Below are 57,671 nucleotides of genomic sequence, written 5' to 3' on the forward strand. Positions count from 1 at the left end.
CCGTTTACGGGGAGAAGATGCCGGCAGGCAGATGAGGCGCGGCGCCGACTTCGATAGCATCACATCGCGGTAAAGCCGTTGTCGACGAACAGATGCGTGCCCGTTGACGAAGCTGGACTCATCGCTGGCCAGGTAAAGTGCTGCCTTGGTCACCTCTTCCGGCTCGCCGATCCGCCCCTGCTGGGCGGCAAGTGCCGCGTCGGAGACATCGACGCCGAGCTTGCCGAGATCAGCGACTTCGCGCAGGCCGTGCGGCGTCCTGATGAAGCCGGGGCAGACGGCGTTGTACCGGATGTTATGGTCGCGGAATTCGACCGCGATGGCGCGCGCGAACATGTGGCGGGCGCCCCTTGGTCGTGTCGTAAAGCACCTCCATCGGCGCCGCCGCCACTGCCGAGATCGACGAGGTGCGGCATTCCGCTTGCACTGCGATGCTATTCCTCACGCACCGGGCCGCCAAGTGAATGCCCATTGACCTCGCCAGCCGCCACCTTCCGACCGTGCCGATTCCATGGCGCGGTCTGGCGGTCCTTCGTGCCTGATGTCTTCGGCAGGGCAGATCGCGGTAATCCAGACCAATTTTGGGAAGCATTTGAGAAATCCATTCTAGAAATAGCCCAAAAATAGCACTCGACAAAGTCTACTGATTTTATAGATTAATAGGCAATACGGAGGCCGATATGTCCTATATCCAGAACACCCAGACTGATCGCAACGGCCAAAGGCTGGCCAATGCGCAGACCTTTCGTCCGGCCTATGCGGGCGCTTTTGCCTATCTCGTCTTTGCCCTTGCGTTCGTGTTCACCGGGGCAGTCGTTCTGGGTCTGATTCCCTGATTCCTGGGGCCCTGATCCCGTCGGTCAGCAGCTTGCCGTTTCAGAAATAGCCGCTTTCAGGAATACCGGAGTTGAATGAGCCGAATGCCGGCGCGCTTTCGCGCGCCTGTGATTCAACGTGATGTCCATGTTTCCAACGTGATGGAGGAGATGGCAATGCCGATCGAGTTCACGCATGTTCCCGGTAAAACGCACCCCGCCGACGCCAGTTTTTTCTACGATTTCGTCGAGACCGCGACAAAGCTGTCGCTGATCGAGGATGCCGGATTCCAGAAGATCGTCGTCGACGATCCGGCCGGGCTGCTGACCAATATGGATCTTGCCGCCCAGGCGCTGGACCGCACCTCCTCGTTGGTGGTGGTCCTCACCCATTGGGCCGGCGTGATCGAGCCGACGGTCGCGGCACGGCAACTGGCGGCCCTCGACGCGAAAAGCGGCGGGCGGCTGTCGCTCAGGATGCTCAGCGAGCCGTTGAACGATGACGATGCCGAGACGCGCCCGATCGGCCACACCGTCGTCTGGCAGCGCATCGACGAATATCTGGTGCTTTTGAAACGGCTGTGGTCGAACGACCGGCCCTTCGACCATGAGGGCGCCTTCTACAGCATCAAGAGCGGCTATGTGCCGCGCAAGGGACCGCACGGCGCCGAATTGACCATACGCATGGGCGGACAGTCCGGAACTGCGCTGAAAGTGGCCGGACGGCATGCCGATGTCTTTGAGCTGACGCCGGGCTCGTTCGACGAGATCCGGCAGCTGATGGAGCGGGTGCGCAGCGCCGCCGCCGAACACGGCCGGGCCAGCAAGGTGCGTTTCGCGCTTCCCGTCCGGATCCGTTCGGAGGACAACGCTGCCGCCTCCTGCCAAAAGGCAGCCGACATTGCCGGGCCGCCGGCGCAGATCGCGCTGTCGCTGCTTCCCTATGCGGCCCTGGGGATCCACGAATTCATGATCGTCGGCGTCGACAGGCCGCGCGAGATCGCGACGGCTGGCCGCGAAACGATCGCACTCCTACGCAATTCGCTGGCGCGTCGCGAGGCCGATGTCCCGCAGCCGGGCGCGTTTGCCTCGCGCGTGACAGGAGAGGCGCGCGCTCCCTCCTGACGCAAGGCTATCGCGTCATTTCAAGACCCGCTCGACAATTGCGCCGAAGGTCGGTGGGTCGAATGCTGGCAGGATGAGCGGCTCGACGAAGCCGTCGCGCCGGGCAGTCAGCACATATTGCAGCATGGCCTCGTTGTCAGGCATTTCGAAGACCTGGACGAAGTCATAAGCGCCGAGCGTGGCATAGAAGGTAAGGGATTTGCCGCCAAGTGCTGCGACCCGCTCCTCGCTGATCTTCCGGCGATCAGGACTGCCGGCGAGCTCCGCCAGCCCCTTGTCCGTCAATCGCATCAGCGAAATGTAAAGCCGGCTGGTCGCACCCGGTGTGCCAGCAGTTTCGTCAGGCATCTCAGTGTCCCTTGCCGGAGAGTTGCGACAGGGCGGCGATGACGGCGCTTGAATCCGCTAGTGCGCCGAAGATGCCGTTTTCGACCGTCACCATGTGCAGCGCGGCCTCATGTGCCTTCTGGTCACCGCTGGCGCAGGCATCCGAGATGGTCAGGCACTGGAAATTCCGGTCGCAGGCCTCGCGCAAGGTCGTGTGCACGCAGACATCGGTCGTGCATCCCGAAAACATGAGATGGGTGATGCCCCGCGCACGCAACACATGCTCGAAATCCGTGTAGGTGAAGGCGCCATTACAGGTCTTGTCGACGATGATGTCCTCAGCCGCCAAATCGATCTCGGGAACGATCTGGAAGCCGGGGCTCGAACGCAGCAGGATATCGGTTCCCTCGAGACCCGCCCGTTTGCGGCGCCATTTCTCATAGGGCGTCATGTCGGCCATGTCGGCGCGGTAGCCTTGCCTTGTATGGATGATCTTCAGGCCTGCCGCGCGGGCGGCCGCGATCAGCCGGTTGACCGTCGGCAGGATGGCCCGCAGCGGGCTTGGATCGTAGCCCTGCCTGGCGAAATAGCCCGATGTCGACAGGAAATCCTCCTGCAGGTCGATGACGATCAGGGCGGTGTTTTCGGCAACCAGCCTGCCATCGTAGGGGAAATCGAAAGGTGTCGCCTTGATCATTTTTCTCTCTTCCGCAGCCAGATATGTTTCGCCGGCTCAAGACCTCTGAACTTCGTTGGGCAGCACGCCGATGGCGGACGGGTCAATCCGGCAATCGATGATCTGCCCGGGCACGGCCGCGACGGCTGCTTCCGAACGCAGCGTCGCCACCATCTGTTCGCCGGTCGTGGCCTTGAGCAGGATGCGCTCGAGCGCGCCGACGAAGGAGTTCTCGACCACCGTCGCGCGAAAGCCGATCTCGTCCCCCGTCGCTTGGCCGATGCGGATGTCCTCGGGACGCACCCATACGGTCAGACTGTCGCCCGGCCGTTCGCCGTCTTTGGCCAAGGGAAAGCCAAAGCGCGTGCCGAACGCCTCGACCTTCGTCTGATCGTCATCGGCGCGGTGGCCGCTCAAAAAATTGTTCTCGCCGAGAAAGCCGGCGACGAAGCGTGTCGAGGGTTTCTTGTAAAGGTCGCGCGGCGGTCCGATCTCGACGATGCGGCCATGGTTGAACACGGCGATGCGATCGGACATGGCGATCGCCTCTTCCTGGTCGTGGGTGACATAGACGAAGGTCACCCCGGTCTCGCGATGCAGCCGCTTCAACTCCTTCTGCATCGTCTCGCGCAGCATCCGGTCGAGAGCCGAAAGCGGCTCGTCGAGCAGCAGGATGCGTGGCCCGAAGGCCAGGGCGCGGGCGATGGCGACACGCTGCTGCTGGCCGCCGGACAATTCGCGCGGCTTGCGCTCGGCGAGATTGTCGAGGCCGACCAGCGACAACATCTCGGTCACCCGCGCCGCGATCCTCGCCTTCTCCCATTTGCGGACCCTGAGCGAGAAGGCGATGTTGTTGGCGACGGTGAGATGCGGGAACAGCGCATAACCCTGGAAGACGAAGCCGAAATTGCGGTCCTCCGGGTCGACATGGGTGATGTCCTTGCCGTCGAGGCTGATCGTCCCGTTGCTCGGCGTGGTGAAGCCGGCGAGCGACATCAGCAAGGTCGTCTTGCCGGACCCTGAGGGTCCGAGCAAGGTGACGAACTCGCCCGCCTCGACCGAGAGGTTGATCCCGGTCAAGGCGGTGACCTTGTCATAGGTCTTTGCCAGATCGTCGATGACCAGCAATGCCATCAGTTCGTGGCCATATCGGATGGAGCCATATCAGATCGGGTCCCTGATCAGCGGCGCCGTCGAGCAATGCAGGCCACCGCCGCCAAGCTCGACGGTCTCGTAATTGCAGGTCAGCACGGTGATGCCGGCGGCATCGAGCCTGTCGGCAAGGCGCTTCGAGCGGCTGCCATGCATGATCACGCGTCCGGGCGCGACGGCCAGACAGTTGAGCGACATGGCGCTGTCCTCGGGAGGCAGTTCGATCATCTTGATGCCGCGTTTCTCCAGATATTCGATGAACGGGTAGGGCAGTTCGTTGACGTTGACGATCGCCGTCTCGACGTCGACCATAATGAAAGCGCCGTCGATGTGAATACGGTATCCGGGCATCGGCACCTTGATCAGCGTCACGCCGAGGCCGGCGAGGATGCTTTCGACCTGCCGTACGCCTTCCGGGTTGCAGGCGATGGAGACCGTGCAGACGGCGGTCTTGGCATCGATGAAGGCAAAGCCGCCGCCTTCGAAGACGGCCGAGCCGTGGATGGTGCCGAGGATCGGGCAGCCGGCCTTGGCCAGCGCCCGGGTCACCGGCAGCTCCTCGCCGCGGCGCACCCGCCGCGCCAGGCGGGTGACGATGGCGCCGCCCGGAATGCCGATGACGCTGTCGCGCGTGTAGATCTGCTTCATCGCGCCAGGGGCGGCCTTGTCGACGAGAATGACATCGACGCCTTCCGAACGCAGCAAGCCGGTGAATTCGTCATGGGCGCGCTGCATGGCGGGCAGGTCCGGCATGGTGCGGCCCATCCAGTACCAGCCCTTTTCCGGATCGCCGAAACCGCCGACCTCGGGCATCGGCTTGTTCTCGACGACGGAAAGCTCGTCGCCGGGCCGATGCATCAGGACGGCGCGCAGCTTGCCGACATCGTTCGAGCAGCCCCAATGGCGGCCCCATACCGGGATCTGCTCCTCAGCCGTGTCGAAGCCCGGTTCCGGAACGGAGCCGAAGATGCTGAAGAACTTGTTCTCCCGGTACTCGTTGTCGCTCATCGCGGTGCTCATGGATATTCCTTTCCTTTCGATTGTTCCCGAGGCTCGGGAGTGTTGACTAGAATTTTCGTTGTTGTTGCCGGTGCTCGATCAGCGCTCGTGCGATCAGAGCCAGCACGGTGATGACGAGCAGGACGGTGGCGATCGCCGCCAGCGCCGGGTCGACGGCATCCTGGATGCTCGTCCAGATGCGGCGCGGCAGCGTGACGACGGCGCGTCCGGTGATGAACAGCGTCACCGTGATCTCGTCCCAGGACGCGACGAAAGCGAGCAGCGCGCCTGCGGCAACGCCCGGAACGATGTTCGGCAGTATCACCTTGCCGAAGACGGTCATCGGTCTGGCGCCGAGGCTTCTCGCCGCCTGTACCAGCCGCTGGTCGAGATTGGAGAGCGACGCGCCGATAGCGAGCACCGTCAGCGGCAAGGCCAGCACGACATGCACCAGGACGACGCCGGTGTAGCTGTCGAGCAGCGACAGCCGCGCCCACAGCTTGACCATGCCGACGGCGTAGATGATCGGCGGCACGATCATCGGCGACAGCAGGAGGATGCGCATCAGGGACGGCCACCAGCCGCCCGCCGCCCAGGCACCGACGGCGAAGGCGACGCCGAGAGCCGTCGCGATCGCGGCGCAGGCCAGAGCGATGCCGGCGCTGGTCAGCATGCTTGGCAGCCAGCCCTTGCTCCAGTCGGCAAGCGCCGCGAAATGCTGCATCGAAATGCCGTCCCGCGGCAGCGACAGGTAATCGCGGTCGGTGAGCGCGACCGGGATCACCACCAGGATCGGAACGAACAGGAAGCCGAGCAGGCACCAGGCCAAAAGGCGCGGCAGGCCGACCTCGATGATGCGCCGCGGCTTCATTGCTGCGGCCTCGCGACGAAGGCGGCGCGCAGCGCCGGGCTGCGCATGGCGGCAAAGACGATGATGCCGACGACCAGCAGCAGCATGGTCGACAGCGATGTCGCGAGGTCCCAGCGCGACGTGCTCGAAATCTGCACCGAGATGTATTCGGCGATCATCAGGGTCTTGCCGGCGCCGAGCAAAGCCGGCGTCACCAGAAAGCCGAGCGAGAAGACGAAGACGAACAGGGTCGCAAGGGCGATGCCGGGCAGGCTGAGCGGCAGCCAGACGCGCCAGAAGATCGTTGCCGGGCGCGCGCCCAGCGAGCGGGCCGCCTGCATGATGCGGCGGTCGATGTCGGACAGATTGGCGTAGAGCAAAAGGATGGCGAACGGCATCATGTAGTGGACCATGCCGATGGTGACGCCGAGCAGATTGTAGACAAGGTCGAGCGGCGTCGAGATGACACCGGTCTCCATCAGGGCGCTGTTGAGGACGCCGCGACGGCGCAGGATGGTGATCCAGGAAAACGCCCTGACCAGCACCGATATCCAGAACGGCACCAGCACAAGGAACAGCGAGATGCGGCGCCAGCCGGCCGACATATGGATGATGGCGAAGGCCACGATATAGCTCGCCAGCACGGTCAGCACCGTCGTCGTGACCGACACTTTGAGCGTCGTCATCACCACGCGTCCGACCGCGGCGTTGGCGAACAGGCTCTGGTAGTTGGCAAAGCCGAACTTCGGCTCGGTCAGGCTCAACGCCAGTACCTGCAGGATCGGCGCCGCATAGAGCCCGATCGCCACCAGGCTGGCGGGAACCGTCAGCAGCAGGGCTGTTGTCTTGAAATTTCGCATCGGATCAAATTCGAATCGGATGGGGGCCGCCGCCTTGCCGGCGGCAGCCCTTCCCTCTGTTGGCGTGCGGTCAGCTCGAGATGAAATCCAGATATTTGTTCTGGAGCTCGGTCTCATGTTCGGCGTAGTAGGCCGGATTGAGCATGATCTGCGAGGCCGCGTTCTCCTTAGTCGTCGGATTCACCAAGGCGTCCGCCGGCGTCATCAAGGCCAGGGTCTTGGGATTGGAAGGCCCGTTGCCCATGATCTGCAGCAGCACGAGCTGGCCGGCCGGATCGAGCGTCGAATTGATGAAATCGAACACCTTCTTGCCGGCGGGATTGCCCTTGGGAACCGACCAGGCGCTGGCCGAAAGGATGTTCTGCTCCCAGATCCATTTGAACTTGTCGGGCGTCTCCTTGTTGAGCAGATTGGCGCGGGTGTGCCAGATATTGCCCATCGCGACTTCGCCTTCGCGGAACAATTGCTGGGTCTGCGCGCCGCCCTCCCAGAAGATGATGTCGGCGAGCATCGGCTTCAGCTTCTTGAACGCCCGGTCGACATCGAGCGGATAGAGGTCGGCGGGCGCGACGCCGTCCGCCATGAGGACGAATTCGAGCTGGCCCTGGATCCATTTGCACATGGTGCGCTTGCCGGGGAACTTTGCCGTGTCGAAGAAGTCGGCCCAGCCGGTCGGTGCGACCCCCTTGGTGGCGTCGGCGTCATAGGCGAGCACGTTCGAATAGACATAGTTCGAGACACCGAACTCGCCGGCGAAATTCTCCGGCACCTGCGATTTGTCGACGATCGTGTAGTCGATCTTCTCGACCAGATTGCCCTTGCCCAGCGTCAGCGAGTCGATCATACCGCCGTCGGTGGCGTCCCAGATGACCTTGCCGGACTCGACCATGGCCCGGATGGCGCCGATCGCGGGGCCAGCCCCATCGATCACCACCTTCATGCCGCTCTTCTTGGTGAAGGGTTCGCCATAGGCCTTGGCGAAGGCATCCGCCGCCGCACCGCCCCAGTTGCAGACGACGATTTCGGAGGCGTCGGCCTGGGCAACGCCAGGTTTGAAGGCGGCCGCAAGTCCGAGGCCGCCGAGGGCAAAGAGGAAAGAGCGGCGATCGATCTCACCGCGGTTGAATTTTTCCAGCGCGATCTGCGCCGCGTCCTGTGCGAAATGCGAGATTGTCATTATCAGGCTCCCATTGTTGATGTTGATGGCAGACTTTCGCGGAGTTGATCCGTCTTTCTCAAGGCTACGCTCTTATTGGCGTTCGGTTTTCCGATGAGGCGTTTCCAGCCGGTTCCCACTTTATTGTGCGCGGCGCGGCCACGGAGTGGCGCACGACAAGCTTCACCGCGACCGGCGCCGCATTCGGTATCTCGGCGCCGTTGATATGGTCTATCAGCAGGCCGACCGCCCGGCGGCCGAATTCCTCCGCCGACTGGTGCACGGCCGTCAGCGGCGGATCGAGAAGATCGACATTCCTGATGTCGTCGAAACCGACCAGCGACAGATCGGCCGGCACGGTGATGCCGAGCGTGCGGCAGCCTTGCAAAATCCCGAACGCCAGCATGTCGGCGGAGGCGAAGATGGCGGTCGGCGGATTGTCGAGGGCGGCGAACCGCAGGAATGCGTCAAGACCGGACTGCTCGTCATAGTCGCCGAAAAAGACGTAGTCCGGGTTCACCTCAAGGCCCCGCCGCTTGAGACTGTCCTCGAAGGCGCCGAACCGTTCCTTGCTGCTGAGCAATGCCGGCGGTCCGCCGACAAAGGCGACCGCCCGGTGGCCGTGCTCCAGAAGATGCTCGGTCGCAAGCCTGGCACCGAGACGATTGTCGGCAAACAGGCGCGGCGCGATGGCACCGGGAACGTCCTCGTCGACCAGGACGACATTGCTGCAGGCATTGATCTTCTGGACCAGCGCGCCATCGTCGGGATGGTTGGTCATCAGCAGGATGCCGTCGACCTGCGCGTCGTCGATGCGCGACAGGAAGCCCAGTTCCTTGGCCGCGATGTTGCGGCTGTTGAACATCACCAGGCTGTAGCCGAGACGACTCGCTTCCTCTTCCGCCGCGCTCGCGATGGCGGCGAAAAACGGATAGGAGATGTCGGAGACGATCAGGCCGATGGTTTCGCTGCTGCCTTTGCTCAGGCGCCGCGCAATGGCGTTGGGGCGGTATTCCAGCTTGGCCACGGCCGCCCGGATGCGCTCGCTGGTTTCGGCGGGCAGCTTGATACGGCCGTTCAAGTGACGCGAGACGGTGGTGACCGACACGCCGGCCGCGTGCGCCACATTCCTGATCGTCGATGCCGTAGGTTTCTTCATGGGCGGTTTCGCCAATGTTCCCTTTGACCAAGATTTCAGCATAGGAAATGCTAGATGTAAACCGCTTTACTAAACCGGTTTCATAAATTACGCCTTTTCTCCAGATCGGCAGGGCCGGTGAGCGCCGCCACGAAGAAATCGACAGGGAGAAAAGGATGGCTACGACAGGACGCGTTCTGATTGCCGGTGAATCATGGACGGTACACAGCACCCACCAGAAGGGCTTCGACAGTTTTTCGACGGTTGAATATGCGGAAGGGATCCGCTGGCTGCGCGATGCGCTGGAAACCGGCGGCTGGCAGGTCGATTACCAGCCCGCCCATGTCGCCGCGCGCGACTTCCCGTTCGATGCGAAAGCGCTGTCGCATTATGATTGCGTGATGCTGAGCGACGTCGGCGCCAACACGCTGCTGCTCCATCCCGATACATTCGTCCGCTCGGTCGCCTTGCCGAACAGGCTGCATGCGATCCGCGACTATGTCGCGGCGGGCGGCGGCTTCGTCATGGTCGGCGGCTATATGACGTTCCAGGGCATCGAGGCCAAGGGTCAGTATTCCGGAACGGCGATCGAGGAGATCCTGCCGGTCAACGTCGCCGCGACGGATGATCGCGTGGAGTCGCCGCAAGGCGTGACGCCGCAGATCCTGGAGACAGCACATCCGATCGTCGCCGGCCTCGGGTCGGTGTGGCCGCATCTGCTTGGCTACAACCGCGTCACGCCGAAAAGCGGCGCCACGGTGGTCGCGAAGGTCGGCAATGATCCGCTGATCGTCGCCGGCCAGTACGGCAAGGGCAGGAGCGTCGCCTTCACCTCCGATTGCGCGCCGCACTGGGCGCCGGCCGCTTTCGTCGAATGGCAGGGCTACGCGCCGCTGTGGCGGCAATTGGCAGGCTGGGCGTCCGGCAAATGACCATGCGTCGTTTTACGGGGCATCGCTTTATCGAGCCGGCTAAGCAGTGAGACCTTTCGGTGTCACTAGCGCGGCCTTGTGCAAGGATGCAGTTCTTCGTCGCCAAACTGCGCTATAGGATCGGGTTCTGTCTCGCCCGCATGCGGTCGTGCCTGCCGACGAAGGATGTGCTGCCTTGCGTAATCGACTGGAGATCTGCGGCACTCGCTCGCCTGCCGGCATCGTGGCGGCCATTCGGCAATTGGTTCCGGACGGCGTTATCGTTGAGGGGGGCGATCTCAAGATCGCCGACTGTGACTTCCTGATCGAAGAGGAACTGTCGCTGAGCAAAGCCGTGCCGGCGCGACGCCTTGAATTTCGCGCCGGACGGATCTACGCAAGGCAGGCTTTGCGAAGTTTGGGCATTGCTGCCTGCACTATCCCAATCGGAGCCGCGCGAGCGCCGATCTGGCCCGCGGGCACTGTCGGTTCGATCTCTCATACCCGAAGCTTGTGCTGTGTCGTGACCGGATTATCTGCTGATTTTCTCAGTGTTGGCATTGATATTGAAGACGCTAATCCGCTTTCTGACGACCTTACGAAATTGATTTCGCATGTATCGGAGTTAAAAAACCGGGAGGCCATTGAAATACGCTTGGACTATGATCTTCCCAAGCTTCTGTTTGTCATAAAAGAAGCTTTCTACAAAATGTATTTTCCACTGTCACAGCGTTTTTTGACGTTTCATGATGTTTGCGTTGAGTTGGATGTCGAGAAATCCTCTGCCAAAGTCGTGATCGCTTCATCAAATCACCCTCCTGCCACCAATCATAGATACTTTGAAGGGCGCTTTGGCTGCTATAATGGAACGGTGTTCTCATATTTTGACGTGCCTGCGCATTAAATGAAGAAGCAGGTTTTGTCGCGAGTTTGCGACAAAACCAGATCAGTTGGTCCGCGCCGGTCCTTGACAGCAACGCTACCCACAAGCACTCAATTACTCGCGGCATGGGGGCTCGGCATGGGGTATTTGGGCATGGGGTACTTGCCGACCGCGTTTCTTGGGTCGAGCGGCAGCTTTCCTCGATGAACGTCTATTCCGGAGCATCGCCAATGGAAACGATACGCGGCCATGTGGATCGGCACGCGGAACAGAATGCGGAATCGGTGGCTATTTTGGCCGCCGGGCGCCTGCCGCTGACATATGGAGCGTTGGGCAGCCAGATCCGCTACGTCGGTGCAAGGCTAGGCCTTGCAGACGTTCGGTCCACGGGTCGCGTCGCGGTCGTTCTGCCAGAAGGGGTGGAAGCTGCCGTTGCGATTGTGGCCGTCGCGGCCAATGCGGCTTGTGCTCCCTTGAACCCTGCTTATTCCGCGCGCGAGTTCGAATCACGGCTGACTGCGTTGCGGGCCAAGGTGCTCATCGTGCCAGACGGTGGTGAATCGCCGGCGATCGCCGTGGCGAAGTCGCTGAACATGCGTATTTTGCGACTGGTTCCGGAAACGGCGTCGGCCGCAGGGCTCTTCTCGCTGACGGGCGATGGTGAGCCGGTTGTAGTGCCCAAAGATCCGGCGCCAGATCCGGCGCCAGATCCGGCGCTCCTGCTCTTCACATCGGGCACGTCGGCGCGACCCAAGCTGGTGCCATTGACACATCGAAACCTCTGCGTTTCGGCGCAAGACATTTGTTCAGCGCTCCATCTCCATTGCTCGGATCGGAGCCTGGGCGTGATGCCGCTGTTTCATATCCATGGCCTCAGCAGCCTTTTCGCGTCGCTGATTTCCGGAGGAAGCTACATCAGCATGGCGGACTTCTCCGCCGAGAGCTTTTTCACCTGTTTACTCGAACTTCGGCCGACCTGGTATTCGGCCTCGCCGACGATCCATCGCATGATTCTCGATCAAATCCATATGTGTCGTGGAAACATGCGCGAGAGTGGGCTGCGCTTCATCCGCTCGGCTTCGGCGCCGATGACGCCGCAGTTGATCACGGATGTCGAAAGCGTGTTCGGCGTGCCGTTCGTCGAGGCATACGGGATGACCGAGGCGGCGCCGCAGATTGCCAGCAACCGCCTGCCACCATTCAGGCGCAAGCCGGGATCTGTCGGCACGGCCGCCGGGCCGGAAGTTGCGATCATGGACGAAGCTGGCCGCGTCCTGCCGCCCGACGGGCACGGCGAAGTGGTCGTTCGCGGCCCAAATATCATGCATGGCTACGATGGCGACCCCGCCGTCAACGAAGCGGCGTTCTCGGGAGGCTGGCTGCGGACAGGCGATCTGGGGCATCTTGATACGGACGGCTATTTGTTCGTTACCGGCCGCTTGAAGGACGTCATCAATCGCGGCGGCGAGAAGATCTCGCCGCAGCTGGTCGAGCAAGTCCTGCTGGAGCACCCCGCGATCTTACAGGCCGTTGTTTTTGCAACTCCCCATCCGGTGCTCGGCGAGAACATCGCCGCCGCGGTCGTGCTCAAATCGGCGGAGAAGCGCGATCAGCAAATCCGCAGCTTTGCGGCCAAGCGCCTGGCGCGATTCCAAGTGCCGCAGCGGATTGTTTTCGTGGATCAAATCCCGCTCGATCCGACGGGAAAACTCAATCGCAAACATCTGGCTCAGGCGTTAGTCCTGGCCGAACATGATGGTCAACGCAGCCTGTTGCGCACTGACAAGGCCGTTGCCCGCACGGCCGCCGAGCGCCGGGTGGCGGCGGTTTTTGCCGAGGTATTGGGGACCGGCCCGCCGGGCATCCACGACGATTTCTTCGATCTGGGCGGCCACTCGCTTACCGCCATGCAGGTTCTCGTCCGGCTGCAACAGATATTCCAGGTCACGCTGCCGATCGGTTGCATGTTTGAAAGTCCGACAATCGCAGGACTTTCAGAATGCATTGGCGCGCAGATGGCCAACCTCGTTGCGGACGGTGCGGCGAGGTTGGAGCAAGGATCGAAGACAGACGCGATTACGGCCGATGCACCACGCATTCCCCGACGGCATGATGCGGCGCCCGCACGGCTCTCGTTCGCACAACAGCGCGTCTATTTTCTCGATCAGATCGGCTCTGGCGGCGCCTACAACATGTCGGCTTCCCTGTGGTTGACGGGGCCACTCGATGAGGCCGCGCTGGCGCTGGGCCTTGATGAAATTCGCCGCCGCCATGAAATCTTGCGTACGACCTTTCATATGCGCGGCGGGCAACCGACACAGGTGATCTCAGAGCCGCAGGCGACCCGCTTGGCGGGGATCGATCTGATCGCGCATCCAGCAGCAGAGCGCGCCGCCGAGGCGATACGCCTTGCTGGGGAGGAGGCCGGCCAACCGTTCGATCTGGCGAACGGCCCGCTCTTTCGCACCAAGCTGATCCGATTGGGGCGGGAGGAGCACGTGCTCCTTCTGACGATGCACCACATCGTCTCCGACGGCTGGTCGATCGGCATCCTGTACGCGGAACTCAAGCAACTGTACGAAGCGTTTCGCGAGCACCGGGCGTCGCCGCTCGAAGAATTGCCGGTTCAGTACGGCGACTTCGCAGCCTGGCAGCGGCGGGGCGTCGAGGAAGGGGAGCTCGAACATCAGATCATCTACTGGACCCGTCACCTTGAGAAGCTTCCACCAGCCTGTACGTTTCCGATGGACCGACCTCGCCCCGCCGTTCAACCCTATCGCGGTGCGATCCAGCAGGTCTTGATCGATCGTCAACTGATCGATCGGCTGAAGGCTCTCAGTCGAAGCCAGAATGTGACGATGTTCATGATTTTTCTCGCAGCCTTCAAGACATTGCTGTTCCGCTACAACGGGCAAGACGATTGCGTCGTCGGCGCGCCGATCGCAAACCGCCCGGGGAAAGAACTGGAATCGCTGATCGGGTTCTTCGCCAATACATTGGTTTTGCGCACGACACTTGCCGGCGATCCGTCATTTGTGGAGTTGCTCGGCCGCATCCGGTCGACGGCGCTCGGCGCATACGCGCACCAGGACGTTCCGCTCGAACGGATCGTGGAGGAGCTGAAGGTCGCGCGCGATCCCAGTCGCACGCCGTTGTTCCAGGTCATGTTCGCGTTTCAGAACGTCCCGGAGATGCGAGGCCCGGCATCACCGGCGTCGCCGGCAATCGATCGATCGGCGAGACCTTCCTTCGATCTCGCCCCCGGTCTGACCGCACAGCCTTTCCGGGCCGACACCATGACGGCGAAATTCGATCTCACACTGTACCTGTCGGAAACCAGTGAAGGAATGTCGGCGACGTGGCAATTCAACGCCGACCTGTTTGAGCCGGCCACTATCCATCGGTTGGCACGGCACTTCCAGACATTGCTCGAAGGCATATCAACCGATCCCGGGCAGAAATTGTCGGAACTGCCGTTGTTGCCAGAAGCCGACCGTCGCCAGATCGAAATTGATTGGAACCGTACCGAAGCCCGCGATCTGCTCGGGCACAATTATGTCCAACTGTTCGAGGCGCAGGTGGAGCGAACCCCCGATGCTCCGGCCGCGTTGGGCGGGGACCGACAGTTCACGTATCGTGATCTCAATGACCGTGCCAACCAGCTTGCCCGGTATTTTCGCAGCCTCGGTGTTGGCCAGGAGACATTGGCCGGGGTCTGCTTGCCTCGATCGGCCGAGACGTTGGCGGTGCTGCTTGGGGTGTGGAAGGCCGGCGGCGCGTTTCTGCCCCTCGACCCGGAATATCCGCCCGAACGCATCGCCTTCATGCTGCGTGATGCGGGCGCGACGCTGCTCATTACGCAAACATCCCAGCTACCGAAATTCACCGCCGCGTTGCAGTCGTCGGCGCCTGACCAGGCCGGTCTGCCGCGGACCATATGCCTCGACGCCTGCCAGGCGTCCGTCGCCCAAGAAGATACTCGGAATCTTGACGTGGTGCCGGCGCCCGACGCGCTTGCCTATGTCATTTACACGTCGGGCTCCACGGGAAACCCCAAGGGCGCGATGATCACGCAAGCGAACATCTGCCATTACGCGCTGGCGATGGTCCGGGCGCTCGGGCTCCGGTCGGACGACCGATATCTCCACACGGCCTCGTTCTCGTTTTCCTCTTCGATACGGCAGTTTGCGGTTCCGCTCTCTTGCGGGGCAGCCGTGTCGATCGCGTCGGCGGAGGAGATCCGTGATCCACAATTGTTGTTCGAGACGGTGCGCCTGCGGCACGTGTCGGTGCTGGATCTGGTGCCGTCATTCTCAGCCGGCTGCCTGCAGGTGTTGACGTCGCTCGGTCCAGCCGTGCGGGCAGGGTTGTTTGACAATCAGGTTCGGCTGATGCTCTCCGCCAGCGAGCCGCTGCCCCCCGCGCTGATCGAAAAATGGCGGTGCCTGTGCAGACCGGGGACAGCCTTCGTCAACATGTTTGGCCAGACGGAAACGACAGGGATCGTGATGATTTACCCGATTCCGGCAGGCGGCGACGTGGCGACGACAGTCCCGATCGGCCGGCCGATCGCGAACACGCAGGCCTATGTGCTGGACACGGCGCGCCGCCCGGTTCCGGTTGGCATTTGCGGCGAGTTGTATATCGGCGGCGCCGGCATCGGGCGAGGCTACATCAATCATCCGGAGCAGACGGCAAAGAACTTCGTGCCCAATCCATTCAGCCGACATACCGGCGAACGGCTCCACCGGACGGGCGATATGGCGCGCTGTCGATCTGACGGGACAATCGAAATCGTCGGACGGGCCGACGCACAGATCAAGATTCGTGGCTTCCGCATCGAGCCGGGCGAAATCGAGGCCGTGATTCGCACTCACCCAGACATACGCGAGTGTATGGTCGGCGTTGCCGACGATGCAGTCGGAGATGATCGGATCAGCGATCGCAAGCGCCTGGTGGCCTTCGTTGCGGCCAATGAGCATGCCGCGGAAACGGAGGCTTCTCAGCACTTGCGCGAATTTCTAAAGCAGAGACTGCCAGACTACATGCTGCCGCAACGTATCGTCGTGCTGGACCGGTTGCCCCGCACGCCGAACGGGAAGATCGATCGTCAGGCCTTGTTCGCAAAGCTGCAGCCGACGCCCGCCATGTCGGATGCCGCGGCGCTTTCGTCGAAGCAGATTGCACCGCAAATGGTGGCGCACACCGACGCCGAGACTATCCTGGTGGAGGTCTGGAAAAAAATCCTGCGACTGGACAATGTTGGAGTCCACGACAACTTCTTTGACCTGGGCGGCAACTCCATCCTGAGCATCAACATCGTTCTCGAGGCGAGAGAGGCCGGCCTGAAGGTCAATCTCCGTCAACTCTATCAGCATCAGACGATCGCCGAGCTTGCTCGCACCGTGGCCCAATCAGAACACGACATTGGGCAAACCATTGTGGTGGCACCGGCATCGAGCGAGCATGAGCAGAAAATCGTGGTGACGGTCGAAAGCCTTCGCGCCTACGGCCACGAGGCACTGACGCGGGCGGGATTGAGTCCCGAGGGTGCTGCGATCGTGACGGAAGTGCAGCTTGAAGCAAGCCTGCGCGGCCAGCCGACGCACGACATGGTCAGCATTCCGCGTTACGCCTCGCGGATCGCGTCGGGCAAAATCAACCCCCGCCCGCAAATCCAGATCGAGCATGAGACCGCCAGTACCGCGCGGATCGATGGCGACAATGGCCCAGGCCAGTGGGTCAGCACGGTTGCGATGGAAGTCGCCATTCGAAAGGCGGGCAAGCACGGCGTCGGCATCGTCAGCGTCCGCCGATCCAATCACTTCGGCGCCGCCGGTCACTATGTATGGCAGGCTGCGAAGAATGGCCTGATCGGGCTTTGCACGACCAACGGACCGCTGATCCTGGCGCCGACGGGCGGCGTTACGCCGACATTCGGCAACAACCCGCTTGGTGTCGGCATCCCGGCAGGGCGGTATTCCCCGATCCTTCTCGACATCGCCATGAGCGTTGCGCCTCGTGGCAAGATCGGACTGTCGGTCGCGGAAGGAAAGCCGGTGCCGTCGGGTTGGATTCTCGACCGCTTCGGACGCCCCTCGACAGATCTGACCGATCTTGCGGCAGGGCTGGGAGTGCCGATCGGCGGGCACAAGGGGTATGGCCTAGCCCTGGTGATGGAAGTGTTTGCGGGTGTACTCAGCGGCGCCGGTTTTTGCAGCGAACATCATCGGGATAAACTGCACGATGGTTCCCCCGACTACGGCCATTTCTTCATGGCGTTCGATCCGCGGCGGTTCATGCCGGCGCCCGAATTCACCGAGCGCGTCGATCGCCTGATCGAACAGACAAAGAACGGCGAGCGCGCCGAAAACATCGGCGAAATCCTCATTCCGGGCGAGATGGAACTGCGCGCTCGCGAGGAAAGCTTGAGGGAAGGCGTGCGACTACGGTCCTCAACCTATCGAGCGCTTGTCGCCTACGCACGGAGAACAGGGCTCGATGCCGAATTGAGCGTCGTTTCGATGCCGAAGACACCGACCGGCCGAGTGCCCGCAGAATGACAGAGCAATTGCACGATCTGGCGACCGATCCAAAAGATCGCATGATCGCCTTCGACCGGGCCGAGTTCGAGCAGAGCATCATGGCGCGCTTTGAGAAGGTGGTCGTCGGGCATGCGCTGCAAGTGGCAATCAGCGGCAACGGAGAGCAATGGACGTATGAGGAGCTGGACCGGCGTACGAATCAGGTAGCCCGGGCCATCCTCGAACGCACCGTACCCGGGCGCGGGTGCGTCGCCTATCTTGTCGATCATTCGCCAAACATGGTGATCTGCGCGCTGGCGGCGCTGAAAGCCGCAAAGGCGTTCCTGTGCATCCACCCTGGAATGCCGCCCACGGCCCAGCGGGACATCATCAACGATGCGGCGCCGGATCTGCTGCTCACCGATGCGTCCCACGAGATGGCGGCCTATGGTCTTGCCGGTGACGGTCGGTCGGTCCTTCTTCTTGAGGAGATTGACACGCGTTACCGCGAAGACGCCTTGCGCTTGACAATTGCCCCTGGCGAGCCTGCCGCCATCTTCTATACCTCGGGAAGCACCGGGCGGCCCAAGGGCGTCGTCAAGAGCCATCGTACCGTGCTTCATCGGGCTTGGCTTTGTGCCCAATATGATTCGGTCGATTGCACGGACCGGCAGTCGCTGCTGACCTATTGCAGTTTTGCCTCATCGGAGGCGGATGTCTTCGGAGCGCTTTTGAACGGCGCCACGCTGGAATTGTACGACGTCGCGTCGCGCGGACTTGCCGATCTGGGGGCATGGATCGACGAGCGGCGGATCACGCTGCTGCATCCCCCCGTCATGCTGTTTCGCAGGTATCTTTCGACGCTAAGAGGCGCTGGCCTGCATCCGTCCGTGCGGTTGTTGGCTCTCGCGGGCGAGACGGTCATTGCCTCGGACCTTCAACAGTGGCGTCAACGGTTCGCGACTTCATGTGCGTTGCGTCATCGCTTCTCCTCCACCGAGGCCGGTCATATCGCCGTAGCCTCGGTGGCGCCCGGTGTGACGCTTGCGTCGGGCACGGTTCCGGCGCCGCGTCCGGTTGCGGACAAGCATCTCTCGGTCGTCGATGAGCAGGGCCGGGCGGTCGAGGACGGAGAAGCCGGGGAGCTCATCGTCCGCAGCGCGTTCCTGGCTGACTATTGGCGCCGTGCTCCAGAGGTCTCCGACCATTTCCAGGCAGACCCCGAGCTTCCCCACCAGCGTCTGTTTCACACTGGCGACATGGGACGGTTCTTGAGTGACGGGAGTTTTGAATTCCTGGGCCGGCGCGACAGCCAGGTGAAGGTTCGCGGGTACCGCGTCGAAACGCAAGAAATCGAGCATGCCTTTCTGGCCCTGCCGGCCGTGAAAGAAGCCGCTGTGATCGCCGAGTTTCGTCAGGAGGAGAACTCCCTGGTTGCCTTCGTGGCGATGAAGCAGGGAGCATTGTTTCAGGCTGAAGGATTGAGGTCGGAGTTGCGGTCGATCCTCCCGCAATGGAAAATTCCGGCTCAAATCCATGCGATAGGTTCGTTGCCGTTGACGCCGACCGGCAAGATCGACAGGCAGCTGCTTCGACAGCACTTACACGCCGAGCCCGCCAAAAGCAGCCAGGCTGCTCAACCGTCCGATACGGAAGCGGACTTGCCGACGGCACAACTGACCAAAATATGGGAGGAGCTACTTTGCCGGACGGGTATCCAGCCCGACGATGACTTCTTCGATCTCGGCGGCCATTCGATGCTGGCCGCGCAGTTGATGCTCCGGATCAAGGACGTCTTCAACCGTTCGCTACCGCTCAAAATTTTGTTGACGGATTCAACGATCAGGCGACTGGCCATGTCGCTTTCGCAGCCTGCTGATGCAGCGAAGAAATATCCCGAAGGGTCCACTCCCGTGGCCATGTTGAAGCAAGGGGGTGGGCGCGTTCCACTCTTCTGTGTCCCCTCGGCCCCTGGGTCAGCACTGGGATATTTGCAGCTCGCCCGCCTGTTGGACGACGATCAGCCGGTCTATGCGGTCCAATTTGACGGCGATGGCGAGGACGACGTCGGCAAAAGCTTCGAGCAGATTGCCGGCAGATGCGTCGAGCATGTGCGACAGCTGAGGCCGCATGGGCCCTACCGCATTTGCGGGTATTCGTTCGGCGGCGGGCTGGCTTACGAGATGGCACGCCAACTGATTGCGGCAGGCGAGCTGGTCGATCTGCTGGCGATATTCGACGGACGTCTCCCGAAGTCACGCCGGTTTCTTCGCTTTCCTCGGTCTCTTCCGCTACACCGGAGCGTGCCACTGTATCTCCGCCAATTCGCGACTCTCGGATCACGTGAGGCTGGGAAATACGTTGAATGGCGCCTGCGCAATCGCCTGCGCTATCGCCTGCATCTGCTGCGCTATCGCCTGTGCCGTGCCGAAAGACCTTCGTCCGTGGCTGCAAGATTGCACGCGTATCATGTGTATCGTCCGCTACCTTATCCAGGCGTCATGACACTCTTTCGCGCCAGTATCGAACCCAACTGGATAGAGTTGACCGTCTCGCCGCAGCCCTTCAACGGATGGGATGCCTTGTGCGACCAAATTCAAGTTCATACGATTCCCGGCGATCATGTGTCGATTATGCAAGAGCCAAATCTGAGTATGCTGGCCGACGTCTTGATGGATTGTTTACGCCACGGGGCTGGTGCGGATCAGGTGCAAGCGACTACTTGATCTTTTAAAATCAGACCGAAGGAAAATCGCGCGCCACGGGCATGGCCACAGTGAAGCAGCGCCGGCGGCGAAGCCATTGCGATCAGCAGGTTCCGGCACGCAGCCCAGCTTCTCGCCGCCGTCACGACATTTTGTTGACTCAAAAAGTCATCTTCATTGTTGACTAGTAAAGTCATGTTTCATAGTCAACCGTGGAAAGCGCGCGAGCGAAGCTGGAGAGAGGCCAACACCGTGGCTGGAAATCAGACTGCCTTCCATATGGAAGCCGTGCGCTTTGCCGTCGGCGAGCGGACGCTGCTCGGTCCTGTTACGCTCGAACTGCAACGTTCGCGCGTCTACGGGCTGATCGGGCACAACGGTTCGGGCAAATCGACGCTGATCAAGCTCATGGCGCGCCAGCAGCCGGCAAGTGCCGGCGGCATCACCTTCGCGCAGCGCCCGCTGGCGCAGTGGGGCGCGCGGGAACTGGCCCGAGCGCTCGCCTATCTGCCGCAGACGACGCCGGCGGCGACCGGCTTGACCGTGCGTGAGCTGGCGAGCCTCGGGCGCTATCCCTGGCATGGCGCGCTCGGCCGTTTCGGGCACGAGGACAGGCGCCATGTCGACGAGGCGCTTGTCCTGACCGACATGGCGGATTTCGGCGACCGGCTGGTGGATGAACTGTCCGGCGGCGAGCGCCAGCGCGCATGGCTGGCCATGCTGGTGGCGCAGAATGCCGGTGTCATGCTGCTCGACGAGCCGATCTCGGCGCTCGACATCGCCCATCAGGTCGAGGTGCTGGGGCTGGTCAGGGAGCTCAGCCGCAAGCGCGACCTCTGCGTCGTCGTGGTGCTGCACGATCCCAACATGGCGGCGCGCTACTGCGACGAGCTGATCGCGCTGAAGGAAGGCAGGCTGCTGACGCGCGGCACGCCCGACGAGATCATGCAGGGCGACGTGCTCAGAGGCATTTTCGGCGTCGAGATGGGCGTGTTCGCGCACCCCGTCACCGGCCAGCCCATCGGCTATGTGCAGTGAGGCCAGTTGTGAGAATTGCGAGAATAAGGAAGAAGCCCTTGTCCAGACATGGTTTGTTCGCGGCGTTGATCGCATCCGTCATCCTGTCGGCTGGTGGCACTGCTGCCCAGGAGCAACCGGCAGGCTCCGCCCCGGCGATCGAGACGCCCGCTCCCGCTTCGCCTCCTGCCGCCGCCTCGCCCCCTGCCGGGACGCCCGATGTGACCGCGGCGCTCGAAGCCGGCGTGTCCACGCAAGCGGCGGCGGATCCCGCGGCGATATCGCTGACCTTGCCGCACGATCTGTCGCCATGGGGCATGTTCATGGCGGCCGACATCGTCGTGAAAGGGGTGATGATCGGGCTGGCCTTTGCCTCCCTGGTCACCTGGACGATCTGGCTGGCCAAGTCGCTGGAGATCCTCGGCGGCAAGCTCAATGCCCGCCGCGCGGCCAGCGCGATCGGCAACGCCGCCTCGCTGAACCAGGCCAGGCGCGCGCTTGGCCATACAGGCGGCCCTGGAGCCCTGCTGGTGCGGGCGGCGGAGGAAGAGGCAGCACTTTCGGCCGGCGCGCTCGAGCATGTGTCCGGCGACGGGCTGAAGGAACGGGTCACCTCGCGCCTGTCGCGCATCGAGGCGGCGGCGGCGCGGCGCATGTCGCGCGGCACCGGTGTGCTCGCGACGATCGGCTCGACCGCGCCCTTTGTCGGCCTGTTCGGTACCGTCTGGGGCATCATGAACGCCTTCATCGGCATCTCGCAGGCGCAGACCACCAACCTCGCCGTCGTGGCGCCGGGCATAGCGGAAGCCCTGCTCGCCACCGCGATGGGCCTTGTCGCGGCGATCCCGGCGGTGGTCATCTACAACGTCTTCGCGCGGTCCATAGCCGGCTACCGGCAGATCCTCGCCGATGCCTCGGCCGGGGTCGAACGGCTGGTCAGCCGGGATCTGGATTTCCGCAACGTGGCGCCGGAAACGGCGCTGGCAGCGGAATAAGGAGCGGTGCCATGGCGGCTGGAATTCGAGAGAATATCGACGGCGATCTCGAGGAAAACCACGAGATCAACGTCACCCCTTTCATCGACGTCATCCTGGTTCTCCTGATCATTTTCATGGTCGCGGCGCCGCTGGCGACAGTCGACGTCAATGTCGACCTGCCGGGCTCGACGGCGACGCCCGCGCCGCGGCCGGAGACGCCGCTGTTCCTGACGCTGAAAGACGACCTCAGCCTGGCGATCGGCAACGACAGCGTGCCGCGCGGCGCCTTCGCCGCCACGCTGGACGGCAGGACGAAAGGCGACAAGCAGACGCGCATCTTCCTGCGCGCAGACAAGGCGGTCGGCTATGGCGACCTGATGGAGGTGATGAACCTTCTGCGCGGCGCCGGCTATCTGAAGATCGCACTGGTCGGCCTCGAGACCTTGCCTGCGGCCGATGCCGCGACACCGGCACCGCAAGACGGAACGGGTCAATGACATCGCTGGCGACCGCTTCGCCCATGGTCGGCCTGCCGCGTTTCGGCGTGCGCCAGATCGTCTTGTGGGCGGCGGCGGCGGCAGTGGTCCTCACGGCGCATGTCGTTATCGCCTATGCGGTACAAGACTTGAGACCAGCCGAGATGGATGGCGGGCCGCCGCCGGCGCAGGTGATCGAGCTGTCGCCAATGGTGATCATGCCGCCGGCGGAGGCTGACGTGTCGGATGTGGTGACGCCAGATCCGGCGGAGCCGATCGAGGAGGTCGAGACAGCCGAAGCCAAGCCGGTGACGGAGCCCGAATCGCCCGTCGAGACGGCGGAGCCAGTGGCCGAGCCGCCTGTCGAGCAAGCGGAGCCGGCGGCCGAGCCATCGCAAGCGGCTGCGACCGACGCAATCGAGCCTAGCCCACCGCCCATGCCTGAACGGGTCGACCAGCCACTGCTGGAGGAGGTCGTGCCCGATATCGTCGAGACCGTCGCGCCGGACGTGGTCATTCCGTTGCCGCAGCCGAAGCCGGTCGAAGCTCCCGTCGAGACCAAAGTGGCGAAACCGGTCGAGCCCAAGGCAAAGACGCCGGTCAAGGTGAAGAAGCCGGCTGAAGCCAAGACCAAGAAGCCCGTCGAAAAGGTCAAGAAGCCTTCGAAGAAGGAGAAGACGGCGCCGCCTCGGACGAAGACGGCCAGCGTCGCTGCGAAGCCCGCGCCCAGGGCGGTCGCCCCGAAATCGGCCAAGGTTGCTGCCTCGGCATCCCGGGGGGACTCGTCGAAGTGGAATTCGCAGCTGACATCGTGGCTCAATCGGCACAAGCGCCGTCTGAGGGCCGCGAACGCCCGCCACGTGGAAGGAACCATGAGGATCTCCTTCACGGTCGCCACCTCCGGCCGGGTGACGTCCGTTCGCATCACAGGCTCTTCCGGCGATCCCGATCTCGACCGCAGCGTACGCAACATACTGCAAGGCGCCACGGCACCGGCGCCACCGGAAGGCGTTAATCCGCGTGTCGATGTACCTTTTAGGTTCAGCATGCAGTAGTCAGGCAATATGACGATGCCGGTCGCTGAGAGCGATCCTAATGTCGAACGGCTACACCGGAAACAGCGTCGAAAGCCACCCTTTGCGAAAGGCCACCGCCGGCGCGGTTTTCCAGTGCGATGGTGCCGCCGTGGCGTTCGATGATTTCCTTGGCGATGGCGAGGCCGAGGCCGGCGCCCGGAATGGACTGCCGGCGGCCGGGATCGACGCGAAAGAAGGGCTCGAACGCCTTGCCGAGCAGCTCCGGCGGAATGCCGGGTCCACGATCGGCGATGGTGAGGGTGGCGCGGTTGTCGGCCGCGGACAGGGAGATGCCGCAGCCCTTGCCATGCGTTGCGGCATTGACGATCAGATTGCGCAGCGCGCGGCGCAGGCCGAGCGCGCCTGCCCTGACCGAGACCTTGTCGAGATGGCCGATCGACACGGCATGGCCGAGCGAAACCATCTCGGCCTCGATGTCGCGGACCGTTCTTTCAAGGTCGACCGGCTCGACGGCATCCTGGTCGACCTCCTCGCGCACCAGCCGGATGGCGCTGTCGGCAATACGGTCGAGTTCCTCGAGGTCGCGCAGCCATTTCTCGCGTTCCTCGTCGTCCGCCAGGAATTCAGCGCGCAGCCGCATGCGCGTCATCGGCGTTCGCAAATCATGACCCGCCGCGGCGACGAGGCGCATGCGGCTCTCCATGGCGGTCTTCAGCCGGGAAGAGAGCTGGTTCAGTGCATGCGCCGTCGCCTTGACCTCTGCAGATCCCACTTCCGGCACCGCAGCCAGCACGCCATCCGACCCGATCTTGGAGACGGCGGCCTCCAGCATTTCAAGCGGCCGGATCAGCACGGCGGTGAAATAGACCGAGACGGCCGTGGCGCCGGCCACGATCAGCGAGATCCAGCCGGCGAGAACCAGCCACTCGCGTTTTGGCGGCGTGATGTGGGGAACCTCCATGATCGCCCATCGGTTGTCGGGCAGGCGAACCGATGCAAGCTGACCGGGCTCTTCCGCTTTCTCGCTGACGACGGCCGAAACGTCGAGGCCCCGGCGGCGCAGGATGTCGTTGAGCATCGCCGTTTCCGCGCGGTCCACCGTGCCCCCAGCCGGATGGTCGCTCAGTTCCACCGGGAAGACGTCCGGAATCTGGCCAGGGCGGAGCCGCATCACGATTTCCACCTGTTGGGCAACCCAGGGCATGGTCAATTCCGGCGGTGGCCCTCCGCCGCGGACGCTGATGACGGCCGCCGTCGCCAGGCCAACCACGCCGACGATCGAGGCGACCAGCAACAGGATGAGACGCCGGCGCAGCGAGTTCACGCGTGGCTCTCCACCGTGTCGACGCGCGCGGTGAGCTGGTAGCCGCCGTTGCGCACGGTCTTGAACAGCGACCCGTCGCCGGCGTCGGCGAATTTGCGGCGTAGCCGGCTCATCAATACGTCGACCGAGCGTTCGAGCGGGTCGCGCTCGCGGCCTTGGGTCAGATCGAGCAGCTGGTCGCGCGACAGAAGCCGGCCTGGACGGTCGAGGAACACCTGCAGCAGGTCGAACTCGGCGCCGGTGAGATCGACGGCCACGCCTTGCGCATCGGTCACCTTGCGGGTGTCCGGCTCCAGCCTGTAGCTGGCGAAGCGGTAGATGCGCGGGCGCGGCGCAGCGGGCGCCTCCTCGGGCACTGAGCGCCTGAGCACGGCGCGGATGCGGGCGGTGAGCTCGCGCGGATTGAACGGCTTGCCGAGATAGTCGTCGGCGCCGAGCTCCAGGCCGATGATGCGGTCGACATCCTCCTTCAGCGCCGTCAGCAGGATGACCGGGATATGCGGTTTGCGGTCACGCAGGCTGCGGCAGATATCGAGCCCCGAACCATCGGGCAGCATGACGTCGAGCACGATCAGGTCGAACTGGCCGGAGCCAAGCTTCTGCTCGCATTCGCGCCGGTCCGCCGCCACCGAGACGCGAAAGCCCTGGCCGTCGAGATAGCGCTGGAGAAGCGTCCTGATCTCGCGGTCGTCATCGACGACGAGGATATGGGGTGGTGACTGCATTGTCAGTCCGTTGCCTGTTCCGTGCCGATTATAGGGAGTGCGGTGGGCGAGCGGCATGGAAAATTGCAACTGAATGTTTCCGTCAGACAGGCAGAAACATTCGGAAACAAATCTCCCTTTTCTGGAAACCTTTGGCAACAGAGCGAAGCAAAGGAGAAAAGGACGCTTCCTATCCTGCTGCCATCCGAAGCATGCGGGAAAGGATTACATCATGCAAAGCAGACTTCTTGCTCTCGGCCTCTTTTCCATCGCGCTCATCCATCCGGCGCTGGCGCAGCCGACCGACCCTGCCGGTGGACCCGGTGGGGAGCCGCGGGTCGCAGCAATGCAGAGCGGGGCGGATGACGGCCCGATGCCGTGGCCCGGCCCACACGGACCGATGCGGCCCGGCCCGGATGGTTTCGGCCCGCAGCGCTTCGATTCGCAGGGCGGCGAGCCGCACCGCATGGGGCCGCCGCCGGAATTCAGGCTTGCCGCCCGGCTTTCCGCGCTCGAGACCCGCGTCGGCGTCAGGGCCGAACAGCTCGACGCCTGGCGCGACTATACCAGCGCGCTGCAAGCGGTGCTGGCGCGGCCCGATCATGGCCCGGATGTAGCCGACGCGGAAGCGCCCGGCGCCAAGGCTCCGCGCGCTTTCGCTTTCCAGGAAAGACTGGCCGACGATGTCACCGCTCGCGCCGCCTCGGCCGCAAAGCTGAAGGATGCGATCGCCGCACTTCGTGCCAAGCTGACGGCCGAACAGCTCGAAATCCTTGCTTCGGCGGACAGACCTCATGGACCACCCCGCGGCCCATGGGGCAATCCGCCGGATGATGCAGCCGGCCCCGGAGGCCTGCCCGATTCTGGCAGGCCGCTCCCGCCACCCCTACCCCGGACGGGCGAGCAACTCTGACCGGCTGCACCGGCCGGTCCGTTGGCCTACCCCGCTATCGGGCCGGCCGGCTCTTCGTCGGACGGCGGGCGCCCCGCCGTCCGACTGCTCGAAATCATGGAATGGAACCGCGACATGTGGGAAGCCCTAATAATGCTGCGGCTGATCGCATCGGTCAGCCCGAAATTCCCGCTCGGCCATGCCGGTCGCGCCACGCCGCCGGTCCTGCCGATCGAAACGCTGAAGGGCGCGATCCGATTGAGTTTCGCCGCGTGGCGCCTGTCGCTGCCAGTTTCTGAGCGGCCCAACAGCCACGGAAATCATGACCGCAAGATCGCGTAGGACATATCCTGGTGGTCGTGTTGACTGCCTTGATCGCCATGGCAACCTCTTTCTCCGGCAAGGCGCTTGGCATCTAACCGCTGATCGGCATACTGATGCCGATGGGCATCGTGGCCAAAAGTGCGCTCTTGTCGCGCGAAAGGAGCGTGGCATGAGCCGCTTCCAGGTATTGCTCGACGTCGCCTGCAGGTGGGCGTGGCCCATTGCCATCACAACGGTCGCCGAGACCGGAGTACTCATCTCTTCGACCGCAACTCCAGCGAAAGATGCTCCAGGCCATGCTTACACAGTCTAGCCAGTCTTCTCAGCCGACATCCCGACTCGCGCCCTGGGCCGGAATGCTGTGCGCGGCGCTTCTTCTGGCGGCCTGCTCGCAGGAGCAAAGCAAGGCCCCGGCAGGCATGGGCGGTGTCGGCAAACCTGAGGTCGGCGTCGTCACCTTGCGTCCGCAATCGGTGGCGATCACCGCCGAACTGCCGGGCCGCACGTCAGCTTCGCTTACCGCGGATGTGCGTCCCCAGGTGAACGGCATCATCCAGGCACGGCTGTTCAAGGAGGGCAGCGAGGTAGTGGTGGGGCAGCCGCTCTACCTCATCGATCCGGCAAGCTACCAGGCAGCCTACGACAGCGCGGTCGCGGCTCGGCAGAAGGCCGAGGCGGCAGTGCCGAGCGCGCAAGCCAAGTTCGACCGCTACGCCGGATTGCTGAAGCAGAACGTCGTCTCCAAACAGGATTATGACGATGCCGCGGCAACGCTGGCACAGGCCAACGCGGATGTCGCGTCGGCCAAGGCCAGCGTCGAAACCGCCCGCATCAATCTCAACTACACCAATATCACAGCGCCGATCGCCGGCCGTATCGACAAATCCTCGCTGACGCCTGGGGCGCTCCTCACCGCCAACCAGGACACCGTGCTGACCACCATACGCGCGCTTGATCCGATCAATGTCGATGTCACGCAATCGAGCACCAATCTGCTCAATCTTCGCCAGGCCATCAATGAAGGTCGGCTGAAGTTCAGCGGCCCCAATGTCAGCGTCAAGCTGAAGCTCGACAACGGCACCATCTATTCGCAGACCGGCAAGCTGGAATTCGCCGGCGCCAATGTCGACCAGACGACCGGCACTTTCGCGCTGAGGGCCGAGTTCCCCAATCCGGACCGCCTGCTCCTGCCCGGCATGTATGTGCGGGCACTGGTCGAGGAGGGCGTCGCCCAGAACAGCTTCCTGGTGCCGCAGCGCGCTGTCAGCCGCAACACCAAGGGCGAGGCGACGGCAATGGTCATCAATGCCGCGGGCAAGGTCGAGACGCGTGTACTCGCCGTGCGCAACAGCGTCGGCAACAACTGGCTGGTGGATTCCGGCGTCGGCGACGGCGACCGCGTCATTGTCGAGGGCATGCAGCTCGTGCGTCCCGGCGGCGATGCAACGGGTGTCGAAGTGACGATCGACGAGACGACCGGCGAGGTCAAGGAGCGTCAATCCTCGGCCGCGCCCGCTCCTATGCAAGCAGCCGATAGTGGCCAGAAACCGGCGCCTGGCGCCTCGACCGGGAACTGAGCGATGTCCACCTTTTTCATCAACCGGCCGATCTTTGCCTGGGTGATCGCCATCGTGATCATGCTGGGCGGCCTGCTCGCGCTCACCTCGCTGCCGATCTCGCAATATCCGCAGATTGCGCCGACCACGGTCAACATCAGCGCGACCTATCCGGGCGCCGATGCCCAGACCGTGGAAAACTCGGTGACCAAGGTCATCGAGCAAGGCATGACCGGCATCGACAATCTCGACTACATGACGGCGACGTCGACCTCGACCGGTTCGGCCTCGATCACGCTGACCTTCACCACCGCGGCTGATCCCGACACTGCCCAGGTGCAGACGCAGAACAAGCTGCAGCTGGTGCAGTCGCAGCTGCCGCAGGTGGTGCAGAGCAACGGCATCACCGTCTCCAAATCCTCGACCGGCTTCCTGATGGTGATCGGCTTCGTCTCGAGCGACGGCAAGATGAACTCGACGGATCTTGCCGACTATGTCGACAGCACCATCAACGACACGCTGAAGCGCGTTGAAGGCGTCGGCTCGACGCAGTTGTTCGGCTCCAGCTATGCCATGCGCATCTGGCTCGACCCGGACCAACTCGCCAAATATGCCCTGATGCCGAGCGACGTGGCTTCGGCAATCGAGGCGCAGAACACGCAGGTTTCAGCCGGCCAGCTCGGCGGCCTGCCGGCGCGCAAGGGCCAGCAGCTCAACGCCACGGTGACTGCCAAGAGCCGGCTGCAAACCGCCGAACAGTTCCGCAACATCATCCTGAAGAGCCAGACGGACGGGTCGCTGGTTCGCCTCAACGACGTCGCCACCGTCGCACTCGGCGCCGAAAGCTATACGACGCAAGCCAACTACAACGGCAAGCCGGCGGCGGGCGTCGCCGTCAACCTGGCAACCGGCGCCAACGCCATCAACACCGCCGAGGCCGTGCGCACGACGATCAACCGCCTGAGCTCGACATTCCCGCAAGGCGTCGAGGTCGTCTATCCCTACGACACCTCGCCCTTCGTGCGACTGTCGATCGAGGAGGTGGTCAAGACGCTGGCCGAAGCGATCGTGCTGGTGTTCCTGGTGATGTTCGTCTTCCTGCAGAATTTGCGCGCCACCATCATCCCGACCATCGCCGTGCCGGTGGTGCTGCTCGGCACGTTCGGCGTGCTGTCCCTGTTCGGCTATTCGGTCAACACGCTGACCATGTTCGCCATGGTGCTGGCCATCGGCCTGCTCGTCGACGATGCCATCGTCGTCGTCGAGAATGTCGAACGCGTGATGCAGGAAGAGGGCCTGCCGCCGAAAGAGGCGACGCGCAAGTCGATGAACGAAATCACCGGCGCGCTAATCGGCATCGCCACCGTGCTTTCGGCCGTGTTCGTGCCGATGGCTTTTTTCGGCGGCTCCACCGGCATCATCTACCGGCAATTCTCGGTGACCATCGTCTCGGCGATGGTGCTGTCCGTGCTGGTCGCGCTGGTGCTGACGCCGGCGCTTTGCGCCACGATCCTCAAGCCGGCCAAGAACCATGCGACACAGACGGGTCCGTTCGGCTGGTTCAACCGTGTCTTCGATCGCGGCACGCTTGCCTATCGCGACGGCTCGCATGGCATCATCAACCGGGGCAAGCGCTTCCTCGTCGTCTTCCTCGCCATCGTCATTGCCATGGGCTGGATGTTTGCCCGGCTGCCAAGCTCGTTTCTGCCGGAAGAGGATCAGGGCATCCTGATCACCAGCGTGCAATTGCCGGTTGGCGCGACGCAGGACCGCACCGAGCGCGTGCTGGCTGAAGTGACAAATCACTATCTCAACGACGAAAAGGACGCGGTCGAAGGTGTCTTCACCGCCTCCGGCTTCGGCTTCGGCGGCGCCGGGCAGAATGTCGGTATTGCTTTTGTGCCGCTGAAGGATTTCGATAAGCGCAAATCGCCGGCCATGGCCGCACAGGCCATCGCCGGCCGGGCGATGGGTGCCTTCTCCAAGATCAGGGATGCCCAGGTCTTCGCGCTCGCTCCTCCCGCCATTCAAGGCTTCGGCAACACCAACGGCTTCGACTTCTACCTGCAGGATGTCAACGGCGCCGGCCATGACGCGCTGATCCAGACGCGAAACCAGCTTCTCGGACTTGCCGGGCAGAGCAAGGTGCTCGCCAACACCCGCCCCAACGGCCAGGAGGACCAGCCGCAATTTTCGGTCGACATCGACCAGGAAAAGGCCAGTGCGCTGGGCGTCAGCCTCGCCGACATCAACAACACGCTGTCGAGCGCCTGGGGCAGCGATTACGTCAACGACTTCATCGATCGCGGGCGGGTGAAACCGGTCTATCTGCAGGCGGGCGCGAACTTCCGCATGCAGCCGGAAGATTTGGACAAGTGGCAGGTCCGCAATTCCAACGGCGCCATGGTGCCGTTCTCGGCCTTCGCCTCCAGCCACTGGACGTTCGGCTCGCCCAGGCTCGAACGCTACAACGGCTCGGCCGCGGTCGAGATCCAGGGCGCGGCGGCCACTGGCGTCAGTTCGGGCGCTGCCATGGACGAGATCGACAGGCTGGTGGCGCAGCTCCCAGCGGGATATTCCCACGAATGGACCGGGCTATCGCATCAGGAGCGGCTTTCCGGCAACCAGGCGCTGTCGCTCTACGCGATTTCGGCACTGGTCGTGTTCCTGTGCCTGGCCGCGCTCTATGAAAGCTGGTCGATCCCGTTCGCGGTCATGCTCTCGGTGCCGATCGGCATTTTCGGCGCGCTGCTGGCGGCCAGCCTGTTCGGCCAGACCAACGACGTCTATTTCAAGGTCGGGCTGCTGACCACGATCGGCCTTGCCGCCAAGAACGCCATCCTCATCGTCGAGTTCGCCATCGAGCGGCAGGCCGCCGGCATGGGGCTGGTCGAGGCGACGCTGGAAGCGGCGCGCCAGCGGCTGCGGCCGATCCTGATGACGTCGCTGGCCTTCATCCTCGGCGTGACGCCGCTGGCAATTGCCAGCGGCGCCGGCTCGGGCGCGCAGAACTCCGTCGGCATCGGCGTGATGGGCGGCATGATCGCGGCGACGGTGATCGGCGTGTTCCTGGTGCCGCTGCTGTTCGTCACGGTGCGGCGCATCTTTAGGGGTAAGGCGGCCAAGCAGGATACTGGGCAGGATACGGGCGAGACACCACCGGTAACAGCCAACCAGCAATAAGGGTTTTTCGTATGACAGGTTTCGAACGTGGCTCGGTGGCCGCGAGGCGGACGATCGTGCCTATTCTCACCGCTGTCCTGCTCGCGGGATGCGTCGTCGGCCCGGACTATCAGAAGCCGCTTCTGCCGATGTTGCCGGCGAACTGGAGCGGCCAGAAGACAGCAAAGGCCGCCAGGCCGGCGCAACTGTCGAAATGGTGGCAGCGCCTGCGCGACCCTCAGTTGAACAAGCTGATTGAGGACGCGGTTGCCGGCAATCTCGACGTCGCAACCGCCAAGGCCAGGATCCGCGAAGCGCGTGCCAGCTATCGCCAGAGCGCAGGCACATTGTTCCCGTCCGCCAACGGCTCGGCAGCCGCCACACGCAACAAGACGGCAGCGACCACATCAGGCGGAACCGCCAGCGATGCCTATAGCCAGTACCAGGCCGGCTTCGATGCCAGTTGGGAACTGGACCTTTTCGGCGCCAACCGCAGAAGCATCGAGGCTGCGCGCTATGGGCTGGACGCCGCCGAGGAGGAGCTGCGCTCGACGCTGCTGACCCTCGTCGGCGACGTGGCGTCCACCTATGCGCAGGCTCGCGGCTATCAGGCTCGCATCCAGCTCGCCCGGCGTGCGGCCGCCTCGCAAACGCAAACCGCGGTGCTCACCCGTACCATGGCGCAAGCCGGCACGGCGACGGCGGCCGATGTCGCCAAGGCCATGGGACAGGCAAGCAGCACGGAAGCCGACGTTCCGTCGTTGGAAGCAAGCTATGCCGAAGCGGTGCACCGTCTTTCGGTGCTCACCGGCCGGCCGCCTTCTGTCTTGAACGAGCGGCTGAAGCGCGGCGCGCCGATCCCGACACCACGCCTGCCGATCCCGACCGGGATTCCGGGCGATATCCTGCTCTCGCGCCCGGACGTGCGCATGGCCGAGCGGCAATACGCGCAATATACCGCCAGGATCGGCCAGGCCGAGGCGGCGCGCTATCCCTCGGTCAGCCTGACGGGAGACATCGACACGTCCGCCTTCAAGCTCGGCGATCTCGGCAAGAACTCCTCGATCGGCTGGTCGTTCGGGCCGACGCTCAGCGTGCCGCTGTTCAATGCCGGTCAGTTGAAGGCGGCCGTCGAGGTCGCCAAAGCCCAGCGCGACCAGTATTTCATCGCCTACAGGGCCTCCGTGCTGACGGCGCTCGAGGACGTGGAGAACGCGCTCGTTTCGCTACGCCAGGAGCGCATCAGGAGCGGCAAGCTCGCTGCTTCCGCGAAATCCTACGCAGACGCGGCGCGCCTCGAAGGCACGCTTTACAAGGCCGGCGAGACAAGCCTTCTCGAGGTGCTGGACGCGGAGCGCTCGCTGTACTCGGCCGAGGACGATCTGCTGCAAAGCCGCATCGCCATCGCCACCGACTACATCGCGCTCAACAAGGCGCTCGGCGGTGGCTGGGACGGCACGATCGATGCAGCCAAGCCCGAGATCGTCGACGTCAAGACCGGCCCGCGGCTGGCGTCCAAGCCTTGAGGCCCAGGCCGAGAGGCGCCCCTCCGTTCAGATAGGACATCGGCGAGATCTGGATATCTGGATCGGGGACGCTTGCCTGGTGTCATCCGATTGTCATATGTTGATCCTAAATATCCTTGACTCCGGATATGTGGATATATGGATACATGGATAAGAAAGCCGCCCTCCTTGCATTGGCAGCACTTGGCCAGGACACCAGGCTCGAGGTCTTTCGCTTGCTGGTCCGGGCGGGCGCCGACGGAGTGCCGGCCGGCGAGGTCGCCGCACGCCTCGATGCGGTGCAGAACACGATGTCGGCGCATTTGAAAGTGCTGGACCATGCCGGCCTCGTCCGCGCCGAGCGCGCGGGCCGAACGATCCGCTACGTCGCCGACATGACCGGCTTTCGCGATCTGCTTGCCTACCTCATGGAGGATTGCTGCAACGGCGCGCCGGAGCTCTGCCAGCCCGTCATCCAGGCTGTGACCTGTAAGTGCTAGAAGGGAGGCACGTCATGAGCGAAACCTACAATGTTCTTTTCCTCTGCACCGGCAATTCGGCACGGTCGATTCTCGCCGAGGCCATTCTCAACCGTGTCGGAGCCGGCAAATTCAAGGCCTATTCGGCCGGATCGCACCCGAAGGGAGCGGTCCATCCGTTCGCACTCCAGCTTTTGCAAACCCTCAACCACGATACGTCCTTCGCCCGTTCGAAAGACTGGCAGGAATTCGCGGTTCCCGGCGCCCCTGAAATGAATTTCGTTTTCACGGTCTGCGACAACGCGGCTAATGAATCCTGCCCGATCTGGCCGGGCCAGCCGATGACGGCGCATTGGGGCGTGCCCGATCCGGCCGCTGTCGAAGGCACGGACGCAGAAAAGCATCTGGCCTTCGCCGAAGCCTATCGCATGCTCAACAACCGGATTTCGATCTTCGTCAGCCTGCCGATGAACATGATCGACAAACTCGCCCTGCAGAAACGGCTGGATGAAATCGGCCGCAATCTTCCGATAGCCGGCTAGAGATCATGGCGGCTGATCTTTCCCGTCGCATCGTCGCGGAAGCGCTCGGCACGGCGATGCTCGTCGCCACGGTGGTCGGTTCGGGCATCATGGCGGACCGTTTGACGGACGACGTCGCCGTCTCCCTGCTCGGCAACACCTTGCCGACAGGGGCGATCCTTGTGGTGCTGATCACCATACTCGGCCCGATCTCGGGCGCGCATTTCAATCCAGCGGTGACGCTGGTCTTTGCGCTCAGGCGCGAAATAGCGGCGAACGCCGCGCTGGCCTATCTCCTGGCTCAAGTCGCAGGCGGCATCGCGGGAACGTTTCTGGCGCACGCCATGTTCGAGCAGCCGATCGTGCAGATATCGGAGACCGTCAGAACGGGAAGCGGACAATGGCTTGCGGAAGCGGTGGCGACATTCGGCCTGGTCTTCACCATTCTCGCGGGTCTTCGCTTCCGTTCGGATGCGATACCCTGGCTGGTCGGGCTCTACATCACCGCGGCCTACTGGTTTACCGCATCGACGTCCTTCGCCAATCCGGCGGTCGCCATCGCCAGGGCCTTTTCCAACACGTTCGCGGGCATCCGTCCCGTCGACCTGCCGGGGTTCATCCTCGCCGAATTTTTGGGCGCGCTCCTCGCCATGGCCTTGGCCAGCTGGCTGCTCACTGAACCGAAGCCAGTCAGATAGATGAAAGCCGCGCAATGACCGTAACCATCTACCATAACCCCGATTGCGGCACCTCGCGCAACACGCTCGCCATCATCAGGCAGTCCGGCGAGGAGCCGGAGGTGATCGAGTATCTGAAGGACCCACCGCCGCGGGAACGGCTGGTCGAGCTCATCGCGGCAATGGGGATGACGCCGCGCGAATTGCTGCGCGAGAAGGGCACGCCTTACGCCGAACTCAAGCTCGGCGATCCGAAGTGGAGCGACGACGAGATTCTCGACTTCATGCTGGCGCATCCAATCCTGATCAACCGGCCGATCGTGGTGAGCCCGCTCGGCGTCGTTCTGGCGCGGCCGTCCGAAGCGGTTCTCGACATCCTGCCCAATCGCGATATCGGGCCGTTCACCAAGGAAGACGGCGAAGTGGTGATCGATGCGTCGGGGCGGCGCATCATCTGAAACCTAGTATTTCGATAATCCTGGAAATAGCGCTTGACGTCACATGCCGGCCGGCGCTAGCTTATTTCCATGAAACTCGAACAAGCAGCAAAGCAGCTTGAGGCGCTCGGCAATCCGACGCGGCTCAATCTCTATCGCACGCTGGTCAGGGCAGGCGAGGCCGGGCGACCGGTCGGATATCTGCAAGAGACGCTCGGCATCGCCGCGTCGACCCTGTCGCATCATCTCCACCGGCTCATCCTGACCGGCCTGGTCACCCAGGAACGCCAGGCAACGACGCTGATCTGCCGTGCCAATTATCCCGTGATGAACGATCTGCTTGGTTTTCTCGCCGACGAATGCTGCGCCGACGCCGCATGCGGTCCGGCTACAGGTGAGGCGGCCGCGTAATTTTTTGCCGACTATTTCCATAGTCCTAGAAAGATAGAAGGTGTGCCATGGTCGTCGACAGCAATCTCCCGGTGGCCATCATTGGCGGCGGTCCGGTTGGCCTGGCCGCGGCCGCCCAGCTCATCAGCCGCGGTCTCCCGGTCAAGGTCTATGAGGCCGGGTCCGCGGTCGGGTCGAACCTGCTGGATTGGGGCCATGTGCGGGTTTTCACGCCATGGCGCTATTGTGTCGACGCGGTCGCCCGAAAACTTCTCGAAAGCCATGGCTGGCACATGCCGGAGCCGGAGACATTCCCCACGGCTGAAGAAATCGTCGAGCAGTATCTCGCTCCGCTCGCAAGGCTTTCCGAACTGGCCCCATCGATCGAGACCAGTGCCCGTGTCGTCGCCGTTTCCCGGTGGGGCGCCGACAAGGTTCCGAGCAAGGGTCGTGAACAAAAACCCTTCATGCTTGTGGTCGAGACGGCAGATGGCCAGCGACGCGATATGGCCCGCGCGGTCATCGATGCCTCCGGCACATGGCAGACGCCGAACCCGCTCGGCGCGGGCGGTGTTGCGGCAGAAGGCGAGATCGAGCTCGGCGGCCGGATTGCCTATGGCATACCGGACGTCCTCGGTCGGGACCGTCACCTTTATGCAGGCCACACGACATTGGTTGCCGGTTCCGGCCATTCCACCGCCAATGCCTTGCTGGAGCTGGCCAGGCTAGCGGAAACCGAACCGGGCACCTCGGCACTCTGGGTGACTCGCGGCACCGATCTTGTGCGCATCTATGGCGGTGGCGATGCCGATGCCTTGCCGGCGCGGGGCGAGCTTGGCTCCGATACACGCGATCTCGTCGAGAGCGGCCGCGTCCGGCTGGTGACCGGTTTTGCCACCGTCGCCATCCGTGAGGTCGACGGCCGTCTGATGGTCGAGGGGCAAACGAAGGACGGATTGCGCACGCTCGGTCCCGTCGACCGGATCATCGCCGCGACGGGCCAGCGTCCCGACCTCGCCTTGACCCGGGAGCTTCGGCTGGACCTCGATCCGTGGCTTGAAAGCGTCAAGGCGCTGGGGCCGCTCATCGATCCCAACGAACATTCCTGCGGCGACGTGCCTCCGCATGGCCACCGTGAGCTCAGCCATCCGGAACAGGATTTTTACACGGTCGGAATCAAGAGCTATGGCCGGGCGCCGACCTTCCTGCTGCTGACGGGCTACGAGCAGGTCCGCTCGGTCGCCGCGGCGATCGCCGGCGACATGGCCGCCGCCGACGCCGTGCAACTGGTGTTGCCCGAGACCGGCGTTTGCGTTGTGCCGGTATCTGTTTCAAATACCTCATCCCAAGGTTGTTGCGGCAGGCCGGCGTCGGCGGTCGTCGATGCCTGCTGTGTGGCGGATGCCGAGGCAAAGGCGGGCGGCAAGCCGGGATGCGGCTGTGGCGTCGCAGCATGAGCCTTGTGCCGCCTTCCACGGCCGTAATGCGCAGCCGCCGCACGATCGTCGCGGCGTTGGGCGTAACGCAGATCATGGCATGGGGATCGTCCTACTATCTCCCGGCCGTCATTGCGCCGACGGTCGCGGCCGAGACAGGCTGGCCGCTGGCATGGGTTGTTGGAGGGCTGTCCCTCGGACTGCTGATAGCCGGGTTGATCTCGCCATATGTAGGAATTGCCATCGAGAAGCGTGGCGGGCGAAATGTTTTGGCGATCAGCGCGCTTTTCATCGGGATCGGACAGATTGGATTGGCTGCCGCTCCCAACCTGATCGTTTACATAGCGGCTTGGCTGGTGATCGGACTTGGCATGGGGGCTGGTCTTTACGACGCCGCCTTCGCGACGCTGGGTCGCCTTTATGGCCATGGAGCAAGATCCGCTATCACCGGCCTCACGCTCTTCGGCGGTTTTGCAAGCACCGTCTGCTGGCCGCTCTCGGCTTTTTTGATGGGAGAGGTCGGCTGGCGAGGAGCATGTCTGGTCTATGCCGCCGTGCAATTGCTGATCGCTCTGCCGCTGTATCTCCTCATTCTGCCGCGCGGCGTTGCCGGTTCCGCCAGCCAACCTGATCAGACCATAGTTGCGCCCTCCGGCCTCGGGACGAGATCGACGCCGGTCATGGTCATCCTGGCGACAACCATATCGCTCGCGGCCGTCATATCTTCGACCCTCTCCGTCCACCTTCTGACTGTCCTCCAGTCGAGCGGCATGGCGTTGGCCGCCGCAGTGGGACTGGGCGCGCTTGTCGGGCCGTCGCAGGTCGGCGCGCGTGCAGTCGAGATGGTCATTGCCCGTTTCCATCACCCGATATGGACCAAGTTCGTGTCGGTCGGGTGTGTGGCGATCGGGGTGTCGGCTCTCTGGATGGGAATGCCGATCGTCCCGGCCGCCTTGGCGTTTTGTGGTGCCGGCATTGGCCTGGAATCAATTGCCCGGGGGACGTTGCCACTAGCCCTATTTGGCGCCTCCGGCTATGCCAAGCTTATGGGTCGTCTGGCCATGCCAAGCTTGATTGCTCAAGCAGCCGCCCCTTCGATGGGCGCGCTGCTTATCGAACAAGCCGGTGCGCATGGCATGCTTGCCGTGCTGTCAGCACTTGCATTGGTCAATGTGGTGCTGGTCGGCGGGCTCGCGCTGCTGCTTTTCCGGCCCGGAGCCACGGGAATCGAGTCTGTTCCATAATCGCCGGCGCTGCGAAGTCTCGACGTCACAATGGCGAGCTGCGTCCAGCTTGTGCGCAACACGGGAGCGGTCGGCCATGGGCGCTCGACGGGCCGCGATCGGGTTGATAAGCCCTCTCCGCCAAGGAGAGTCGAGACATGACCGTTGCGATCGAGATGGGGCATACGACCGCGGGCGCTCCGGCGGCGCTGGATCTTGAGGAGCTGCTGGCGACCCGGCTGCTGGTGCAGGGCAATTCGGGCTCCGGCAAATCGCATCTGCTGCGGCGGCTGCTGGAGCAGAGCGCGCCCTGGGTGCAGCAGACCATCATCGACCCCGAAGGCGACTTCGTGTCGCTGGGCGACCGTTTCGGCCATCTGGTGATCGATGCCGAGGAGCATACCGAGCGCGGCCTGCAGAGCGCCGGCGAGCGGGCGCGCATCCATCGCGTCTCGACGGTGCTCAATCTCGAAGGGCTCGACGCCGAGAACCAGATGCGGCGCGCTGCCGCCTTCCTCGGCGGGCTGTTCGAGGTCGCCCGCGACCATTGGTATCCGATGCTGGTGGTGGTGGACGAGGCGCAGCTGTTCGCGCCGGCCGTGGCGGGCGAGGTTTCGGACGAGGCACGCAAGCTCTCGCTCGGCGCCATGACCAATTTGATGTGCCGGGGCCGCAAACGCGGGCTGGCTGGGATCATCGCCACCCAGCGGCTGGCCAAGCTCGCCAAGAACGTCGCGGCCGAGGCTTCCAATTTCCTCATGGGCCGAACCTTTCTCGATATCGACATGGCGCGCGCGGCCGATCTGCTGGGCATGGAGCGGCGGCAGGCGGAGGCCTTTCGCGACCTGGAGCGCGGGCAATTCATGGCGCTCGGCCCGGCGCTGTCGCGCCGTCCGCTCGGCGTGCGCATCGGCCCGACGGACACAAGTCCGCGCAATGGCACCCCGCGGCTGATGCCGCTGCCGGAATCAGCACTCGAGGACGCCCGCGCCATCATCCTGGCGGCGCCGCCGCCGGAAACTGTCCGGCCGCAGCGCCGGTCGTCGCCGGACCTGCTCGATCAACTGATGGCGGCGAAGTCGGCGGCGCTGGAAATCCGCCCAGAACCGGTGGAGGCGCCGATCAGCGCCGAGGATTTGGCGCAGCGGCGTGAGCGGGTGGACCGGGTTCTGCGCGCCATTCTGGCGCAACCCGACGCGGGGTTCCGTGTCATCGGCGTGCTTTATCAGGAGTTCGTGGTCCGCTGCCGGATCGAGGGCCTCGCCTCGGCCGTGCCGGATCTGCCGGAATTCCGCCGCATGCTGACGCGGGCCCGCGCCGGCCTTGGCTCCGACATGACGGGGGATGACGCCTGGCAGGATGTCTCGGTGCGCGCCTCGCTTCTGCCCGAGGACATGCAAGGCGTGTTCATGATGATCGCGCGTGCGGCGAAGGAGGGCTGGCCTTGCCCAAGCGATGCGGCGATCGCCCGCGCCTATGGCTCGCACTCGCTGCGCCGCGCCCGGCGCCTGCTGACCTATATCGAGGAACAAGGCCTCATTGTCTGCCAGCTCGACGGGACCGGCCGGCGCACCGTGACGCTCGTGGAACTCGCCTGGGCAACGGCACCGGGCGACCCTAATGCCGAGGAGGCGAAGCAGGGGAGCCTGGCTGTGTGATCGACGGTGGTGTCGCCTTGAGTCTATGCCGTGTCGGCCCACACCATGGTCCTTCATGCAGGTTTCCTGGTGAGGCGCTGAACAAGATGTGTTTCGCCTGATGGCGCGAGGCCCTCTATGATCGATTCCCGGCGGCAACACCCGCAAGGAATCGCAAAACGGCTTTGGCGGGAGAATTGACCCGGTGCGGTTGAGATCTGTCCCTCTCGGTATCGTAAACATCCTCAGCCTCCTCGTCATCGTCATCGCCTTGACGGCGTCGGCCCGATCCTTTGCCGCATTGCAACGATCTGATGTCCCGGCCTGGCTACAGGTGCATATAGGCGAGGGCGAAGGTCAAATCGCCCAAGTGGTGCTGGAGAGGGCACGCGCGCTTTACCTGAAAAAGGTGGGCGAAGGCGCCGTCAAGAACCCCTGCTACTTCGCCATGGATGCGACACGCCCCGGCGATCTGGGCAATGGCGTGCTGGGGCGCCGCTATTACGTCATCTGCGAAGCCAGTCGCTCGTTTCGCGCGGTCTCGGCAGGCCATGGCGGCGGCCGCAATTTGAAAGGCGTCGTCGATTTCGCCAACGGAAGACGGTGCGCGAAAAACTTCGGCAATGCGATGGATTCTGAATTGACCGCAGGCGGGGCCTATGTGACCGGCGAGGCGAGAACGTTGTTCAAAGGCTATTACCGGGTAGGAGCGAAACAGGACGCTGTGTTGCTGCGCACCTTCGTGCAGTTTGACGGCGAAGGCGAGACCGCGAACGCCAGACAACGAGCGATCGGCGGGCACGCGGCCGCGTTGCTGAGGGGAATGTGCCTGCGGAAAAACCCGAACAGCTCTTATGCCAACCATGATGGTTACGTGCCGTTTGGCAGACTGGTGAATTACGCCGCCGGCCGCAGCAATGGCTGCACGAGCTGGTCGCCGGCGGACGCGGAGCAGATCATCCCGATGGTGAAGGACGACCCGACGACGCTCTACATCTACCCTGAATCACGCGATATCGCCGCCGTCGCGAAAACAGTGGTGAGCGGGGGTTCGCTGTCGGGCACTGGGCCTTATTGGGATGCATCCTGCCTGAAGGAGATCGGCGCTCCGAAATTCTGGCCAGGAAAAATCCTCGAGCCGATCATCGCTCAGTACAGGAAGGATCATCCTACACCGCCGCCACAGCCAGTGCCGATCTGCAAGGAGCCGTGAGCCTTGTCGCGTGCCGGTTGCGTTGATCGGACTCGGCACGCGCAATGCGACCGCTGCCGCTCGCACCGTGAGACCGTAAAACGGAGGCAGGAATGGGCGCGTCCGGACTCTATTGGTTGATCTCGGGTTCGACGAGCCTTGCCAGGTTTCTGAGCGACTCCTGCCAGCCGAGATAGCAAGCCTCAGCCGGAATGGCGTCCGGAATACCTGCCTGCGTGATATCGAGTTCCGTGCCGACCGACACTTTCTTCAAGGTCACGGTCACCTCCATCTCGCCAGGCAGGTTGGGATCGTCGAACCTGTCAGTGTAGCGCAGGCGCTCGCCGGGAACGAGCTCGATATACTCGCCACCGAAGGCGTGGCTGTCGCCCGTCGTGAAGTTGCGGAAGGACATTTTGAAGGTGCCGCCGACTTTTGCGTCGAGGTGATGAACCGTGCAGGTGAAGCCGTTCGGTGGAAGCCACTTTGCAAGCGCGTCCGCTTCGAGGAATGCGCGGTAGACCTTCTCCGGGCTGGTCGCCAGGACGCGGTGCAAACGTACGGTGCTTGGCATATCGTATGTCCTTTCTGATTGCGTATCGATGCCCCAAGGACGAACAGGGCCTGGCCATCCCGACACACGCTCCCAGATTTTTGTAGCACAAGCGGAGTCTTAAAAACGTGACCCTGACCAATCGAGACATTGTCGAGCTTACGGCATGGCGCCGCAAGCTGCACCAGCATCCGGAAATCTCAAATGAGGAGGAGAAGACCGCCAGGGAGGTCATCGACTTCCTCGCCGATACAAGGCCGGACAAAGTGCTGACCGGATTGGGCGGCCAGGGTGTGGCGGCCATATATGAAAGCGGCAAGGCGGGACCGACGGTCATGTTCCGGTCGGAACTCGATGCTCTGCCAATTCATGAGCTTTCAGGCATGTCCTATTCATCCCTCGTGCCGGGAAAGTCGCATATGTGTGGCCATGACGGACACACCGTGATCCTCGCCGCGCTTGGCCGGCAGCTCGGGCGCGAAAGACCCGCCCGTGGCCGCGTCGTGCTGATGTTCCAGCCGGCGGAAGAAACCGGCAATGGCGCTGCCGGCGTCGTCGCCGATCCGCGCTTCGGCGAGATCGCGCCGGATTTTGCGTTCTCGCTGCATAATCTGCCTGGCGTGCCGTTCGGCGAGGTGCGGGTCAAAACCGGCGTGGTCAACTGTGCTTCACGCGGCATGCGGATCGTGCTGGACGGCAAGACCGCGCATTCGTCCATGCCCGAAACGGGCATCTCGCCAATGATGGCGGTCAGTCAGTTGATGCCGGCGCTGCCTGCGCTCGGGCGCGGAACCTTTGCCGACGACGACTTCAGCATGGTGACCGTCACCCATGCCCTGATGGGCGAAGCCGTATTCGGCATCGCGCCCGGTCAGGCGCAAGTCTGGGCGACACTGCGTACCCGCCGCGATGACCGCATGGCGGACCTGTGCGCCGCCGCGGAAGCGCTGGTCACAAGGATCGCGGACCAGCATCGGCTTTCCGCCCGGTACGACTATCACGAGATATTTGTTGCCAGCGTCAACGCCCCGGATGCCGTGCAGCATCTGTGGCAGGCTCTCGATGAGGAGGGCGTTACGCGAGGCGAGGAAGACCTCCCGATGCGCGCCTCGGAAGACTTCGGCCTGTTCGGGCACAGCGCAGCGTCGGCCATGTTCTTCCTCGGCGCGGGCGAGCGGCACCCGGCATTGCACAATCCCGACTATGACTTTCCGGACGATCTGATACCGATCGGATCAAGAATATTCATGCGCACGGCGCGCAACCTTCTGGGCTGATGGGCTAAACTCTGACGCAGAACATCGACGTTCGGCCGTTGCCAAATGATGGGCGAACAGGAGGCTCAGCCAAAGAGTGCCGGCAAAACCAGGCAGGCCGGGCGGGGCGGGCATGTGGGCCACGGCAGTCACCGCCACCCCAACGCCGGGGCGATTTGGGTCAGGATCGCCTCGATGACGTGGGCGTTGTAGTCCACGCCGAGCTGGTTCGGCACGGTGAGCAGCAGCGTGTCGGCCTCGGCGATGGCCTCGTCGCCTTTCAGCTGCTCGATGAGGATTTCCGGCTCGGCGGCGTAGCTGCGGCCAAAGACGGCGAGTTTTTCGGGCTCGATGTAACCGAAGTGATCCTGGCTGTCGCCGCGGCCGAAATAGGCGCGGTCGCGATCGTCGACCAGGGCGAAGATGCTGCGGCTTACCGACACCCGCGGCTCGCGTCCATGTCCGGCCTCCTTCCAGGCGGCGCGGAAGGCGCGAATCTGCTCGGCCTGCTGGATGTGAAACGGCTTTCCGCTCTCGTCGAATTTCAGGGTGGAGCTCTGCAGGTTCATCCCTAATTTCGCGGCCCACTCCGCCGTCGCGTTGGTGGCCGCGCCCCACCAGATCCGGTGGCGAAGGCCTTCGGAGTGCGGCTCGAGACGCAGCAGGCCGGGCGGGTTCGGGAACATCGGCCGCGGGTTTGGTTGCGCAAAACCTTTTCCCCCGAGAATGTCGAGGAAAACGCTGGTGTGGCGGCGGGCCATGTCGGCGTCGCTTTCCCCCTCCGCCGGCGCGTAGCCGAAGTAGCGCCAACCGTCGATGACCTGTTCGGGCGAGCCACGGCTGATGCCGAGCTGTAGGCGCCCGCCGGCAATCAAATCGGCCGCGCCGGCATCCTCGGCCATATAGAGCGGGTTCTCATAGCGCATGTCGATCACCGCGGTGCCGATCTCGATGCGGCCGGTCCTGGCGCCGATCGCGGCCAGAAGCGGGAATGGCGATGAGAGCTGGCGGGCGAAGTGATGCACGCGGAAATAAGCGCCGTCGGCGCCAAGTTGCTCGGCGGCGACGGCCAGATCTATCGATTGCAGGAGCGTGTCGGAGGCGGAGCGTGTCTGCGACTGGTTCGAGGGGGTCCAGTGTCCGAACGACAGAAAGCCGATTTTCTTCATGGGTGGGTCCGCGTCTGTGTGAGAGGTGGGTGTCATCTAGTGATGAACCCGTCGATTCGCCACGCAAGGATCAGCTTTGGAAGGCTGCCCATGATTCCCTGAACACATTTTTGGGCTGTAACGCGAAGTGGTCGGCTGCGCCTGCCATTTGCTTCCGCAATCGCAAATGGATTCTTGCGAAGAGGACCCCCACCCTAACCCTCCCCACAAGGGGGAGGGAACGCTGCCGCGTGCCTTTACTTCCTCTTTGACGCCAAAAGGCAGGAAATTGCCGAGGTCAGCGCCAACGGAAGTCCCCCTCCCCCTTGTGGGGAGGGGTTAGGGGTGGGGGTCCTCTTCGCAAGGATCCATTTACGAATCCTCACCATCGGGGTGGAGAAAAGCGCTCGGCGACCTATCTCGAACGAGGGCGCACGAGACAAAAATCTGGCCTTGAACGGAAAGGAACATGCGAATGCCGATCCCGAAGAATACGATTTGCCTCTGGTACGACAAGGACGCGGAGGCCGCGGCCCGCTTCTATGCCGAGACCTTTCCCGACAGCGCGGTGAGTGCCGTCCATCGTGCTCCCAGCGACTTTCCGTCGGGCAAGAAGGGCGACGTATTGACGGTCGAATTCACCGTTGCCGGCGTTCCCTGTCTCGGCCTCAATGGCGGTCCCGCGTTCAAACAGAGCGAGGCCTTCTCGTTCCAGATCGCCACCGACGATCAGCAGGAAACCGACCGCTACTGGAATGCCATCGTCGGCAATGGCGGCCAGGAGAGCGCCTGCGGCTGGTGCAAGGACAAATGGGGCCTGTCCTGGCAGATCACCCCGCGCACGCTGACCGAGGCGATGGCGGCCGGCGGCGACGAAGCCAAGCGCGCCTTCGATGCGATGATGGACATGAAGAAGATCGACGTCGCCGCGATCGACGCGGCACGGCGCGGCTGACGCGCCATGTCCGCTTAGCGCCGGAAGCCGGCTTTCCCCTCGTCGGCGAAGGAAGGCGGGTCGTGGTGCCTAGGGATATTTCGTCTGATTTGCACGGGCGTCCTGGGGATCGCCCTCCAACTCCTTTGGCAGTGGCAGGCCTGAGCACTGCAAGTGCATCTCGCGGGCGAACAGCTTTCGCTGCTTCTGCTCGTGCTCCTTGATGGCAGCCACGAGCCCTAACGAGTAAGGGCCAAGCAAGACGCCGAAGCCCCACCCCGGGTGCTCTTTTTCGCGTGCGTCGTAATCCGAAGCCGCCATGCGGGCTTGCTGGCATTCCGGCGACAGCCATTTCGGGTCTTGCTGCGAAAGCGACGCTTCGTACTCGACCGGAGAGGTCACGCATCCAGCCAATGTCGCGGCCAGGGCGACGACTACCGCAATTCTCATCCCGAAACCTTCCCCAAGCATTGTGGAGAGTTATACAGAACTCTTCTTCCCACAAGTAGATCCGGGCAAATTCCTCGTCCGTCAAGCGCAAGATTTCTACGCCACGCGTGGTTGAGCCGGCCTGGGTTTGACCACGGTGGCGAGCACGATACCGGCGACGATGAAGGCCGCCCCGACCAGATCGTAGTCGTGCAAGCCCTCTCCGAGCAGCAGATAGGCTAGTATGGCGACGAACACCGTCTGCAGATAGAGCAGCATGCTCGCCCGGCTCGCGCCAAGCGTTTCCACGCTTTTGTTGTAGAGATAGTACATCAAGGCGCCGCCGGGGCCGGCCAGATAGGCGAGCGCGACCACGCTGTCGACGTCCATGGTGGAGCGTTCGTCGTTGAACAATTCCCATAGATGGAACGGCAGGGCGACCAGCGCGCCGGCGCCGAGCAGCAGCACGACCATCGGCAGGAGTTCGATGCCGAATTTGGCGCGGCGCAACAGAACAGTGTACAGGCTCCAGCAGAACGCGCTGCCGACGATCCACAACTCGCCGGCGTTGAACTTGAGTTGCAGCAGCGCCGTCAGGTCCCCGCGCGCGACGATGAAAACCATCCCGGCCAGCGCAACAACCGCGCCAAGCGACTTCCACAGCCCGAGCGGCTCGCCAAGCACGAAACGGGCAAGCACCATCGTCATCACAGGCGACAGCGCCATGATGATGCCGGCCGTGGTGGCGTCGGTGTCGTTGAGGCCATGATAGATCATGCCCTGGCACAGCGTCAGGCCGATCGCCCCCACGGCGACGACCTCCAGGGCGCGCGTCCGCAAAAGCCCGATCATCGCCTCGTGATGACGGTGCACGATCGGCAGCAGGATGGCGCAAGCCAGCGCCAGCCGCCAGAAGCAGAGCCCCCAGGGCGGCATTTCAGGCGCCACCCATTTGGCCGCGATATAGACACCGGCCGAAAGCAGCCAGCACAGCACGGCGGCCGGATAGCCGGTCATGGAGGATATGGGCACGACAACTGGTTGCGCTGCTTGATGAGCTATCGGCACTGCCTGCATGTCATGCCCTCCCCTCCGATGACGTCAGTTGAGGGGGCAATATAGCCTGCGTCGCTGGGTCGTGCATCTCGTTTTGAAAGGGGATGCGGCCCGGTGGCGTGTGCCCCTCGACGGGCGCGGTGATTCTTTCCCTGAGTGGAAAATGCCCCAGACTTCGAGGGTGGTTACTTGCAAGCCGCGCACGCTGACCGAGACGCGGGCGTTCGACGCGATGATGGACACGACGAAGATCGACGTCGCGGGGATCGAGGCGGTGCGCCTAATGCGCCAGTAGTTGCCACAAGGGCGCGTTCGCTACGATTTCCACATGGAACATAACAAGAACATGTGATAGGCTATCGCGTAGACGGGTTTAGCAGGCTACGGTCGACCGGATGGGAGAAGTTTCACAGATTCGCTTGTCGGAGTTGCGTGCGACGTCGCCGTCCGTGGTGGACGGATGCACACTGAGATTCGCGCGCGGAGACCTGTCGAAAGCGCGCCTTCTGGCGCGCGCGTGGTCCGAGACGATCGACGGATGCGATCGCGAGACCTATGCAGTTTCGCTGACCCGCCAGGCCCTGGAAGCTTTGTCCAGGTCCATCGGCGTTTCCCCAGCATTATGCCCCTCGCTCGCCTTCGACACGGAGCAGTTGGACGAGCCCGCATCCGCGCTCGCCAACAGCATCGGAGAAACTGCCGGACGGCTGCCTATTCTTGAAGCTCTCCATCTCGTGACCAGTCTTTATCCGATCCTGTTGCCAACCAAGGAGCGTGGCGAACGCGGTGCCTTCTACACGCCGCCGGCCTTGGTCAATCGCCTTCTCGATCAGGCTGAAGAAGAAGGCCTCGATTGGCGTACTGCGCGGGTTCTTGATCCCGCTGCCGGCGGTGGGACATTTCTGTTTCATGCCGCGCATCGCATGATCGCCGCGCTCGGCGAGTGCGAGCCTGCCTTCGCGCTCAGCCACGTCGGCACGAGGCTTGCTGGTTTCGAGCTCGACCCTCACGCGGCTAGGCTCGCACAAGGCGCCATGGAAATCGCGCTCGCCGATGTTGCGACCAAAGCTGGCCGCGCTGCCCCTACCATTGTGACGGCCCGCAATACGCTTGAAGCCGAGCCGGAGCCCGTCTTCGATCTTGTTGTCGGCAATCCGCCCTACGGGCGAGTCTCGCTGCCGTCCGAACTGCGAGAGCGCTATGCGCGCAGCCTTTACGGGCACGCCAATCTCTACGGCGTTTTCACCGATGCCGCGCTGCGCTGGACAAAGCACGGCGGCCTCATCGCCTTTCTAACGCCGACAAGCTTTCTCGGTGGCCATTACTATTCTGCCCTGCGCAGCCTTCTCGCCTGGGAGGCACCACCCGTCGCGATCGACTTCGTGCATGCGCGGCGCGGCGTTTTCGAGGATGTACTGCAGGAGACGCTGCTCGCCGTCTACAAGCGTGGCGCTGAACCGCAGCGCGCGCAGATACACTATCTGACCGTCGCCTCCGAAACCGAAGCCAAGGTTACCCGCAATGGCACGATAGCCTTGCCATCCGATCGCACCGCGCCCTGGCTCGCCCCACGCACACCGGAGCACAGCCGACTTATCGCCCAGGCCGAGACGATGACGTATCGCCTTGCTGATTGGGGCTATGAGGTCTCGACCGGCCCGCTCGTTTGGAATCGCTTCAAGGATCAATTGCGCGACCGCGTCGGCGGTAAAGGCGTGCATCCATTGATCTGGGCGGAGTCTGTTACCTCTGACGGCCAATTCACCTATCGCGCGCGCAAGAAGAACCACGCCCCCTATTTCAAACTGGAAGCTGGCGATGACTGGCTGCTTGTCGAGGAGCCCTGCGTTCTCGTTCAGCGCACAACCGCCAAGGAGCAGGCCCGCCGCCTGATCGCCGCGGAACTTCCGGAAGAGTTCATCGATGCACATGGCGGCGTCGTTGTCGAAAACCATCTCAACATGGTTCGCGCGATCGGCAGCACGAAGGTGCCGGCGGCTGTCGTCGCGGCTCTGCTGAACAGCCGTGTCGTCGATGATCTTTTTCGCTGCATCAGCGGCAGCGTCGCCGTCTCGGCCTTCGAGCTCGAAGCGCTCCCGCTGCCGTCACCCGAAAGCACCAAGGCGCTGGCGAAGCTTGTCACAGCGGGGGCAACGCGGGAGCAGATCAAGGCGGAATGCAACCGCCTCTACGGTAAGTCTATATGACGGCGCGGCCGCCTTACGCGACACGTGATCTTATCGCCGAGCGATTGCCGCTGATTTTTCCAGAAGGCACACCGAACCGCATCTATTGCGTCCGGGAACTTGCCGCCAGCGCCGTGTTTGCCGCACTCTACATCGGCGCTGTCGAGGGTTCAGGACGATTTCTTGGCCCTGTCCATGTCTATCGCATGACCCGCGAGCAGGCAGCGCTGGCGGACGATGCCGATCGAGATGCCTACGCCGTAACCGTCTTGCGGAAGAACGGCATCGTTGCGGGATCACGCTGGTACGCGGACAATACGCGCGAGCCCATTCGTGACGAGACGCTGCGAGACGGCCTTGTGGCGATCGGCGCCGTCCTGCGTCGCGAGGATTTGCCGACAACCTCAAGTCAACCCCGCTATGCGCTGAAAGCGGACTTTTCTGCCCTGTTCGATCCGGCGCTGGAAGGCGAAGCGCTAGAAACTGCTATCGCGAACTTCCAGGAAACGCACCTCAGCAAGGGCGCGCTGGCCCGCGTGACCATCATGCGCGCTGGTGCCGCCGCCAACGCCGCCGGCACTCGCGTTACCTTTCCGAATGGCGAAACGAGGCTGCTTGCGCCAGGGCCGAGTTCGATCATTGCACAAGCCGTCATTGAGGTGTTCGCCAAGCGATTCCTAGCCGCTCCCGCCATGCTATGGCTGAGCGAGAGTGGCAACAAGGTCGTCGTTCGCGATGACGCCATTGCCAGTGCGATCGGTCTTAAGATCGAGGCTGACAAGAACCTGCCCGACATCATCCTCGCCGATCTCGGCCACAAGGAGCCCTTGATCCTGTTCGTTGAAGTCGTGGCGACTGATGGCGCGATCACGGATCGCCGACGCGATGCCATCCATGCTGTCACGGATGCGGCTGGTTTTGACCGAAAACAGATTGCGTTCCTCACAGCCTATCAGGATCGCCAATCCGCCGGCTTCAAGAAGACTGTCGCCCAACTCGCCTGGGGGTCATTCGCCTGGTTCGTATCGGAACCCACCCAACTTCTCGTGCTTCATGATGGCACGGCCGACGAGCGCTCACTCGGAAGTTTGCCTTGGGCCTCGCTATAGCACCACCCCCTATCTCTCCTCCACAATCCGCAAATACGCCGCCGTCACGAACAGCACGATCAGGCCGAACAGAATCCGCCGCGCGCCCTCCGGCATTTGCAGGATGGTCAGCAGCGTCGTCAGCACGGTGAGGATCAGCGCGCCGATGATGGTGCCGGTGTAGCCGCCGCGGCCGCCGAAGATCGAGGTGCCGCCGATCACGGCTGCCGCCACCGAGGGCAGCACCAGCGGTTCGGCGAGTGACAGCGACGGCGCCTTGATCAGGCCGATATAGAGCAGGCCGGTGATGCCGGCGAGCACGCTGGAGATGACGTAGAGCGCGGTGATGACCTGCCAGTATTGCACGCCCGACAGGCGCGTCGCGCGCTCATTGTCACCGACGGCGTAGAGCAGGCGGCCGAAGCCGGTGCGGCTGAGCGTGAAGACGATGAGGGCCGCCAGCGGCACGAACAAAAGCAGCGCGTTGGGAAAGCCGAAGGTCACACCGGTGCCGAGCCAGGCGAGGAAGTCGGGGATTTTCGCACCCGACGCGATCACCGTGCGCTGGTAGACCTGCAGGCAGCCGGTGCCGATCAGGCTGGTGCCCAGCGTCATGATCAGCGGATGGACGCGGAAGACGCCGACGCCGATGCCGTTGACCAGGCCGATCAGCACCGCCGGCATCATCGCCAGCAGGAAGGCCACCGCCGGGTCCTGGTTGACGACCTGCGTGGCCATGATGAAGGCGCTCATCGTCGCCACCGTGCCGACCGAGAGATCGATGCCGCCGGTCAGCATGGTCATGGTCTGGCAGCCGGCGAGGATCGCCAGCGGGATGGCGAATTTGATGGTGTTGGCGATCCAGCGTTCGTTGACGATACCGGGGCGCAGGATCTGCAGGATCACCACCAGGATGATCAGCAGGATGATCAGCGGGATCAGCGGCCGGTCGGCCATGAAACGTTTTACGCGGCGGCCGAAGGGGACGGGCTGGATCGCGGTTGTGCTCATGAGATTGCTCGCGATTGGTTTCGCCCGGTGGTGGTGTTCTGGGAGGATAGTGCTCCATGGCGCCCCCCTCTGTCCTGCCGGACATCTCCCCCACGGGTGGGGAGATTGGCAGTTTTTGGCGTCCCACTCTTTTCTGCAACGTCGGAGATTGGCGAAGGCCGCGATGACATCCAATCTCCCCCCTCGTGGGGGAGATGTCCGGCAGGACAGAGGGGGGCGTGAAGGATCGCCGACTCCATGACGATGCGCGCCCCTCATGACTGCCGCCCCCTCATCGTAATAAACGCGCCGAACATCACCACGGCGACCATGATGGCGCCCTCGATGATGGCGGTGACGTTGGGGTCGATGGCGAGCAGCGTGAGATCGGTGCGCACCAGCCGCAGCACGAAGACCGCGACGATCGGGCCAAGCAGGCCGCCCTTGCCGCCGCCGAGCGCCACGCCGCCCAGCACCACGGCGGCGACGCTGGCGAGCAGGTACGGGCCGGGGATGGGCGCGCCGATGCCGGTGCTCATGGTCAGCGCCAGCCCGCCAAAAGCAGCGAACAGGCCGGACAGCGCATAGGCGATGATGCGGGTGCGCGCCACCGGCACGCCGCTGCGGAAGGCCGCCAGCTCGCTCGAGCCGATGGCGTAGATGGAGAGGCCGAGCTTCGAGCGCCTGAGCGGTATCCAGATGACGCACAGACAAATGACCAGCACCAGCAGCGCCTTCGGCAGCCAGGCGTCGATAGTATCTGGCAGGCCAGGTATCGGTACGGTGCCCGATATCAGGCCCTTCAGCCATTCGGCGACCGCGCCGCCGGGCGCATCGAGGACCAGCAGGGCCGCGCCCTGCAGGACGAAGAGCGTGGCCAGCGTCACGACGATGTCGGGCACACGGGTGACGACGATGAGGATGCCGTTGACGGCGCCAAGCACAAAACCCATGGCCAGCACGAAGGGCACCACGAAAAGCGCGTACTCCTCCGAGGCGCCGTTCATCATCGAGGCGGCGGTGACGCTGGTCAGCGCCATCATGGCGGCGACCGACAGGTCGATGCCGCCGGCGATGACGACGACGGTCTGGGCGGCGACGGCAAAGGCGTAGGGCAAAACGGCCCGCGCGAGCGAGCCGAAATCGCCGCTGCCATAGCCCGGCTGGATCAGCTTGGTGATGATGAACAGGGCGACGAGGAGGGCGAACAGGCCGGCGACCCAGCCCTGGCGGCGCAAGAGATGGCTCATGGCGTCGCCCCCGGCTTGGTCGAATCCGGGGAATTCGAGGTGGGGTCAGCAAGAATGCCGACATCCGCCTTGGCGCCGCGCGGCAGGCCGTAGGCGGCGCGCATCAGCGCCGGCTCGTCGGCCTCCTCGACCGGGAAGATATCGACGACGCGGCCGCCGAAGATGACGATGACGCGGTCGCAGACACGCTGCACTTCCTCGAGCTCGGAGGTGTAGAACAGCACCGACTTGCCGTGGCCGGCGAGCTCGCGCAGCAATTTGTAGATCTCCTGCTTGGTGCCGACATCGATGCCGCGCGTCGGGTCGAAGCACAGGATGGTGCGGGCATCCGCCGCGATCCAGCGGGCAATGGTCACCTTCTGCTGGTTGCCGCCGGACAGGCGCTGCACCTCGCCTTGCGCGCGGGTGTCGATCCGCAGCCGCTCGATGGCGCTGACCACCTTGGCGCGCTCCTGGCGCATGTGAATTGGCCCCCAGTTGCGCAAAGCGGCGCTGAAGGGCAGCGCAATGTTCTCGCGCACCGAGCGCTGCATGGCGAGCGCTTCGGCGCGGTCGCCCGGCACATAGGCGAGACCGGCGCGGATGGCGTCGATCGGGTGAGAGAATTTCACCGGCCGGCCGTCGACCTCGATGGTGCCGCCCGATGGCCGGATCGAACCGGCGAGGGCGGCGAACAGCTCGTCCTGACCCTGGCCTTCGAGCGCGACGACGCCGGCGACCTCGCCATCGGCGAGATCGAAGGAGACGTCGTTGAGCTTGGTGCCGACGCGCAGATTGCGCACGCCTAAGCGCGGACGGCTGGCAGACGTCGCGGCGTTCTGGCTGGCGGTGCGGGCGGCGACATGGGTCTTGACGATGCGGGCGCCGAGCATCAACTCGACGATCCTTTCCTCGACGCCGGGCACGATGTCGACGACGCCGACGGTCTCGCCGTCGCGCAGCACGGTGGCGCGGTCGCACAGCGCCGAGATCTCGACGAAGCGGTGCGAAATGAAGATCACCGCGCGGCCGCTGTCGCCCTGGCGGCGCACGACCTCCAGCACTTTTTCGGCAAGGTTGGCGGGAAGTGCGGCCGTCATCTCGTCGAGCAAAAGCACGTCGGGCTCGACGGCCAGCGCACGCGCCAGATCAAGCACGCGCAGCACCGCCAGCGGGATGTCGCGCGCGGTGTCGCGTATGTCGAGGTCGGGGATGCCGAGCTCGCGCACCCAGGCGCGGAACGGCTCGACCGGCGTGCCGGTCAGGCGCAAATTGGAGAGCACATCGAGATCGGGGATCAGCGACGGCTCCTGGTAGACGGGCAGCAGGCCGGCGCGGCGCGCGGCGGCGGGCGAGCGCACGTCGCGGGCCTCGCCGCGGATCAGGATGCGCCCGGCATCGGCGCGAATGGCGCCGGTCAGGATCTTGACGAGTGTCGATTTGCCAGCGCCATTGGCGCCCATCAGAGCATGAACCTCGCCCGGCAGGACGGACAGCGACGCATTGCGAAGTGCCGCGACCGCGCCGTAATTCTTGGCGACGCCGGTGGCGTCGAGGAGTGGGTTGGTGGTCAAATTTTGTGGTTCTCGCTTCAGAATCTCTTTGCTGGCGCTCTACGGCGCCCCCCTCTGTCCTGCCGGACATCTCCCCCACGAGGGGGGAGATTGGCAGTTGTGGCGCCGGCTCTCGTTTTGCAACGTTGAAAATTGGCGAAAGCCGAAGTGACAGCCGATCTCCCCACCTGTGGGGGAGATGTCCGGCAGGACAGAGGGGGGCGCCGTAGAGCGCCAACCTATTAAATCTTTGCATAGCGAGGGCGGCAGCCCGCCGCCCTCGCCATGCAACTCAAGGCCTAGCCTACTCGCCCGGGCCCTTGCACGCCACGATCTGCTCCTTGGTGTAGGTGGTCCAGTCCGGGATCGAGATCGAGACCGGCCATTCCGGGCTGAGCGACGGATCGGCCGCGGCCTTGAGCTTGGCCTTGCCTTCCTCGGTGGCGTTCTCCCAAAGCTGCGGCTCGACCAGCACGGTCTGCTGCGCCGGCTTCTTGCCGTCGAGGATCCGCAGCGCCAGCGTCACGCCAGCGCCACCGATCGAGCCGGGGTTGGTGACCGCGGCACCGACGAGGTCCTTGACCGAGCTCAGCTGGCCGACGAAGCCGGCATTGTCGGCGCCGACGATAGGCACCAGCGGCGCCTGCGATTCGACCAGCGCGTCGACGATGACGTTGTCGATGCCGGACGTCCAGACGCCGTTGATCGGCGTTCCGGTGGCGAGGAAGGACAGCATCTGCTGCTTGGCCTGGTCCTGCTGCCAGCCGGTGAAAACTTCCTGCGCGACCTTCACGTCGGGGAATTCGGCCAGCGCCTTCTTGAAGCCCTTGTCGCGGTCGCTGTCGGCGGAAGCGCCGGCGGCGCCACGCATGTAGAACACCTCGCCCTTGCCGCCCATCTGCTGGAACAGCCATTTGGCGCCGAGATAGGCATACTGCTCCTGGTTGTTGGAGATGATGTAGGCCGACGGTTCGGTGACCGCCTGGTCGACGGCGACGACGACGATGCCGGCCTTGGTGGCTTCCTCCAGGCCCGCCTTGATGCCGGCCGGATCGGCCGGGTTGACGACGATGGCGTTGACCTTGGCGCTGATCAAATTGCGGATGTCCTCGAGCTGGCCGGCCGCATCGGTGTTGCGGTGGGCGATGTTCAGCTTCGTCACCTCGCCGGAAGCCAGCGCCTGCGCCTTCATCGCGCAGATCATCTCCTCGCGCCAGCCATTGCCCTGCACGGTGTTGGAGATGCCGATCGTGTATTTGCCCTCGGCGGACGAGACGCCCACCGAAGCCAGGAAGGCCGCGCTGGCAAGCAACGGGACCATGGTCAGATATTTTTTCATTTTGGTACTCCTCCACATTGATTTCAGTTCCAGTTCCAGGGCCCTGACAAGATCAAAGCCAAGCCGTTTCTCCCGTCATTTGACGAAGGGGCGCAGCACATCGCGGGCCAGCAGAAATCCCCGCTTGACCTTGTCGTCGCTCCCTTCAAACCGCCGGTCCTCGTGCTCGATGATGATGGGCCCGTCATAGCCGGCCCGGTAGAGGCCGGAAAAGATGATTTTCCAGTCGACATCGCCGAGCCCCGGCATGCGCGGCACCTGCCAGCCTATGCCAGCCGAAAGGATTCCGCGCTCATAGAGCCCATCATGATCAATCATCAGGTCCTTGGCGTGGACATGCAGCATGTAGGGCCCGAATTCCCTGATGAAGCGGGCCTGGTCGATCATCTGCCAGACCAGATGCGACGGGTCGAAATTCATGCCGACATCGCCGCCCCAGGCCTCGAGAATGCGGCGCCAGACTTGCGGCGAATATGCGATGTTGTGCCCGCCCGGCCACTCGTCATAGCTGAAGATCATCGGGCAGTTCTCGAAGGCGAGCTTGACGCCATGGTCGCGCGCATGGGCGACGATCGAGGGCCAGACCTTGAGCGCTTCCTCCCAGTTGACGTCGACGGTCTTGGAAGCGTCGCCGCCGCAGAAGGTGTTGACGACAGGCACGCCCATATTGGCGGCCAGCACGATCACCATCTTCAGATGGTCGATCACGGTCCGGCGGTGGCTCAGATCGGGATGCAGCGGATTAGGGTAATAGCCGAGGCCGGACACGGACAGGTTCATCTGCGCCAGCGACGCCACGATCTCCTTTGCCTGGGATGGCGAGGTCGAGGCGGCATCGATATGGCTGGTGCCGGCATAGCGCCGGCTGGCGCCGGAAGATTTCGGCCAGCAGGCGATTTCCAGCGCCTCGAAGCCGACCGAACTCGACCAATCGGCGACCTCGCCGAGCGGCGTTTCCGCGAATGGTGCGGTGAGCAGTCCAAGCTTCATATTGCCTCCCCTGGTCGTGAATTCACGACCGACTCTACTATGCCGATTGTGCCGGCCGCTTCAACCGTGCGGGCTCGCCTTGTTCCAGACTGTGCCTGACGGCGGCCATCGGATCGTCCGAGAGCAGCTTGTCGAGCGCGGATGTGACGGCCCCGCGGAAGTCGCCGTTCGTGGCAAGGCCCGGGTCGAAAATGGTGTCGATGGCGAGGATACCGGCCGCCAGCATCTCCGGGTCACGGCCAGTTGCGTCGGCTATTTCAGCGACCTTGCCGGCATAGGGGTCCGATACCGGCCAGCGCTTGCCGAACCTTGCCGAGGCCTGGATCAGATAGGCAATCCAGCCGGCGACGGGCACCGATAGAAGTGCGATGCTTTCGCCTTTCGCCAGGCGGTCGCGGATCGGATTGAGCAGGCGCTGTACGATCTTCTGCGAGCCATCGGTGGCGATCTGGTGATTGCGATGGCGGATCGCTGTGTTCCTGAGGCGGCCAAGGCTCTGCTCGACATAGGCCTGCGGCGCCACACCGGGCACCGGCATCAGCGTCGGCAGCGTCTCCTCGACCAGCATGCGGCGAACGAAGGCGGCCAGCAGCGGATCGGCGATGGCATCCGACGTGTGCTCGAGGCCGGCCAGTACGCCGAGCGTGGCGAGCGTCGTCTGGGCGCCGTTGAGCACCCGCATCTTGAGGTGTTCGAAAGGGGTGACGTCGCCGACGAAAGTCGCCCCGACCAGATCCCAGCGCGGCACGCGGCCGGCGAATTTCTGCTCGATCACCCATTGCCGGAACGGTTCGCCGACGACGACGGCGGCGTCGTGATAGCCGAAACGCCGCGCCACCAACTCGATGTCGGCCGGCGTGGTCGCCGGCGCAATGCGATCGACCATGGCCGAGGGAAAGGCGACGTTGGCTGATATCCAGTCGGCCAGGCCGTTGTTGCGACGGCTGGCGAGAGCCTGCACGACAGTCTCCAGGATGACGCCGTTGGTTGGGATGTTGTCGCAGGAGAGCAGCGTCACCGGACGCCCGTGCGAGGCCATGCGCAGCTCCAGCGCCCGCGCCAGCATGCCGGGCACGCTGCGCGGCGTCTGGGGGTTGGCGAGATCGTGGACGATATCGGGATGGTCGAGATCGAGCGCGCCATTCGAGGGAATTTGGCAATAGCCCTTCTCGGTCACGGTCAGCGTGACCATGTCGATGCCGGATGAGGCCAGCACCTCGAGCGCGGGTGCAGCGCTTTCCTGGCTGTCGACAACCCTAACGATGCCGCCGATGACGCGCGCTTCGACATGAATGTCTTGCCGGATCAGGCGCGTGTAGAGGCCGCCCTGGCCGCCCAGCGTCTCGGCGAGGCGAGGCGGACGGATGTTGATGCCGATCACGCCCCAGGAATCCGGACGGTGGGACAAGAGATCGTCGGTGTACTCGGCCTGATGGCAGCGATGGAAGGCACCGACACCGATATGAGCCATGCCAGGCGCAAGCGCTGTCCGGTCGTAGGATGGTTTCTGGACGGCGGAAGGGAGCCGGCTAAGCAGTTCCGGGCCGAGCGTTTCTACCGGCGCGGCAGCGGCCCTCACCGGTTCGCTCCCACGACCCATTGCTCCTGGTCGATCAGCGCGCCGGTCATCGGTCCGGAAGCATCGGAAAGCAAGAAGACTGCGAGGTTGGCCACGTCGCCGGCAGCAAGCAGGCGGCCAAAGGGTTGCGATGCGTTCGCGGCGTCGAGCCAGCCGGGGCCAAGCCCAAGCGTTTGCGCCTGCATGATGCGTTCCGCCGGCGTGTCGGTCCAGCCGACATTGATGCCGTTGACGCGGATGCGGTCGAAACGATG

50 protein-coding genes and 1 pseudogene (1 of these 51 running past the window's edge) are annotated in these 57,671 nt (G+C 63.6%); 29 read left to right on the top strand and 22 right to left on the bottom strand.

Annotation, left to right across the window (positions count from 1 at the left end; translation table 11 throughout):
- Positions 1–59: 59 nt before the first annotated feature.
- A pseudogene (locus MESS4_RS04850) lies at positions 60–409 on the bottom strand (SDR family oxidoreductase); the annotation flags it as partial.
- A 271-nt stretch (positions 410–680) separates the two neighbouring features.
- Between MESS4_RS04850 and MESS4_RS31720 the strand changes: the two are divergent.
- Together MESS4_RS31720 and MESS4_RS04855 are read left to right on the top strand one after the other, a co-directional pair.
- Positions 681–836 carry a hypothetical protein gene (locus tag MESS4_RS31720; RefSeq protein WP_006327243.1) on the top strand — a complete coding sequence of 52 codons (156 nt, stop codon included), beginning with the start codon at positions 681–683 and terminating at the stop codon, positions 834–836.
- Between the two features lie 156 nt (positions 837–992).
- Positions 993–1,940, top strand: a complete 948-nt coding sequence (locus tag MESS4_RS04855) for an LLM class flavin-dependent oxidoreductase (protein ID WP_006327245.1) — start codon at positions 993–995, stop codon at positions 1,938–1,940.
- Positions 1,941–1,955: 15 nt separating this feature from the next.
- Here MESS4_RS04855 and MESS4_RS04860 read toward each other — a convergent pair whose 3' ends face one another.
- The 8 genes from MESS4_RS04860 to MESS4_RS04895 form a co-directional block, all read right to left on the bottom strand.
- Positions 1,956–2,288 (bottom strand): GYD domain-containing protein, encoded by a 333-nt coding sequence (locus MESS4_RS04860; RefSeq protein WP_006327246.1) that lies wholly within the window; start codon positions 2,286–2,288, stop codon positions 1,956–1,958.
- Between the two features lies 1 nt (position 2,289).
- Positions 2,290–2,964, bottom strand: coding sequence for an isochorismatase family cysteine hydrolase (locus MESS4_RS04865; protein WP_006327247.1), 675 nt, complete (start codon positions 2,962–2,964; stop codon positions 2,290–2,292).
- Between the two features lie 36 nt (positions 2,965–3,000).
- Positions 3,001–4,077 (bottom strand): ABC transporter ATP-binding protein, encoded by a 1,077-nt coding sequence (locus MESS4_RS04870; RefSeq protein ID WP_006327248.1) that lies wholly within the window; start codon positions 4,075–4,077, stop codon positions 3,001–3,003.
- Positions 4,078–4,107: 30 nt separating this feature from the next.
- Positions 4,108–5,115, bottom strand: a complete 1,008-nt coding sequence (locus MESS4_RS04875; protein WP_006327249.1) for an arginine deiminase family protein — start codon at positions 5,113–5,115, stop codon at positions 4,108–4,110.
- 46 nt (positions 5,116–5,161) lie between these two features.
- Positions 5,162–5,965, bottom strand: a complete 804-nt coding sequence (locus tag MESS4_RS04880; RefSeq protein WP_006327250.1) for an ABC transporter permease — start codon at positions 5,963–5,965, stop codon at positions 5,162–5,164.
- Positions 5,962–6,804: an ABC transporter permease gene (locus MESS4_RS04885; RefSeq protein WP_006327251.1), complete on the bottom strand. Its 843-nt coding sequence runs from the start codon at positions 6,802–6,804 to the stop codon at positions 5,962–5,964. Before MESS4_RS04885 ends, MESS4_RS04880 begins: the two co-directional genes overlap by 4 nt.
- Positions 6,805–6,874: 70 nt before the next feature.
- Positions 6,875–7,981, bottom strand: a complete 1,107-nt coding sequence (locus tag MESS4_RS04890; RefSeq protein WP_006327253.1) for an ABC transporter substrate-binding protein — start codon at positions 7,979–7,981, stop codon at positions 6,875–6,877.
- Between the two features lie 64 nt (positions 7,982–8,045).
- Positions 8,046–9,119, bottom strand: coding sequence for a LacI family DNA-binding transcriptional regulator (locus tag MESS4_RS04895; RefSeq protein ID WP_006327255.1), 1,074 nt, complete (start codon positions 9,117–9,119; stop codon positions 8,046–8,048).
- A 155-nt stretch (positions 9,120–9,274) separates the two neighbouring features.
- On the opposite strand from MESS4_RS04895, the gene MESS4_RS04900 reads away from it, so the two are divergent.
- The 8 genes from MESS4_RS04900 (at position 9,275) to MESS4_RS04935 (ending at position 23,646) form a co-directional block, all read left to right on the top strand.
- Positions 9,275–10,030, top strand: a complete 756-nt coding sequence (locus tag MESS4_RS04900) for a glutamine amidotransferase (protein ID WP_006327261.1) — start codon at positions 9,275–9,277, stop codon at positions 10,028–10,030.
- Between the two features lie 175 nt (positions 10,031–10,205).
- The gene (locus MESS4_RS04905) at positions 10,206–10,913 is read left to right on the top strand and encodes a 4'-phosphopantetheinyl transferase superfamily protein (RefSeq protein WP_006327263.1); all 708 of its coding nucleotides are present in this window, start codon (positions 10,206–10,208) and stop codon (positions 10,911–10,913) included.
- Between the two features lie 182 nt (positions 10,914–11,095).
- Entirely contained in the window at positions 11,096–17,455 is a 6,360-nt protein-coding gene (locus MESS4_RS04910; protein WP_198292727.1) for a non-ribosomal peptide synthetase, read from the top strand.
- Positions 17,452–20,142 carry a non-ribosomal peptide synthetase gene (locus tag MESS4_RS04915; RefSeq protein ID WP_006327267.1) on the top strand — a complete coding sequence of 897 codons (2,691 nt, stop codon included), beginning with the start codon at positions 17,452–17,454 and terminating at the stop codon, positions 20,140–20,142. The genes MESS4_RS04910 and MESS4_RS04915 overlap by 4 nt, the downstream gene beginning before the upstream one ends.
- Before the next feature lie 231 nt (positions 20,143–20,373).
- Entirely contained in the window at positions 20,374–21,159 is a 786-nt protein-coding gene (locus MESS4_RS04920) for an ATP-binding cassette domain-containing protein (RefSeq protein WP_006327268.1), read from the top strand.
- Positions 21,160–21,197: 38 nt separating this feature from the next.
- On the top strand, positions 21,198–22,133 hold the full coding sequence (gene exbB, locus MESS4_RS04925) for a tonB-system energizer ExbB (RefSeq protein ID WP_006327269.1): 936 nt from the start codon (positions 21,198–21,200) through the stop codon (positions 22,131–22,133).
- 11 nt (positions 22,134–22,144) lie between these two features.
- Positions 22,145–22,612 (top strand): TonB system transport protein ExbD, encoded by a 468-nt coding sequence (exbD, locus tag MESS4_RS04930; RefSeq protein ID WP_006327270.1) that lies wholly within the window; start codon positions 22,145–22,147, stop codon positions 22,610–22,612.
- On the top strand, positions 22,609–23,646 hold the full coding sequence (locus tag MESS4_RS04935; RefSeq protein WP_006327271.1) for a TonB family protein: 1,038 nt from the start codon (positions 22,609–22,611) through the stop codon (positions 23,644–23,646). The genes exbD and MESS4_RS04935 overlap by 4 nt, the downstream gene beginning before the upstream one ends.
- Before the next feature lie 37 nt (positions 23,647–23,683).
- Here the strand turns inward: MESS4_RS04935 and MESS4_RS04940 are convergent, their stop codons facing one another.
- Both MESS4_RS04940 and MESS4_RS04945 read right to left on the bottom strand, forming a co-directional pair.
- Positions 23,684–24,952 carry an ATP-binding protein gene (locus tag MESS4_RS04940; RefSeq protein WP_006327272.1) on the bottom strand — a complete coding sequence of 423 codons (1,269 nt, stop codon included), beginning with the start codon at positions 24,950–24,952 and terminating at the stop codon, positions 23,684–23,686.
- Complete coding sequence (locus MESS4_RS04945; protein ID WP_006327273.1) at positions 24,949–25,677, bottom strand: response regulator; 729 nt, start codon at positions 25,675–25,677, stop codon at positions 24,949–24,951. Before MESS4_RS04945 ends, MESS4_RS04940 begins: the two co-directional genes overlap by 4 nt.
- A 211-nt stretch (positions 25,678–25,888) precedes the next feature.
- Between MESS4_RS04945 and MESS4_RS04950 the strand changes: the two genes are divergently transcribed.
- The 14 genes from MESS4_RS04950 to MESS4_RS05015 all read left to right on the top strand — a co-directional run bounded on the left by MESS4_RS04950 (position 25,889) and on the right by MESS4_RS05015 (position 41,108).
- Positions 25,889–26,569: a hypothetical protein gene (locus MESS4_RS04950; protein ID WP_006327274.1), complete on the top strand. Its 681-nt coding sequence runs from the start codon at positions 25,889–25,891 to the stop codon at positions 26,567–26,569.
- Between the two features lie 132 nt (positions 26,570–26,701).
- The gene (locus MESS4_RS04955; RefSeq protein ID WP_244441051.1) at positions 26,702–26,890 is read left to right on the top strand and encodes a hypothetical protein; all 189 of its coding nucleotides are present in this window, start codon (positions 26,702–26,704) and stop codon (positions 26,888–26,890) included.
- Positions 26,891–27,168: 278 nt separating this feature from the next.
- Positions 27,169–28,449, top strand: a complete 1,281-nt coding sequence (locus tag MESS4_RS04960) for an efflux RND transporter periplasmic adaptor subunit (protein WP_036240734.1) — start codon at positions 27,169–27,171, stop codon at positions 28,447–28,449.
- A 3-nt stretch (positions 28,450–28,452) separates the two neighbouring features.
- Complete coding sequence (locus MESS4_RS04965; protein WP_006327278.1) at positions 28,453–31,611, top strand: efflux RND transporter permease subunit; 3,159 nt, start codon at positions 28,453–28,455, stop codon at positions 31,609–31,611.
- An 11-nt stretch (positions 31,612–31,622) separates the two neighbouring features.
- Entirely contained in the window at positions 31,623–33,116 is a 1,494-nt protein-coding gene (locus MESS4_RS04970; protein WP_006327279.1) for an efflux transporter outer membrane subunit, read from the top strand.
- A 146-nt stretch (positions 33,117–33,262) separates the two neighbouring features.
- Positions 33,263–33,595 carry a metalloregulator ArsR/SmtB family transcription factor gene (locus MESS4_RS04975; RefSeq protein WP_006327282.1) on the top strand — a complete coding sequence of 111 codons (333 nt, stop codon included), beginning with the start codon at positions 33,263–33,265 and terminating at the stop codon, positions 33,593–33,595.
- A 14-nt stretch (positions 33,596–33,609) separates the two neighbouring features.
- The gene (locus MESS4_RS04980; RefSeq protein ID WP_006327284.1) at positions 33,610–34,116 is read left to right on the top strand and encodes an arsenate reductase ArsC; all 507 of its coding nucleotides are present in this window, start codon (positions 33,610–33,612) and stop codon (positions 34,114–34,116) included.
- A 5-nt stretch (positions 34,117–34,121) separates the two neighbouring features.
- The gene (locus MESS4_RS04985) at positions 34,122–34,793 is read left to right on the top strand and encodes an MIP/aquaporin family protein (RefSeq protein WP_006327291.1); all 672 of its coding nucleotides are present in this window, start codon (positions 34,122–34,124) and stop codon (positions 34,791–34,793) included.
- Positions 34,794–34,807: 14 nt separating this feature from the next.
- Positions 34,808–35,230 carry an arsenate reductase (glutaredoxin) gene (gene arsC, locus MESS4_RS04990; RefSeq protein ID WP_006327292.1) on the top strand — a complete coding sequence of 141 codons (423 nt, stop codon included), beginning with the start codon at positions 34,808–34,810 and terminating at the stop codon, positions 35,228–35,230.
- A 69-nt stretch (positions 35,231–35,299) separates the two neighbouring features.
- Entirely contained in the window at positions 35,300–35,620 is a 321-nt protein-coding gene (locus MESS4_RS04995; RefSeq protein WP_006327293.1) for a metalloregulator ArsR/SmtB family transcription factor, read from the top strand.
- A 47-nt stretch (positions 35,621–35,667) separates the two neighbouring features.
- Positions 35,668–37,056 carry an NAD(P)-binding protein gene (locus MESS4_RS05000; RefSeq protein WP_006327294.1) on the top strand — a complete coding sequence of 463 codons (1,389 nt, stop codon included), beginning with the start codon at positions 35,668–35,670 and terminating at the stop codon, positions 37,054–37,056.
- Positions 37,053–38,279 carry an MFS transporter gene (locus MESS4_RS05005; protein WP_036240736.1) on the top strand — a complete coding sequence of 409 codons (1,227 nt, stop codon included), beginning with the start codon at positions 37,053–37,055 and terminating at the stop codon, positions 38,277–38,279. Before MESS4_RS05000 ends, MESS4_RS05005 begins: the two co-directional genes overlap by 4 nt.
- Before the next feature lie 137 nt (positions 38,280–38,416).
- Entirely contained in the window at positions 38,417–39,916 is a 1,500-nt protein-coding gene (locus MESS4_RS05010; protein ID WP_006327296.1) for an ATP-binding protein, read from the top strand.
- 184 nt (positions 39,917–40,100) lie between these two features.
- Positions 40,101–41,108, top strand: a complete 1,008-nt coding sequence (locus MESS4_RS05015) for a hypothetical protein (protein ID WP_006327297.1) — start codon at positions 40,101–40,103, stop codon at positions 41,106–41,108.
- Between the two features lie 109 nt (positions 41,109–41,217).
- Here the strand turns inward: MESS4_RS05015 and MESS4_RS05020 are convergent, their stop codons facing one another.
- Positions 41,218–41,661, bottom strand: coding sequence for an SRPBCC family protein (locus tag MESS4_RS05020; protein ID WP_006327302.1), 444 nt, complete (start codon positions 41,659–41,661; stop codon positions 41,218–41,220).
- A 107-nt stretch (positions 41,662–41,768) separates the two neighbouring features.
- Here MESS4_RS05020 and MESS4_RS05025 point away from each other — a divergent pair, with 107 nt between their 5' ends.
- Positions 41,769–42,917, top strand: coding sequence for an amidohydrolase (locus MESS4_RS05025; RefSeq protein WP_006327306.1), 1,149 nt, complete (start codon positions 41,769–41,771; stop codon positions 42,915–42,917).
- A gap of 128 nt (positions 42,918–43,045) precedes the next feature.
- On the opposite strand, the gene MESS4_RS05030 is transcribed toward MESS4_RS05025, so the two are convergent.
- Positions 43,046–44,065 carry an LLM class flavin-dependent oxidoreductase gene (locus MESS4_RS05030; RefSeq protein ID WP_006327308.1) on the bottom strand — a complete coding sequence of 340 codons (1,020 nt, stop codon included), beginning with the start codon at positions 44,063–44,065 and terminating at the stop codon, positions 43,046–43,048.
- Positions 44,066–44,519: 454 nt separating this feature from the next.
- Here MESS4_RS05030 and MESS4_RS05035 point away from each other — a divergent pair, with 454 nt between their 5' ends.
- Positions 44,520–44,999 carry a VOC family protein gene (locus tag MESS4_RS05035; RefSeq protein WP_006327309.1) on the top strand — a complete coding sequence of 160 codons (480 nt, stop codon included), beginning with the start codon at positions 44,520–44,522 and terminating at the stop codon, positions 44,997–44,999.
- Between the two features lie 69 nt (positions 45,000–45,068).
- Here MESS4_RS05035 and MESS4_RS05040 read toward each other — a convergent pair whose 3' ends face one another.
- Both MESS4_RS05040 and MESS4_RS05045 read right to left on the bottom strand, forming a co-directional pair.
- Positions 45,069–45,428 (bottom strand): hypothetical protein, encoded by a 360-nt coding sequence (locus MESS4_RS05040; protein WP_006327310.1) that lies wholly within the window; start codon positions 45,426–45,428, stop codon positions 45,069–45,071.
- Positions 45,429–45,524: 96 nt separating this feature from the next.
- Positions 45,525–46,484, bottom strand: a complete 960-nt coding sequence (locus MESS4_RS05045) for an EamA family transporter (protein WP_006327311.1) — start codon at positions 46,482–46,484, stop codon at positions 45,525–45,527.
- A gap of 142 nt (positions 46,485–46,626) precedes the next feature.
- Here MESS4_RS05045 and MESS4_RS34910 point away from each other — a divergent pair, with 142 nt between their 5' ends.
- From MESS4_RS34910 to MESS4_RS05060, 3 genes are all read left to right on the top strand, one after another.
- Positions 46,627–46,758: a hypothetical protein gene (locus tag MESS4_RS34910; protein WP_280110233.1), complete on the top strand. Its 132-nt coding sequence runs from the start codon at positions 46,627–46,629 to the stop codon at positions 46,756–46,758.
- A 100-nt stretch (positions 46,759–46,858) separates the two neighbouring features.
- Entirely contained in the window at positions 46,859–48,670 is a 1,812-nt protein-coding gene (locus tag MESS4_RS05055) for an N-6 DNA methylase (protein ID WP_006327313.1), read from the top strand.
- Positions 48,667–49,758, top strand: coding sequence for a BsuBI/PstI family type II restriction endonuclease (locus tag MESS4_RS05060; RefSeq protein WP_006327314.1), 1,092 nt, complete (start codon positions 48,667–48,669; stop codon positions 49,756–49,758). The genes MESS4_RS05055 and MESS4_RS05060 overlap by 4 nt, the downstream gene beginning before the upstream one ends.
- A gap of 9 nt (positions 49,759–49,767) precedes the next feature.
- Here the strand turns inward: MESS4_RS05060 and MESS4_RS05065 are convergent, their stop codons facing one another.
- From MESS4_RS05065 to MESS4_RS05095, 7 genes are all read right to left on the bottom strand, one after another.
- Positions 49,768–50,748, bottom strand: a complete 981-nt coding sequence (locus MESS4_RS05065; RefSeq protein ID WP_006327315.1) for an ABC transporter permease — start codon at positions 50,746–50,748, stop codon at positions 49,768–49,770.
- Positions 50,749–51,002: 254 nt separating this feature from the next.
- Positions 51,003–51,977, bottom strand: coding sequence for an ABC transporter permease (locus tag MESS4_RS05070; RefSeq protein ID WP_006327317.1), 975 nt, complete (start codon positions 51,975–51,977; stop codon positions 51,003–51,005).
- Entirely contained in the window at positions 51,974–53,530 is a 1,557-nt protein-coding gene (locus tag MESS4_RS05075) for a sugar ABC transporter ATP-binding protein (RefSeq protein WP_006327318.1), read from the bottom strand. The genes MESS4_RS05070 and MESS4_RS05075 overlap by 4 nt, the downstream gene beginning before the upstream one ends.
- Before the next feature lie 283 nt (positions 53,531–53,813).
- Positions 53,814–54,848 carry an ABC transporter substrate-binding protein gene (locus MESS4_RS05080; protein ID WP_006327319.1) on the bottom strand — a complete coding sequence of 345 codons (1,035 nt, stop codon included), beginning with the start codon at positions 54,846–54,848 and terminating at the stop codon, positions 53,814–53,816.
- Positions 54,849–54,923: 75 nt separating this feature from the next.
- Positions 54,924–55,838, bottom strand: coding sequence for a sugar phosphate isomerase/epimerase (locus MESS4_RS05085; RefSeq protein ID WP_006327321.1), 915 nt, complete (start codon positions 55,836–55,838; stop codon positions 54,924–54,926).
- Between the two features lie 37 nt (positions 55,839–55,875).
- Complete coding sequence (locus MESS4_RS05090) at positions 55,876–57,417, bottom strand: mannitol dehydrogenase family protein (RefSeq protein WP_006327322.1); 1,542 nt, start codon at positions 57,415–57,417, stop codon at positions 55,876–55,878.
- A protein-coding gene (locus MESS4_RS05095; protein WP_006327323.1) for an SDR family oxidoreductase crosses the window boundary here: on the bottom strand, positions 57,414–57,671 show its 3' end. 525 nt of this gene lie beyond the right edge of the window; the window shows 258 of its 783 coding nt (coding positions 526–783); its start codon lies off the right edge, out of view — the gene reads right to left on this strand; it ends in the stop codon at positions 57,414–57,416. Before MESS4_RS05095 ends, MESS4_RS05090 begins: the two co-directional genes overlap by 4 nt.

The sequence above is a fragment of the Mesorhizobium sp. STM 4661 genome (assembly GCF_000359125.1).
Taxonomy (GTDB): domain Bacteria; phylum Pseudomonadota; class Alphaproteobacteria; order Rhizobiales; family Rhizobiaceae; genus Mesorhizobium.

Bases quoted from the DNA above. Each gene is read 5' to 3' on its own strand.
- MESS4_RS05035 (WP_006327309.1), top strand. From the start codon at position 44,520: ATGCCGATCCCGAAGAATACGATTTGCCTCTGGTACGACAAGGACGCG.
- MESS4_RS04890 (WP_006327253.1), bottom strand. From the start codon at position 7,981: ATGACAATCTCGCATTTCGCACAGGACGCGGCGCAGATCGCGCTGGAA.
- MESS4_RS05020 (WP_006327302.1), bottom strand. From the start codon at position 41,661: ATGCCAAGCACCGTACGTTTGCACCGCGTCCTGGCGACCAGCCCGGAG.
- MESS4_RS05085 (WP_006327321.1), bottom strand. From the start codon at position 55,838: ATGAAGCTTGGACTGCTCACCGCACCATTCGCGGAAACGCCGCTCGGC.
- MESS4_RS04975 (WP_006327282.1), top strand. From the start codon at position 33,263: ATGGATAAGAAAGCCGCCCTCCTTGCATTGGCAGCACTTGGCCAGGAC.
- MESS4_RS04870 (WP_006327248.1), bottom strand. From the start codon at position 4,077: ATGGCATTGCTGGTCATCGACGATCTGGCAAAGACCTATGACAAGGTC.
- MESS4_RS04965 (WP_006327278.1), top strand. From the start codon at position 28,453: ATGTCCACCTTTTTCATCAACCGGCCGATCTTTGCCTGGGTGATCGCC.
- MESS4_RS04945 (WP_006327273.1), bottom strand. From the start codon at position 25,677: ATGCAGTCACCACCCCATATCCTCGTCGTCGATGACGACCGCGAGATC.
- MESS4_RS05080 (WP_006327319.1), bottom strand. From the start codon at position 54,848: ATGAAAAAATATCTGACCATGGTCCCGTTGCTTGCCAGCGCGGCCTTC.
- MESS4_RS05030 (WP_006327308.1), bottom strand. From the start codon at position 44,065: ATGAAGAAAATCGGCTTTCTGTCGTTCGGACACTGGACCCCCTCGAAC.
- MESS4_RS04885 (WP_006327251.1), bottom strand. From the start codon at position 6,804: ATGCGAAATTTCAAGACAACAGCCCTGCTGCTGACGGTTCCCGCCAGC.
- MESS4_RS31720 (WP_006327243.1), top strand. From the start codon at position 681: ATGTCCTATATCCAGAACACCCAGACTGATCGCAACGGCCAAAGGCTG.
- MESS4_RS04875 (WP_006327249.1), bottom strand. From the start codon at position 5,115: ATGAGCACCGCGATGAGCGACAACGAGTACCGGGAGAACAAGTTCTTC.
- MESS4_RS34910 (WP_280110233.1), top strand. From the start codon at position 46,627: ATGCCCCAGACTTCGAGGGTGGTTACTTGCAAGCCGCGCACGCTGACC.
- MESS4_RS05055 (WP_006327313.1), top strand. From the start codon at position 46,859: ATGGGAGAAGTTTCACAGATTCGCTTGTCGGAGTTGCGTGCGACGTCG.
- MESS4_RS04880 (WP_006327250.1), bottom strand. From the start codon at position 5,965: ATGAAGCCGCGGCGCATCATCGAGGTCGGCCTGCCGCGCCTTTTGGCC.
- MESS4_RS04855 (WP_006327245.1), top strand. From the start codon at position 993: ATGCCGATCGAGTTCACGCATGTTCCCGGTAAAACGCACCCCGCCGAC.
- exbD (WP_006327270.1), top strand. From the start codon at position 22,145: ATGGCGGCTGGAATTCGAGAGAATATCGACGGCGATCTCGAGGAAAAC.
- MESS4_RS05045 (WP_006327311.1), bottom strand. From the start codon at position 46,484: ATGCAGGCAGTGCCGATAGCTCATCAAGCAGCGCAACCAGTTGTCGTG.
- MESS4_RS04955 (WP_244441051.1), top strand. From the start codon at position 26,702: ATGCTGCGGCTGATCGCATCGGTCAGCCCGAAATTCCCGCTCGGCCAT.
- MESS4_RS04915 (WP_006327267.1), top strand. From the start codon at position 17,452: ATGACAGAGCAATTGCACGATCTGGCGACCGATCCAAAAGATCGCATG.
- MESS4_RS04935 (WP_006327271.1), top strand. From the start codon at position 22,609: ATGACATCGCTGGCGACCGCTTCGCCCATGGTCGGCCTGCCGCGTTTC.
- MESS4_RS04970 (WP_006327279.1), top strand. From the start codon at position 31,623: ATGACAGGTTTCGAACGTGGCTCGGTGGCCGCGAGGCGGACGATCGTG.
- MESS4_RS05065 (WP_006327315.1), bottom strand. From the start codon at position 50,748: ATGAGCACAACCGCGATCCAGCCCGTCCCCTTCGGCCGCCGCGTAAAA.
- MESS4_RS04995 (WP_006327293.1), top strand. From the start codon at position 35,300: ATGAAACTCGAACAAGCAGCAAAGCAGCTTGAGGCGCTCGGCAATCCG.
- MESS4_RS04865 (WP_006327247.1), bottom strand. From the start codon at position 2,964: ATGATCAAGGCGACACCTTTCGATTTCCCCTACGATGGCAGGCTGGTT.
- MESS4_RS04900 (WP_006327261.1), top strand. From the start codon at position 9,275: ATGGCTACGACAGGACGCGTTCTGATTGCCGGTGAATCATGGACGGTA.
- MESS4_RS05010 (WP_006327296.1), top strand. From the start codon at position 38,417: ATGACCGTTGCGATCGAGATGGGGCATACGACCGCGGGCGCTCCGGCG.
- MESS4_RS05070 (WP_006327317.1), bottom strand. From the start codon at position 51,977: ATGAGCCATCTCTTGCGCCGCCAGGGCTGGGTCGCCGGCCTGTTCGCC.
- MESS4_RS04985 (WP_006327291.1), top strand. From the start codon at position 34,122: ATGGCGGCTGATCTTTCCCGTCGCATCGTCGCGGAAGCGCTCGGCACG.
- MESS4_RS05040 (WP_006327310.1), bottom strand. From the start codon at position 45,428: ATGAGAATTGCGGTAGTCGTCGCCCTGGCCGCGACATTGGCTGGATGC.
- MESS4_RS05005 (WP_036240736.1), top strand. From the start codon at position 37,053: ATGAGCCTTGTGCCGCCTTCCACGGCCGTAATGCGCAGCCGCCGCACG.
- MESS4_RS04960 (WP_036240734.1), top strand. From the start codon at position 27,169: ATGCTTACACAGTCTAGCCAGTCTTCTCAGCCGACATCCCGACTCGCG.
- MESS4_RS04980 (WP_006327284.1), top strand. From the start codon at position 33,610: ATGAGCGAAACCTACAATGTTCTTTTCCTCTGCACCGGCAATTCGGCA.
- MESS4_RS04910 (WP_198292727.1), top strand. From the start codon at position 11,096: ATGAACGTCTATTCCGGAGCATCGCCAATGGAAACGATACGCGGCCAT.
- arsC (WP_006327292.1), top strand. From the start codon at position 34,808: ATGACCGTAACCATCTACCATAACCCCGATTGCGGCACCTCGCGCAAC.
- MESS4_RS04860 (WP_006327246.1), bottom strand. From the start codon at position 2,288: ATGCCTGACGAAACTGCTGGCACACCGGGTGCGACCAGCCGGCTTTAC.
- MESS4_RS05000 (WP_006327294.1), top strand. From the start codon at position 35,668: ATGGTCGTCGACAGCAATCTCCCGGTGGCCATCATTGGCGGCGGTCCG.
- MESS4_RS05060 (WP_006327314.1), top strand. From the start codon at position 48,667: ATGACGGCGCGGCCGCCTTACGCGACACGTGATCTTATCGCCGAGCGA.
- MESS4_RS04895 (WP_006327255.1), bottom strand. From the start codon at position 9,119: ATGAAGAAACCTACGGCATCGACGATCAGGAATGTGGCGCACGCGGCC.
- MESS4_RS04950 (WP_006327274.1), top strand. From the start codon at position 25,889: ATGCAAAGCAGACTTCTTGCTCTCGGCCTCTTTTCCATCGCGCTCATC.